This is a genomic window from Deltaproteobacteria bacterium, assembly GCA_005879535.1.
In the GTDB taxonomy this organism is placed as follows: Bacteria; Myxococcota; Myxococcia; order Myxococcales; family 40CM-4-68-19; genus 40CM-4-68-19.
On record VBKI01000048.1, the window covers coordinates 56,548 to 108,289 of the forward strand.

Genomic DNA, 51,742 nt, shown 5'->3' on the forward strand with positions numbered 1-51,742 from the left:
TTCCGGGAAATGGCCGCAGAGGAATGTCGATGCCCGGCTTGAAGCGCACCGTCTTCGCCTTGGGATCGATGTCAAAGTACTTCACGTATCCTTCGGGGAAGTCCTTGGCCAGCGCGCCGATGGTGGGGAAATCCTTGCCGGGCAGGTTGAAGTTGAACCCGACCTTCTTGGGCACGATTTTCAGGATCCGGATCTCCAGCACGTCGCCGGGCTCCGCGCCCTCGACGTAGATCGGCCCGGTGATCGAGTGCGGCCCGCCGCCCGGGTTGGCCTTGCGCAGCTCGACGATCTTCTCCATCGAGACGCCCTTGGTGATCTGGTCCCGAGAGTGAAGCAGCGTTTCGATGGAGACCGTGTCGCCTGACGCGATGGTGAGCTTGGGCGGCTCCTTCGGATCCAGCCAGCCCCACTGCACCGACTCTGGCGTGGCCTTGAGGACGTGATGCTTGCCGGCGGCGACGGCGCCGGCGGCGGACAGCGCGACGACGGCGAAGAAGAACGAGCGCATGAAACCTCCCCCACGCCCGGATACGGGCATCGCGCACCTTAGCGCTCGGCGCTTTGCTCCTTCAAGACGGCCTCGACCACCGTGCGCGCGATGTGGTGGTACCCGGCGCGGGCGTCGTCGTAGATCCGGCTCGCAGCCGCCGGGTCGCGACGCGCCAGCTCCGTATAGATCGGCCTCAGGTAGCGCATCCTTCCGGTCTCCAGCAGGACGCGGCGCGCGCCGTCCACTCCCTCCGGCATTCCGGCGCGAAGCTGCAAGAGCACGAAAGTGTGCCGCAGCTCGAGACTCTTGCGGCGGGAGAGATCCCAGCGGGAATCCAGCTCGCGAAGCTTCGTCACGTCGGGTGCGGTCGCCTGCAGCACGACGAGGAGCTCGGTCGGGTTGCGCGGCTCGGCTCCGCCGCTGCGCAGCGCTTCGAGGCGCGCGGATCGCGCCTGTGGCGCATCGCCGGGCAGCCCAGGTCGATCGATGAACTCCAGCGCGCCGGCGCGCGCGGCGAGACCGGGAAGCTGCGTCTCGAGGAACTGGAGGAAGTCGTCGGTGGTAATGCTCTGGAAGCGGAACTTTCCGAGGTACGCCCGCAAGAAGCGGTCCCACGCCGGCCGCCCGGCGACCTCCTCCAGCTTGCGCAGAAGCAGGTAGCCCTTTTCGTACGGAACACTGGAGTACGCCTCGTCCGGATCGACACCTTCCAGATCCGTGCGTAGCCGCGTCAGCTCCGGCCGCGCCGCGAATCGGTCGAGGGCCGTCTGCAGATCGTGGCGTCCGCTCGCCGCGTGGAGCTCCGCCACGTCGCGCCCGTAGAGCGCTTCCAGGATCCGCCGCTCCGCGTAGACGGTGAAGCCTTCGTTGAGCCAGAAGTCGTTCGCGCTCGCGTTGGTGACGAGATTGCCCGTCCAGGCATGGGCGAGCTCGTGGGCGATGACGCTCACGAGCGATCGATCGCCGGCGAGGACGGAGGGGGTCACGAACGTCAACCGCGGGTTCTCCATTCCGCCGTAGGGAAAGCTCGGCGGCATCACCAGCACGTCGTAGCGATCCCATTCGTACGGACCGAAGAGCTCTTCGCCGGCCCGGAGCATGCTCTCCGCCTCGGCGAATTCGTATGCCGCGGCATCCGCCAGCGGGCGCTCCGCCCAGACGGCGCAGCGCGGGGACAGCTCGCGCGGCGTCAGATCGCCCACCGCGAATGCGAGCAGGTACGGCGGGATCGGCTGTGGCATCTCGAAGACGTCCACCGCCTCCGTGTCTGACGAAGGTTCGCGCCCTTTCGAGGCCGCCGCCATCAGCGTCCGCAACTGCGACGGCACCGTGAACCGCGCGGAACCGACGGTGATCCGGATTCGCGGCGTGTCCTGCAGCGGCGCCAGCGAACGCGCGTGGATCGGCTGGCATTGGGAAAAGAGGAAGGACTGGCCGCCCGCGGTCTGCGCGGGCTCGAGCCATTGCAGCGCGCTGGCTGCGGGCGAGGTGCCGTACCGGATGCGCAGTCCGGCGGCGCCAGTCGGGAGCGTCACGCGCAGGCGCGATCCGAGGACCGGTTGCGCCGGCGCCAGCTCGTACGCAAGCGACGCGCCGGCGAGAGACGTCACCGCGTCGATGCGCAGGTCGCGGGTATCGAGATCGACCTTTCCGCCACCCGAGGCATGGAAATGGAGCGCGATCTCTCCTTCCAAGGTGCGCCTCGAGAAGTCGACGCGGAGCGCGAGATCTATGCTCCGGGTCCGAGGCTGGCCGACGTCGGCGTAGCTGTGCGGATCGAGGCGCATGCCGCGGGAGACTTAGCATGCGCCTCGAGGCGCCAAAATGCCGCCGCGATTACTTCGGCATCGAGCCCGCGTCGGTGGTCGACGTGCTGCTCTTCTTCTTCTTCGCCTTCTTCTTGCTCTTCTTGCTGGTGCCGGACATGCCGGCATCCGCGCCGCCGCTCGCGCTGGCATTCGGGCCCATCCCGGCGTCGGTGCTGCCGCCGGTGGTGCTGGTGCCCGCCTGGGCAAACGCGCCCGCCGTGGCGAGCGCCGCGCTGGCCAGGACCGCCAGGCTGGTCTTCCACATCTTCATTTGTCTACCTCCGCAGTGCCGCGGCGAGATAGCCGCGCCGACGCGTTAACACTGCGGACCCGAACGCGCAATTCCGTAGGTGCTCGTGGCTGTCGGTTTGCGGGCTGCTGGGCGGGCGCCGGTCAGGCGCGCCGGCGGGCGTCGGCGAGCCAGTGGATCAGGCGGATCACTTCACCCGTGTCCGCGACTTGCCAGCGCGCGTTGGTCCCGGTGCGCGGGGGAGGACCGACGTGTACGGTGATCGAGCTGCGCCGATTGAGAACTGCGAACGCCTCTTCGTCGGCCTCGCCGGCGCCGACGTAGACCGGAAGCGCGCCGCGCATGCCGGCGAGCAGACCGAGGACGGCGCGCCACATCGAGGCTCCTTCCGGGACCGCTTCGATCGAATCGTCGGCGTGATGCAGGAAGAGACCCTCCGCCGAGACGAGCTTGCCGAACTCCTCGGTGGCAGCGACGCGAACCTGCGGTTCCGCATGCCTGACGTGGAGCGCGAGACACCAGATCCGATCCTCGACGACAACGCCCGCCGTCTGCAGCGCGGGCACGCGCGAACAGGCGCGCCGCAGCTTCTGCACGGCCGTCTCGGCGCGCTCGAGATCCGGTTCGGTCACCATTCGCAGGCCACAAGCCTGCACGTCGGTGCCGTGGACGCCGACGTAGGCAAGGCGATGCAGCCGCAGCCGGCGCTGGAGCGTCTCCACCTTGCGCGCGGAGAGCACCGCGCCGCGCGTGTTGGTCGCCGCGCAGAGCCGGATCAGCGCCGCGCGCGCGGCTGGACTCGTCCTCAGGTGCCCGTGCGAGGCTCGTTGCGACAGCGCCGTATCGAAGGAGAAGAACCCGTAGAGCGCGTCGGCTTCGGCTACCCGCTCACGCAGATTGTCCGCTTCCGACCAGAGTAGCCGGACCGCTCCAGTTCGTCCCAGCTCCGAGTTCCGCACACCGCCCCCCTCGCCCGAATCAGCCCCGGCGCGAAAACTGTGCATGGGTAGGTGGAGATGGGAGCCTTCGCGCGCTTTCGCGCGACGGAGCATGCACGAAACCGCACAGCCTCAATACGTGAGCGGGTAAGCGCCTGCTTCCAGCACGGCCGGAACGATAGCTTCTCGCGCCTCGGCGGTGTTGACGGGCGTGTAGCGGTGCAAACGCGCGAGCTGCGCGAGCTCCGCGTCCACATCGTGTGCGGGCACCACGGCGCAGATGGCAATGCGGGTCCGATCGAAGGCCCGCTCGCGGCTCTCCATGCAGAAGAAGCGACAGAGCGCATCGCGCAGGTCGCTGCGATCCTCGGTGGCGAGAGTGCGCCCGAGAATCGAGTCCATCGCGTACACCTCGATGGCGCAGTCGGCGAGGGCGGCGAGCACTTCCTGGCGTTGCTCGAGCGCGGGACCGAGCGACGCGGCCCACTTCGCCGCGAAGAGAAACTGGCGCTTCGCCATCTCCGCGCCGCGGCGCTCGGCCGCGAGCCGGCCCACCGGCGCGGGGAAATGGCGCGGGTCGGACAGATCCTCGGTCAAGCGCATCACCGCTTCCATCAGCGGCATCTCGCCCTTCATCGCCCGCTTGAAGATCATCCCCGGGATCAGCAGCCGGTTGATCTCGTTCGTGCCTTCGAAGATGCGGTTGACGCGGTTGTCCCGATAGGCACGCTCGATGGGGTAGTCGGTGACGAATCCGTTGCCGCCGTGGACCTGCAGCATGTCGTCGATGATCTCGAACATCCATTCCGACCCGGCCACCTTCATGATGCTCGCCTCGATGGCGTACTCCTCGATGGCGGCCATCACTTCCTTCGGCTCGGTGCGGCCCCCGATCGCTTCGTCGATGGCGCCGGCGGCTCGATACGTCATGCTCTCGTTCGCGTAGATCCGCGCGGCCGCGCGGGCGATCTTCTCGCGGATCAACCCGAACTCGGAAATGGTCCTTCCGAACTGCTTTCGCTGCGACGCGTACTCGACGCCCGAGCGCAGCGCCCACTTCATGCCGCCCACGGCGAAGGCGGCCAGCTTCAGCCGGCCGACGTTGAGGATGTTGAAGGCGATCTTGTGCCCCTTGCCGATCTCCCCGAGGACGTTTTCCACCGGCACCTTCGCGTCCTCGAAGATCAAGGGCGTGGTCGAGCTGCCGCGTAGCCCGAGCTTGTGCTCTTCGCGGCCAATGGTGAAGCCCGGCGTTCCGCGCTCGACGATCAAGGCGGTGAACTTGTTTCCGTCCACCTTGAGGAAGACCACGTAGACGTCGGCGAAGCCGCCGTTGGTGATCCACATCTTGCTGCCGTTGAGCACGTAATGGGTGCCGTCGTCGGAGAGCTCCGCGACCGTCTTTGCGCCGAGCGCGTCGGAGCCGCTGCCGGCCTCGCTCAGCGCATAGGCAGCGACTTTCGCGCCACTCGCCAGGTCGGGCAGGTACTTCGCCTTCTGCCCGGGGGTGCCGAAGAAGACGATGGGGAGCGTTCCGATGCCGGTGTGCGCGCCGAATGTCGTCGCCCACGAGCCGTCTCCCGCCTGCGACTCGGCGACGAGCATCGACGTCACCTTGTCCAGTCCGAGCCCGCCGAGCTCCTCGCCGATGTCGACGCCGAGCAGGCCCAGCTCCCCAGCCTGCGCGATGAGATCGCGCAGCATCGGGTAGTCGTGGTCGACGAACTGGTGCCGCTTCGCGATCACCTGCGTGCGCGTGAAATCGGCGCCGGTGCGGAAGAACTGCCGCTGCTCCGAGGAAAAACGCTCCGGGGTGACGAACGGCCGCGCTCCGACAGGCTGGAACAGGAACGAACCGCCGCGGTCCGGCAGCTCAGGAGCCGCAACGAGTTCGTTGACCTGCTCGGCCATGGGACCCCTCCCCTGACGCGGTGCGGCGCCTACATGCTTGCGATGACGCCCCGCGCAATAGAATTGTACATCCAGCTGCCGGAGCGCAAGGGGGCGTGCGTGCGCAAGGACCACCGCCCGCCTTGCGCAGTGCGCTGCCGTGCGGTAGCGAGGACCGGAGATGGCCACCAAGAGCCAGGAGCCGGTGATCGGCGACGGAAGCCTGCACATCGGCGATCGCGTCGTGTACCCGAACCAGGGGATCTGCCGGATCACGGGCGTGGAGACCAAGCACATCGCCGGGCAGAACTGGGAGGTCGTCACCCTCTCGCGCGAGGAGGACGGCGCGACGGTGATGGTCCCCAAGGCGAAAGTGATGGGGATCGGGCTGCGCAAGGTGGCGGACGTCGCCGCCATCGATCGCGTCTTCGACGAGCTGTCGACGCCGAACCTCGATCCGCAGCTCGACTGGAAGGTGCGACATCGCGAAAACGCCGACCGGATGACCGGGGGCGGCCTCTTCGGGACGGTGGAGGTGCTGAAGGGATTGCACGCGCTCTCGCGGGTGCGGCCGCTGCCGCAAAAGGAGCGCGAGCTGTACGACAACGCGCGCCATCTGCTGGTCGGAGAGATCGCGGCCGCGATGAACATTCCGCTCCACGTGGCCGAGGACAACCTCGACTATGCGCTCTGGCCGCCGGAAGGGATGACGCGCAAGGGGAAGGCGCTCCCGCCGGCGACGCTCGGCCCGCCCTCGCCTGCGCGCGCTGCCGTCGACGATCTCGGATTCGACGACGAGGAGACGGGGGCGGAGGAGACGACCACCGCCGCCGCGCCTGCCGCCCAGGAGAGCGACGACGACGAGGAGGAGAAAGAGGCCGCCGTTCCTGCCGCCGCGAAGAAAACGGCGGCGGAGAAGCCGAAGGCGGCGCACAAGCCGGAGCACGCGCCGCCAAGGCGGGAGAAGCCGGCGCCCGCCGCGGCGAAGAAGGCCAAGACTGCGCACGCTCCCGCCAAGAAGCCTGCCGCGGCGAAGAAGGCGGCGGCGAGGAAACCCGCTCCCAAGACCCCTGCCCGAAAGCCAGCGGCGAAGAGGCCGGTCGCCAAGGCCAAAGCGAAAGCGAAGCGATGATCCGGATCGTCACCCTCTCCGAGTTTCCGCCCGACGTGATCGACTTCGTCACCCGGCGCCTCCACGCAGCCTACGGAATGGGATGCGAGCTGGAAGGCGAAGGCGAGATCCCCAACGCCGCGATGGACGACGAGCAGTCCGCCTACGACGCCGTCAAGGCGGTGGACGACATGGACGACGACGTCGCGCTCTATGCCGACGACAAGATCCTCTATCTCACCGCCGAGCCGCTGACGGCTCCGGCGGGTCCGATGGGCCGCGGGCCCGTGGACGGGTACGCGCAGTACGGCGGCGGCAAGGCAATCGCCACCGCGCACGGCATCTCCGACAGGGGCGTGCCGCTGGAGATCGGCCTCGCGAAGCGGGCCGCGCACTACGTCGGACACCTCTGGGACCTGCACCACTGCTTCGACCCGCGCTGCGCGATGCATCCTGGCTGGTCTCCCGGTTTCGCCGCTTACCCGGAAGTCGCGCTCTGTCTCTTCGACCGCGAGAAGAGCGAGCGGAAGATCAAGCTTGGGTCTACCTGAGCGCTCCCGCCTTCCGTTCGCGGCGCTGATTGCGCTCGGCGTGGGATCGCTCCTCTTCGACCTGACCCTGTCGTGGCGGTTGCCGTCGGATGCCGACTGGGCGGAGGTGGCCGCGGCCCTGCGCTCGGCGGCGCAACCCGGAGATGCCGTCCAGATCTGGCCGGTGTGGGCGGAGCGGGCGCGGATGTTCGTCGACGCAGCGCCCGTGCTCGCGGAGGAGGACCTCGAGGGGGCCGACTACGCCGGCCTGCGGCGTCTGTGGCTGCTCTCCCTGCCCCGGACGCCCTTCTTCCGCTCGGCGGATGGGCGCCTGGTCGCGCGCGGCGCTACGCCGGCGACGGACGCCCGGCGGTTCGGCGCGCTCTCCCTGCGCGCCTGGGACCTGCACGGAGCGCCGATCGTCGCCGATCTGACCCGCTCTACGGAGCAACACGAGGTCGACTACGTGGCGCGGAGCTGCGTCCGCGTTCCCATCGGAGCACGGTTCACCGCTCGGGGCGCGGCCGGCGCGATGCTCCATCTGCGTGGCGGCGTCATCGGCGAGCGCGCCTACGACGTCAACCGACCCGACGTCCAGGTGCAGGCGTTTGCGGACGGGACGCCGCTCGGGACGCTGGAAGTGCCGCGCACAGCTCTCGACGGCACCGGCTGGCGCCGCCTCGACGCTCCAGTCCCGCCAGGTGCCGCGGAACGCGAGTTCGTCTTCGCGGTCTCCTCGCCGGATCGGGGACGACCTTTTTGCCTGCAGGCCTGGACGTCGCGATGACCGACAAGGGGCTGGCGCGCGGGCTTGGCTTCCTCACCGCCGCGGCGATGGCGCTGACGCAGGCTCCCGTCGGATTCGTCCGCGACGAGGGCTACTACTTCACCGCCGCGCAGAACGCGGAGGCGTGGCTGCGACTGCTGCTGCATTCGCCGCTGCAGGCAGTGGCGCAGACGGAGCGCTACTGGTCGTACAACTTCGAGCATCCGGGGCTGACGAAGCTCCTGTTCGCGGCCTCTCATCTCCTCTTCACCACCTGGCTGCGAATCCTGCCCGACGCCCTCGCCTGGCGGCTTCCGGCATTCGCGTTCGCGGGGCTGCTCAGCTACTGGCTCTGCCTGCTCGGGCTCTCGCGCTCGCGCGCCGCGGGCGTGCTGGCGCCGCTGCTCTTCTGGTGCGCGGAGCGGACGTTCTTCCACGGGCACCTCGCCTGCTTCGACATTCCCATCTGCGCGATGTGGGCCGGCGTCGGCGTCGCATGGTTGCGCGCTTCCGGTCCCCGCCTCGCCGCGACCTACGGCGTCGCGCTCGCAGTGAAGCACAACGCATGGTTCCTGCCGCCGGTGCTGCTCGTCCACGCGTTGCTCTTGCCGCGAGACGCACGGATCGCGGCGCTGCGTCGGCTGCCGTGGATGCTGCTCTCGCCCCTCGCGTTGTTCTTCTGCTGGCCGCTCCTCTGGCACGATCCGCTGCGCCATCTGCGCGACTGGGTCTCCTTCCACACGCATCATGTGCATTACGCCTGGTGGTACTTCGGCCAGGTCCTGCGCGCGCCGCCCTTCCCTGTCGAGTACCCGCTGGTCGCCGACGCGATGGTCCTTCCGGCTCCCACGGTGGTGCTGCTCGCCGCAGCCGGAATCGCGCTCCTCGTCGGGTTCGCGCGGCGCACGCTCGATGCGCAGCGACTTCTCGAGCTGGGACTCGCCGGAGCAGCGCTGCTGCCGTTTCTCCTCCGCACGACGCCGATCTTCGGTGGCATCAAGCACTGGCTCGGATTCGTCGCGCTGCTCGCACCGGAGGCGGCTTCCCTGCTCGCGCGCGTGGCGCCAGAGCCGCGCCGCCTCGTGGCCGTCGCTGCAGCCACGCTCCTTCCCGGCATCTGGCAGATCGGACACGTGCACCCTTATGGGACGAGCGCGTACGGGGAGTTGGCTGGCGGAATCCCGGGAGCCGCGACGCTGGGCATGCAGCGCCAGTACTGGTCGAACAACGTGACGGCTGTCCTGCCCTGGCTGAACGCGAACTGCCCGCCCGCGGCCGGCGTGTACTTCCACGAGGTCAACGTCGAGAGCTACCGTGCCTACGTGCTCTCGGGAATGCTGCGCGCGGACATCCGCTATGCGCCCGGCCCGGAGCAGGCCGACTACGTGGCCCTGCAATGGCACCGGGAGTTCCGCGACCGTGAGCCAGAGACCTGGAACGCCTTCGGGACCCGCCGTCCCGCAACCGGGCTGTATCTCGACGAAGTTCCACAGATCGTGGTGTACGCCCGCCCGGGATTGCCGGGGGGGCCCTAGAGTATGGGCATGGGCCGGTGGGATCACATCCTCGACCAGAGACCGCAGGAGCTGAAGGACTACGTGCTCGACAAGGTGGCCGAGCAGATGGTCGAGGACCTGCGCAATTTTCCTCCGCGCATCGAGGAATGGCTCGATGCCGCGATGCAGTCCCGCTACGCGAGGGTGCTGACCCGCCTGGGGCGTCCCGAGCTGGACACGTACCGCGTCGCCTGCGAGCTCGCCCGCGAGGAGATGCTGCACGAGTACGAGCTGATCGACCGCTTCTGCCGCAGCGACGAGTACCGTCGGCTCCTTCCCAACGAGCTCGAAGAGCAGAGCGCGCACTTCATGACGCGGTATCTGGTCGACTCGGCGTTGGCGTTCCAGGAGTACGCGCAGGGCAAGTTCCGGCGGCGCGACCTGGTGACGCTGATGGAGAAGGTGGAGGACCGGCTGCTGCGCGGCTACCGACTGCGGCTCTAGGGAGCGTTGCTCGAGTCACGCGCTCCTGGGCGGCTGGCTTCCGCAGCGCCAGCGCGCGCGGACAACGACACCGCGAAACATATTGCCGCAACCAGCCGGCTCATTTTTTCTTGCGCCGGCACTCCAAGGCGCGGTCGTGCGCCGTCTTCGCCGCCGGCGCGGTCTTGTGCGCCTGCGCCACCTCGTCGAAGAAGAGCAGCGCGTTCTGGCAGTCGCCCTGTGCCTGGAAGGACATGCCGATCTTCAGCAGCGCGTCGGGGACCTTGTCCGACCCCTTGTGCTCCTTCAGCACTCTCTGGAACTCGACGATGGCGTCGTTCCACTTCTTCTCCGCGTAGAACGTCTCGCCCAGCCAATACTGCGCGTTCGCCGCCAGCTCGTCCTTGGGGTACCGCGTGAGAAAATCCTGGAAGAGCTCGCGCGCCTTGGTCGTCTGGCCCTGATCGAGCCGCTGGCGGGCCAGGTTGTAGAGGGCGCCGCGGTCCGTCGGCCGCTCCTGCTCCTTCTTCTGCTGCGCCAGGAACTGGTTCGCCGCTTCCAGCGTCTTCTGCTGCTCCTGCGCAGTCTTCTCCTGCGCATCCAGCCTGTGCTGGATGACTTCGAGCTGCCCGCGGAGCGCGGCCAGGTCGTTCTGGTTCTTTTCGACGTCCACGGCCAGGTCGGCGCCGCTCTTCCGGGCGGCCCGGGAGAGCTGGTCCAGCGCGTCCTGCAACGCCTTGGCGCGCTGCTGATCCTTCTGGCGGTCGGCGGCGGTGGCGTCCATTTCCTTCTTCAGATCCGCCCGCAGCGCGGCGATGTCCTGGCGCATCTGCTCGCCCTCCTGCGCAGTGGTGACGCAGGCGGCGCTGCAGAGCGCGACCAGCAGCAGTCTCTTCATCGAGCGCGCAGCTAACCGCGCCCGCGCAGCGTGTCAAGAAAGGCGAGCTTGTCGCGCCGCCGTAGCGCCTTGAGCTGGTGCTCCCGGCGAAGGGCGTCGGCGCGCGTAGGCGCGGACTCGGAGTGAAGCAGGGTCAGAGGCGAGCGGCCGCGAGTGTACCGCGCGCCACGACCCGCGCGATGGGCCGCGAGGCGCCCCGAGAGGTCGTTGGTGATGCCGGTATAGAGGGTGCCGTCGGCGCAGCGGAGGAGGTAGACGCACCACATCGATTGCACAACATTTCCGCAGATCGTCGAGACCGCAAGTTCTTTTGGGGCGTGGACGCGGGGGGTCCCGCTGTTGCATGCTTCGAGGACTGGATGGCTTCGCCCCCCAAGCGCCCTGATCCGTCTGGCGGCACGCTGATCGACGTCGAAGAAGAGCCTTCGGCTGCCGGGCGCCGTGGCGACGACGCGCCCGGATCCACCGCCGTCGTTCGCCCACCGGCGCACGACGATGCGCCCGGAGGGACCGCGTTCGTCCGCGTCGATCGAGGGCAGAAGGCGGCACCGTTGCCGCCGACGCGCCGTCCCGAGCAGGTGCATGCCGCGCCGAAGAAAGGGCTGCAGGTCTCGCTTCCCGACGAGGAACCCGCCGCGCCGCCGCCGAAGAAGCGGCCTCTGCCGCCGCCGCCCGACGAAAAACGAGGTCGGCGCGGCGCTTGGTGGGACGAGAAGCCCGAGAAAGAGCCGGAACCCGATCCCGACGATCTTCCCGGGCGCACCGCGGTGGTGCAGGCGCCCGAACCGGAGCCACAACCGGAACCGGAACCAAAACCCCCCGCGGAGCCGGAGGTCGAGCCCTACCGACCGGTGCCGGCAGACGACTACCAGGGCCACGTGCCAGAAGGGCCGCCGCGCTGGAAGGTACTGCTCCGGCGGGCAGCGTGGACGGCGGGAGCGCTCGTCGCGCTGGGAGTCATCGCGGCGCTCGCGGGCTACGTCTACATCTCGCGCGAGATCCCGACCTTCGACTCGGTCCGCGACTACCATCCCTTCGTCGGCACCAAGGTCGTCGCTTCCGACGGCTCCGTGATCGCCCAGTTCTACCGGGAGCGCCGGACGGTGGTGAAGATGGACCAGGTGCCGCGCGTGCTGGTCCAGGCGGTGATCAGCGCGGAGGACAAGGACTTCTACAAGCATCCGGGCTTCAATTTCTTCGCGCTCGCGCGCGCCGCGCTGGTCGACGCCGTCAGCGGCCGCAAGCGGCTGGGCGCATCCACCATCACCCAGCAGGTGGTGAAGAACTTCTTCCTCACGCCCGAGAAGAGGTGGAAGCGGAAGCTGAAGGAGATCCTGCTGGCCGCGCGCCTCGAGCACAACCTCTCGAAGGACGACATCCTCTTCCTCTACCTGAACCACATCAACTTCGGAAAAGCCCACTACGGCGTCGAGGAAGCGTCGCTCTACTACTTCAACAAGCACGTGCAGGACATCGACTTCGGCGAGGCCGCCATCCTCGCCGGGCTGCCGCAGAACCCATCGCGCATCAATCCGCGCCGGCACCCCGACCGGGCCAAGAAGCGGCAGATCTACGTGCTCGATCGGATGCTCGCGAATCGGCTGATCTCGCGCGAGGACCACGACCGGGAGGTGGAGAAGCCCATCGTCCTGCCGCCGCCGGCGCCGGAGCCGCCGGGAGCCTGGTACGTCGACGAAGTCCGGCGGCAGCTCGTCGCGCAGTTCGGGGACGCGGCGGTGGACACCGCCGGCATGACGGTGGAGGTGGCGATGGATCCGCGACTCCAGGATGCCGCGGAAGTGGCGCTGCGCGAGAACCTGAGGGCCATCGACAAACGGCAGGGCTGGCGGGGCCCCGAAGTGAAGCTCGAGGCGGAGCGACTCGATGCGTACCGCACGGCGCTGGCCCGGCGGCTCGCCTCCGTTGCCCAGACGCAGGACCAGGCCTGGGTCCTGGACCTGGAAGGAATCTACACGGCCGCGGTGCGCCGGAACGCGAACAAGAAGCCGGCGAAGAAGCGGCCGGAAGACACGGACGACACGGAAGCCGCCGACACCGCCGCCGCCGCGCTGGAGGGCAATGTCGCGCCCGACGTCCTCGCCAGGGCCGCCAAGGTCCGGCCCCTTTCACCCAACGAGATCTACGCCGGCCTGGTGACGAGCGTCGGCCGGGCCGATGCCGTGGTGGAGCTGGCCCCGGGCATCGCCGGCAACGTGCCATTCTCGACCATGACCTGGGCGCGGCCCTTCAAACCGGAGCGCGCGACCCCGCCGCCGAAGTCGCCCTCCGACGTGCTCGCCGTCGGCGACGTCGTCGCCGTGCGCGTAGCCCACGTCCAGACGCAGCGGACGTCGTCGGGCACGCGCGTGCAGCGCCTGGAGCTCGCTCTGGAGCAGACGCCCAAGGTGCAGGGTGCGTTCATCGCCATGGATCTGAAGACGCGCGGCGTGCTGGCCCTGGCTGGCGGCTACGACATGGCGCTGTCCTCGTTCAACCGTGCGACGCAGGCGAAACGGCAGCCGGGCTCGTCGTTCAAGCCGTTCCTGTACGCGGCGGCCATCGACACCGGCAAGTACACGCCGGTGACGCGCGTGGACGACTCGCCCGAGGTCATCACCGATCCCTGGACGGGAAAGGCGTGGAAGCCGCAGAACTTCGAGAAGGACGAGTTCGACGGGCCCATGACGCTGCGCAAGGCTCTCGCCGACTCGAAGAACACCGTCGCCGTCAAGCTCCTGCTCGACGTCGGGCTCGACAAGGTGCGCGCCGCGGCGCGGGCGGCGGGCCTCTCGAGCGACATCCCGCAGAGCTACACTGCCGCCCTCGGCACCGGCGAGGTGGGCGTGCTGGAGCAGATCAATGCGTTCGCGACGCTGGCCTCGGAGGGGCGGCACGCGGACCCTGTTCTGATCCGGAAGGTGCTCTCGCGCGACGGCAACATGGTGCTCGACGGACAGTCGAAGCTCGAGGAGACGATGAAGCCCGAGGTCGCGTACATCGTCTCCGACATGATGCGCTCGGTGATCGACGATCCCTCCGGAACGGCGCATTCGCTCAGCGCGCTGGGCCGCGCCGCGGCCGGAAAGACGGGGACCGCCAGCGAGCACAGGGATGCGTGGTTCATCGGGTTTACTACCTCGCTGCTGGCCGGCGGCTGGGTCGGCTTCGACACGCACGAGATGCTCGGGCCCTACGAGACCGGCGGGCACGCGGCGGGGCCGATGTGGCTGCAATGGATGCGCGCCGCGACCGCCGGACAGGCGCCGGAACCCTGGCAGGCGCCCCCGCCGGGCGTCACGCAGGTGCAGATCAACCGGAATCGCGGGTGCCTCACCACCAGCGCGGATCCGTACGCGATCCCGGAAGTGTTCATGGCCGGCAGCGAGCCGACCCAGGCCTGCACCGACGAGCACCAGCCTGGCCAGGAAGACTGGTACCAGACTCCGCGTTAGCGGATAGCGGACGCCTTGATGGTGGCCTTCCCATCCTTCTCGTAGACCGAGAAGCGCACGCCCTTGCAGTTGTGCTTCGCCACCAGATCGGCGCGGTTCTTTTTCAGCTTGGCGGCGAATTTCTCGAAGGAGATGGGAGTCGCGGGCTCGCCGAGCTGGACCTTCAGCTCGACGAAACGGTCGTACGTCTCGCGCCAGTGCGGCTCGTCCGGATCGTCGCTGTCGGCGCCGGGCATCGAGAAGTCCTGCAAAGTAATGCCCGACTCCGCCTGCTCGGGGATCTGTTCCGGCGCTGGAGGAGGAGTCGGCTCGTTTCCCGGGAATGGCTCGGCGGCCTGGTCCGATTCGGCCGGCGCGCCGTTCGAGGCAGGAGCGTTTTTCGCCGGCGGCACGGCCGGATCGAGCTCGCCGAATTTGAAGTCGCCCCGCGCTTCGGGCGGAGCGCCGTTCGGCGGCGGCGCAGCCGGCATCTCCCATTCGGGCACCGAGGCGCTCGACGCGACGGCCGCGACCGAATCCGTGGGCATTCCCCAGACCGCGGATTCCGCAGGCTCCGGCGGCGGCTCGGATTCGATCTCGCGCAGCAGCGGCCGTGCCTGCTCGCGCAGCGGCAGCGCGACTCCCTGACGCGGCGCCACCTCGGGGCGCGGCGTCACTGCGGGTTCCACGTCCAGCGGCGACGGCATGCGCGGGGCGCGGCGGGGCGGGCTCACCACGCCGTCCTCGGGTTCCGGCGGCGTCTGCGGAGCGACGATCACCTGCTGCACGACGGGCGCTGGACGTCGCGCGAGGAGCCCCCAGAGAAATCCGAACAGGAGGAACAGGCCGAGCGCGACCGCATAGAACGCCTGGTAGCGCCCGAGCCAGGCGAGGTAAGGCGACGCCGGAACCGTCAGCGCCGCGTGGACCCCGGAGTCGACCGGCAGGAGCGCGCCGCGGACCGCGTATCGCGACGCTCCGCGCGGGAGCTCGCCGGAAAGGTTGGTTCCCACGAACGGGAGGCGGATCTGCAGGACGCCGTACCCGGGACCTGGCGCGGCCACCCACTTCGTGAGCTGAGCGCGCTCTTCGCCCTGCGGCAGCGAGCTCGCCACGATGCGTCCGCCCTGGATCAGGGTCACGTCGGCGTCGACCTGGCTCTTGAGCTGCGCGGCGAAGCGGTCGTCGACCAGCATCCCCACCACCGCGGCAGCGGTTGCGCCGGGAACGCGCGCCGACGCCATCCGGTACAAAGCGTTGTCGAAGGTCGCGAACACCGGCGGCGCCACCGCGCCGCTTGCCGTCTGCGAGAGGGGGAGCCGCGCCGGATCCTCGAGCACCTGCACCGGGCGGGAGCGACGCGAGACGATCGCGCCTTGCGCGTTGACCACCGCGAACAGGTCGGGCTGTGGCGAGAGCACCGCCCCTGCCGCCCGCAAGGCGCGCTCGTCGGGTCGCCCCGGCGACTGGCCGTCCCCGCCGCGCACCGCCTCGATCAGGTCGGGCATCATCGCCACCGCCCGAGGCGCCAGACGCGCATCGAGCAGGTCGATCTGCCCCCGCAGCGCGGTGCTCGCAGCGGCGACCCGCGCCCGCATCGTGTCCTCACCAGTCTGGGCGATGCTCAGGGACACGCGCGCCAGGTTGATGGCCAGTGCGAGCGCCACCAGCACGGTGAAGATCCAGATCCGGGCTCTCATGCAGAAGACAGAGCTATCGCCACTTTCCGGCGCGGTCAAACATTGCATCAGGCGGCGGAATCGGCCTCTGTGACGTCGGTTTTGGCGATCTCGCGCAGCACGGAAATGGCGTAGCTTCCCTTGGGAAGCGCGAAGGAAACGGCCAGCGCGCCGTCGTCTGCGGCGGTCACCGCCAGATCCTCGGGCGAGATGCGGTAGGGTCTTCGCGCACCCTGCATCTCCTCTCCGCCGGCGGCGAACCATTGCGGATCGACCCCGGCATCCGAGAGGACGGCCTGCTCCCGCCGGAACGCTTCTCCGCGGGAGGCGAAGAGCGCATGGCCCGGCAGGGGTCCCGCGGGATCGATCTCGCCGGCGGCCACTCGCTCGTTGTCGGCGCGCGGGTCCTCGCAGACGAAGAGCCCGCCGGTCGCGCGCTTCTTCATCACGTCTCCCTCGATCGCCTTGGCGAACAGACCATCGGCGATGCGCGCGGACAGGCAGCGGTTGAAGAGCTCGGACTGGAGGGCGGACAGCGCGAGCCGGCGGAGGAAGCGGTCCCGGACCTGGCGCTCGCGCAGCAGGATGGCTCGGCCGAGTGCGGCGTTGTCGCCCGACCTGCCGAAGCGCTGCAGCCCGAACAGATTCGCCGTCCCCGATTCCCGAAGCCGTGCGCAGACGGCCTGCGCACGCGGCAGCGCGTCCGGGAGGACGCCGCGGATCACGATCCGGAAACGGTTTCCGCGAAGGTGCCCGGGCCGGAGCTTGTTGCCGTGCCGGGCGGCCGCGAGGATCCGGAAACCCTCCCCCTTGATCGTCAACGCCTGGTCGGGCGACGTTTTCGAGCGCACGCTGATCCGCTGCACGGTCAACGCCCGCCGGTCCTTGAGTCCGGCGGTGCCGACGTCGCGCTCACGCGCCCCGAGCGCCCGCGCGATCTCGGCAGCCACTTCGGGTGTCGTGCGTCCCCGCTTCTCCACGGTCAGATACAGGTGCTCGCCAGCGCCGGAGGGCTCGTACAGGGGCAGTTCCTCGACGGAGAAGTCCTCCTCTGTCACGCGAAGCAGTCCGGAAGTCCCCGGCAGATCGGGAGTGAGCAGGGGAACGGGACGCGGCGCGAGCAGGTCGGTCAAAGCTGCAGAAGGCCGCGCTCGATCAGCGCGTACGCCGCCTTGGTCGCCTCGAACTCGCCGAGCGCCGTGGCGAGGGCGAGATCGGCGATCGTCCGGGTGCCATCGGCGAGTGCGAGCACCTGGCGACCCTCATTCGTCAGCCGGCTATCGGCTTTCTTTCTGGTCGGCCGCGGCGCGACGTGCAGACTGGGCACGAGCGTCCGGTACAGCTCCATCTCGTCGAGGCGCCGGAGCCCGTCGAGCAACATCGCCTGGGTGTCGAGCGAGAGGGAGATGGGCAGCGCCGCGCGATTGACGCCGCCCAGGAAGACGAAGCTGCCGGAGCGGACGACGAGCAGGCCGAGGAACGTCTCGACCACTCCAGCGAGGCGCTCGCGGGCGATGGTGGAGGACGCCCAGGCGACGTTCCCCTCCAGGAACACGATGGCGCGGTCCACGCCGTGGGCCCGCGTGAGCAGGACGCCGGTGCGGCGGCCCTGGTGCAGGAAGTTCAGCAGATCGCTCGGCTGCACCTCGGCGAGGTCGCCGGCCATCGACGGCCGCCCCGCTCCCAGCCGGGATACTTCCGCGTAGAGCCCTCCGCCCCGGTCGCGTAACGCGAGCAGCAGCCCCGCAGGCGCGTCGAGCACCTTCCAGGCGCCGGGCGCCTGCTCGAGAAGCGCCTTGAGAGCGTCGTCCACCCCTCGACAGCATGCCCCGGTGGGGCAGCGCTCTCAAGGGGCGTCGGAGAGGCGGACGCGCGGGGGGATGGGACAAATCCCCACATCCGCAGACACGAGATCAGTCAGTGTCCCAGCCGCCCTTGTTGCGTTGCCACTCGTCCTCGTCCTGGGCGGTAAAGACGAGGAAGTCGTACTTGATCGGAAGCGTGAGCTGTCGCCCGTTGAAGTAGAGCGTGGGCGTCGCGCGGACGCCTGCATCGGTTCCTTCCTTCTTGTGTCGCTCGATCGTCGCGTCGAAACGCCCTGCGTAGACCTGCCGCAGCATCGCGTCGCCATCGAGGCCGAGCTGGCGGGCGAAGGACTTCAGCTCGGTGTCGCCCAGCTCCTCCTGGTGGCTGAAGAGCAGATCGCTCATCTCCCAGAACTTGCCTCTCTGCCGCGCAAACTCCGCGCAACCCGCGGCGATCTGCGCACGGCTGTGCGACGGCAGGGGAAAGTACTTGAAGCAGAGCCGAACCTTCGCGGGCAGCGCGCGCACCAGGTCGCGCAGCGGCTTCGCCGACACGGCGCAGTGGGGGCATTGATAGTCGGAGAATTCGACCACCGCGATGGGCGACTTCAGGTCGCCGAGCTGCGCGCAGTCCTGGTCCGGCAGCTTCTGCCGCTTCTCCTTGGCGAAGCTCCCGTAGTAGCGCTCCACCATGTCGATGACGGCGGAGGTCGAGTACCCGTCGAGCAGCAGCGCCTTGACCAGCTCGGCGGTGCGCAGCGCGTGCTTGTCGCTGACGTTCGCGCCCAGACAGCGCGCGAGCGTCTCGGTGCAGCCGGCGTAGCCGAACGTATCGCCCGCGACCTCGAGAAACTGGGCGCGTTGCTGATCGGTCAAGGCATGCAAGTCCGCGCGAGGGAGGATCTGCCGCGCGCGCTCTTCGGAGAGCCCGGCCTGCGCGACGAGGGCGGCGATGAGCAGGAGGGACTGCATCGGGTGCGGGACCCTAACATGCCGCGCCTGCTCCGCAACCGGCCTCCCTCAGGGCGGCGGCGGCACTCCCTCGGGAGGCGGCCGGCGCAGCCCGAGCAAGGCGCGCACGTCGGCGCGGCGGCGCAGCGACTTGAGATCGTCGTCGTTGCGGCCGAGGACCTGGACGCGCGAGGGATCGATGGCGGCGGCGCGCCGGAGGAAGGCGACCGCATCCTCCTGCCGATCGGAGAGCGCGGCGGTGGCGGCAGCGTTGTAGAGACCGTCGACGTAACCTGGGTCGGCCGCGATGACGCGGTCGAATTCCCGGCGGGCGGAATCGAGCTCGCCGGCGGCGTAGTCGGCGAGGCCGTGCGCGTTGTGCAGCTGGGCTTCTCCGCGACGGATCCGGGCGCGTCGCAGACCCACCGTCCGGCGCAGCGGCGGACCCGCACGCACCGAGCCGGCGAGCAGCCACGCGACGCCGTCCTCGAGGAAGACCTGGGGCCTGACGGGGACGCCGGTGAGCGGCATGCGCGCCAGCTCGACGTCATCTCCGGAAGGGCGGTCGGAGAGCAAGAGCACCATTGCATCTTCCGCCCGCGAGACGCGCAGCGACAGCGGCAGGGATCCCGCTTCCGGAGCTCCCTTCACCTGCCACAGCGCCCGCCCCGGTTCCGGCGTCGCCGCGGCGCGCGGCGCAAAGCCGAGCTCCTTTGCCCGCGACAGCGCAGCAGGCCACTCGAGCGCGATCGCCGTGGACAGGGCCGGCTCCGGCCGCTCCGCGACGGCGTGAAGACGTGCCGCGACCGCGCTGGCGCGCTCGGGCGGCGCTTCGACGAGCGTGCGGGTGGGGCCGTCGTGCCGGAGCGCGAGCAGCGTCAGGTGCGGCGCTTCTCCTTCCGCCTCGAGGAATTCCACGGCGGCCGCTCCGTCCTTGCCGAATCCGATCAGGGCCTGCTCGTGGACGATCGGTCGCCCCGCCGCCTGCTCGGGAAACGTCGGCGGCATCCGCCATTCCGCGCAGCCGAGAATGGAGCAGAGCAGCGCGAGACGGCGCATCGCGCCTTTCTACCTTAGAATGGCGGGTCCGATGCGTTGGTCGCTCCTCGAACCCGTCCGCTCCCGTCTCGCCGACGAGCGCGGCAGCTTGCGCAAGCAGGCGGCGACCCGCATCGCGCTCTGCTACCCGAGCCCCTACCACGTGGGGATGAGCTCGCTGGGGTTCCAGACCATCTATCGGGAGATCCATGCCCACGGCGATGCCGCCGCGGAGCGAGCGTTCCTGCCGGACGACGTGGGCGCCTGGAGGGAAGCGCGCGTCCCTCTCTGCACGTACGAATCGCAGCAGCCGGTCGCCTCGTTCTCGTGCCTCGCGTTCTCCATCAGCTACGAGCTCGAGATCACCGGGCTGTTCGAGATGCTCGATCTGGCCGGCATGCCGGTCCTGCGCGAAGAGCGCGACGACCGGCACCCGCTGGTGGTCTGCGGCGGTCCGCTGACGTTCTCGAACCCGGTGCCCCTCGCTCCGTTCGCGGACGTGATCGTCCTCGGCGAGGCCGAGGAGCTGATCCACACGCTCTGCGACGCGCTCACCCTGCCCCGTCACGAGCTGCGGACGAGGCTGTCCCAGCATCCCGGATTCTACGTTCCGGGTCTGTCCTCGACCTGGCCCGGCGTGGCGAAGGCCGACGACGACCGGCTGCCGGCCCGTTCGCAGATCATTACGCCGCAGACCGAGCTGCGCTCGATGTTCCTGATCGAGCCGGAGCGCGGATGCTCGCGCGGATGCACATACTGCGTCATGAGACGCACGACCAACGGCGGGATGCGGACGGTGGATCCGGAGCGGGTGCTCGAGCTGCTGCCGGAGGACGCGCGCCGCGTGGGACTGGTGGGCGCCGCCGTCACCGACCACCCGCGCATCGTCGAGCTGGTGCGCACGCTGGTCGACGAGGGGCGGGAAGTCGGCATCTCATCGCTGCGCGCGGATCGGCTTTGCGCCCGTCCGGAGCTGATCTCGCTGCTGGCGCAGTCGGGTGCGCGGACGCTGACCACCGCCGCCGACGGCGCTTCCGAACGGCTGCGCACGGCGCTCGACCGCCGCACCACGGCCGCACAGCTCCTCCGTGTCGCCGGGCTCGCACGGGAAGCGGGCTTCCAGCGGCTCAAGCTGTATCTGATGGTCGGCCTGCCCGGAGAAGAGGACCGCGATCTCGACGAGCTGGCGGAGTTGGCGGGCGAGATCTCCCGCATCCTTCCGCTCAGCTTCGGGTGCGCACCGTTCGTGGCGAAGCGGAACACGCCGATGGACGGGACGCCGTTCGTTCCCGTCGAGGAGACGGAGCGGCGCATCGCGTATCTGCGGGCGAAGCTGCGCGGGCGGGCGGAGATCCGGCCCACCAGTCCGCGCTGGGCCTGGGTGGAGTACATGCTCGCGCAGGGCGGCGAGGATGCGGGGCACGCTGCGCTCGATGCCTGGCGCGCTGGCGCCTCGTTTGCAGCGTGGAAGCGCGCCTTTCGCGAGCGCGGAGTGCGACCGCGGGGCGAGCGCCGCGTCGCCGACGGCCGCCTCAGACTGCCACGGCTCGCGGCCTGGCCCGTTCTCTGAGGACTCCGATGCCCGCGCTGCAGATCTGCTACCACGACCACTGCTTCGACGGCGTCGCCTCGGGGGCAGCGTTCCTTCGCTTCTACCGCGACAAGGTGAAGCCTGGCCCGCTGGACGTGTCGTTCCGGGGGATGGCGCACCGCGCGGGACAGCTCTTCGACGAAGGCGTGTTCGCGGGCGAGGAGAACGCCGTCGTCGACTTCCGCTTCTCCCCCGATCCGCGGCTGACGTGGTGGTTCGATCATCACCAGAGCGCATTCGAGACGCCGGCGGACGAAGCGGTGTTTCATGCCGATCGCAGCGGCCGCAAGTTCTGGGATCCGCAGGCGAAGAGCTGCACGCGGTTTCTCGCCCGGACGGTGGAGGAGAAGTTCGGCTGGGACAGCTCGCCCTTGCGCGAGCTGATCGATTGGGCGGAGATCATCGACGGCGCCCTCTTTCCGAACCCGCAGATGGCGGTCGCGCTGACCGACCCGGCGATGCAGCTCATGCTGCTGATCGAAGCCACCAAGGACCCCGACCTGTGCCCACGGCTGATCCGCGAGCTCTCGCAGCGCCCGCTCTCGTCCGTGCTGGCCGAACCCTGGGTCACCCAGCCGCTGAAACCGCTCTTGGCGCGGCATCACGAAGTCGTGGCCCTGGTGAAATCACGCATCCGCCTGGACCATGGGGTCGCCACGTACGATCTCGCCGATCTCGGCATCGACACCGTGAACAAGTTCATCGCCTACGCCGCCGACCCATCGACGGTCTATACCGTCTCCGTCTCCCGCGGCCCGACCCGAAGCAAGGTCTCCCTCGGCTCCAATCCCTGGCAGCAGGATCGCCGCCGCCACAACCTGGCACGCATCGCCGAGCGCTACGGGGGCGGCGGCCACCCCGCCGTCGCCGCCATTTCATTCCCTCCTGACCACCTCGACCAGGCCCGCGCAGCCGCCGCCGTGATCGCCGACGAGCTCCGAACGTAAACCCCTTACTTCTTGGCCTTCGTCTCCGCCTGCGCTTCCTTCTTCCCTTCGAGGGGCTTCTGCAGGAACTCGAACTCGAGGTCGAGATTCACGTCGTCGGAGACCATCGCGCCCCCCGACTCCAGCGCCTTGTTCCAGGTCAGCCCCCACTCCGACCGCTTCAACTTCCCGGTGGCGCTGGCGGGATACACGCTGGTGCCGAACGGAGACTTGATGGGCTGTTCCGTGAAGCTCGCCTCCAGGCTCAGAGGCTTCGTCACACAATGCATGGTCAGGTCGCCCGTCACCTTGTACTTGTCGCCGGACTTCTCGATCCGGTTCGACTTGAAGGTCATCTCCGGGCACTTCTGCACGTCGAAGAAGTCCGGCGACTTGAGGTGGCCATCGCGCTTCTCGTTGTTGGTGTTGATGCTCGACGGATCCACCTTCAGCTCGATCGCGCTCCTCGAAGGATCGTCCTTGTTCCAGTTGAGGGTGGAGGAGAACCTGGGGAACTGGCCGCGCACCGTGGTCACCACCATGTGCTTGACGGAAAAGCCGACGGTGCTGTGGTTGGGATCGGCCTCGAGGGTGACGGACGCGGCGGCGAGGACGGCTGCGAGAACGAGCGTCATCTTTTGGTATCTCCTTGGGAGGTCAGGCGATTTGCCAGAGCTTCAGCACCGAAGCGGGATCTCCACCAGAGGCGCGATAGAGCTCCAGCGCCCGCTCGGCGTACGTACGGCCGGAGCCTAGGATGTCGGAGAGGGGATCGAGGTTCCTTGATTCGTCGAGCCCCGACGTCTTCTGCCATCCTTTCAGGCCCTCCTGGGCGATGCGAAGCAGATCGCGCCCCAATTCCAGCGCGCTGGCGCCTCCCGGCCCACGGGCGCGCAGCGCGACGCGCGCCACGTCGGCCTGGAACTGCAGGAGCTCGGAGAACTTCCAGCCGCTGGTCAAGGCCGCGGCCGCCTCGCGCGCGCCCTTGTCGTAGAGAATCCCCACCCAGAGAGCGGGCAGCGCGATCATCAACGGAAGCGGCACCACGTCCGCCCCGCGCAGCTCCAGCACCCGCTTGACCCGCACTTCAGGGAACAGCGTCGTCAGGTGATCGACCCAATGCGAGAGCGTCGGCTGCGCCTTCTCGCCAGAGGCGAGCTGACCGCTCGTGAGCCAGGCACGGAACGTCTGATCGCCCGCGTCGCGATACTCGGTCCCGTTGCGGACGAACAGCATCGGGACGTCGATCGCCCACTCCACGTACCTTCGATACCCCCAGTCCGGCTGCAGCATCTGCTCGAGCAGCCCGCAGCGGGAAGCATCGGTCTCGCGCCAGACCTGGTATCGGAAGTCGAGGTACCCGCTGTCGCGCCCATTCACCAGGGGGCTGTTGGCGAACATCGCGCTGACGATCGGAGACACGGCGGTCGCCGCGCGCACCTTGGAAGCGAGGTCCGCCTCGTCGCTCCAGTCGAGGTTCGCCTGCACGGTGGCTGTCATCAGCATCATGTCCAGCGCCAGGCGGCCCTTGTTCCCCAGCGACGACTTCATCGCCGCGTAGCGTCCCTTGGGCATCCAGGGAACGTCGTCCCGGGTGCCGAACGGACGATACCCACAGGCCAGCCAGGCGATCCCGTGCGAGTCGCGACGCACCTGCGCGAGATGCGCTTCGATCTCCCCGCGGATGTCGGCGAAGGACCGCAGCGCAGCGCCCGACAGCTCGAGCTGTCCGCCCGGCTCCAGCGTCACCGACGCGTCCTTCGACAGCAGCGCGATGGGTTGGCCGTTTTCCTTGTGCTTGTGCTGCGTGCCGCCCGCCGACCGGGCGATGGCGTCGAGCAGCGCGCGGATGCCGTCGGGCCCGTGATACGGCACCGCCTCGAAGCGCGGCCCGCGCACGCCGATCTTCTCGTGCTCCACCCCGATCAGCCAGCGGTCCAGCGGACGCTCGGCGCCCTTCACGTAGGCGATCAGGTCGCCGAGGTTGCTGACAGGGGCTGAGAGCCCGCCGAGATCGAGAGACATGTTTTGAAGTTGATGCCGGCCGCCCCGTTTCGGAGCAGGCCCTCATCTTGCCTCGAATGCCGCCAATTCCGGGCGGCCCGCGAACGCCTGTCGCGCGACGGCGACGATCTGCTCCTCGATGGCGCGAGCTTCGCCCACCGGGTTCCTCCCGCCCATCGCGGCCTCCAGCTGATCGCAAAGCGCGCCCAGGTGATTCACCGTGGCCGCGTTGATCGCGTACTTGATCAGGTTCGCCGCGTATCCCGGCGCCTCCCGGGCGACGTGGCGACCGAGCGCGAGCACGTCCCGCGCCGACGCGGGCAACGGCCGCTGAGCGTCGAATACGGCCTGGAACTTCACGTTCCCGGGAAACTCCTTCCGCACCGCCGCCTGGAACTCCTCCACCTCGCGCTGGATCTCGCGCACCAGCACCTGGGTGGCGCCGCCGATCGCGCGCGCCTGCGACTCCACGCCGCGCAGCGCGACTTCGTAGCTCTCGATCGCCCGCGGGGGGAGCCCCGCCGCCTCCAGTGCGTCCTGATGTTCGCGCGCCGCGTGGAGGAGGCGCTGCTGCGGCCTCTTGCGCTTCTTCCGCATGATCACACCTGCATGAGGTCTTTTTCTTTCGAGCCGATGACCTCGTCGACCTTCTTCACTCCGTTGTCGACCTCGGTCTGGACCTTCTCCATCGCCTTCTTGCCGTCGTCCTCGGTGAGCTCGCCTTCCTTGACCGCTTCCTCGATCAGCTCCTTGGCGTCGCGGCGCTCGTTGCGGATGGCGATCTTGTGCTCCTCCCCCTTGTGCTTGACGAGCTTGACGAATTCCCGGCGGCGCTCCTCGGTGAGGGGCGGGATGGGGACGCGGACCACCTCGGCATCGGACTGGGCATTCACGCCGAGGCCGGCGGCGTTGATCGCCTTCTCGATCACCGGGATCATCGATTTCTCCCACGGCTTGATGACGATCAGCCGCGGATCGGCGACGGTGACGTTGGAGACGTTGTTGAGGGGGGACATCTGACCGTAGTAGTCCACGCGCACGGCGTCGAGCAGCGCGGGATTGGCGCGGCCGGTGCGCACCTTCGCCAGCTCGCGGCGCAGGTCGTCGAGCGTCTTGCTGATGCGCTTGCGCAGGTCGTCGAGGATGTCCTCTGCCATGCCCATGGAATCAGGCCTCCTGCTGCTGGGGCTTGAGCGTGCCGACCAGCGTGCCCACGTCCTCGCCCTGCACCACCCGGATGATGTTCCCCCGCTGCGCGAGGTCGAAGACGATGATGGGCAGCTCGTTGTCCATGCAGAGGGAGATCGCGGTCGAGTCCATTACCTTGAGGTTCTTCCCCAGCACTTCGATGTAGCTGAGCGTCTTGTAGCGCGTCGCGCTCGGGTCCTTGATCGGGTCCGCGGTATAGATGCCGTCGACCTTGGTGGCCTTGAGGATCACGTCGGCGTGGATCTCCATCGCGCGGAGGCTCGCGGCCGTGTCGGTGGTGAAGTACGGATTGCCCGTGCCCGCGGCGAAGATGACCACGCGCCCCTTCTCGAGGTGCCGCACGGCGCGTCGGCGGATGTAGGGCTCGGCGAGCTGCTGCATGTCGATTGCGCTCTGCACCCGCGTATAGACGCTGAGCTTCTCCAGCGAGTCCTGGAGCGCCAGCGCGTTGATCACCGTGGCCAGCATCCCCATGTAGTCGGCGCTGGCGCGGTCCATCCCCTCGGTGCTGGCGGACACGCCGCGGAAGATGTTTCCGCCGCCGATGACGATGCCGACCTCGACGCCCATCCCCACGATGTCGCGCACTTCCTGCGCGATCTGCTGCAAGGTCTTGGGCGAGATTCCGTACTTCCCTTCGCCCATCAACGCTTCGCCGCTCAGCTTCAGGAGGATGCGCTTGAATCGCGGCCGGGAAGGAGCAGTCACGGGGCGCGGAAGCTATCTTGCACCCCGAAGTCGGTCAAGAACTGGCACCTCTTCCGATCGACCGCCAAGCACGCCAAACACGCCAAGGATTTCGTTTCGTTCAGTTGGCGTCGTCCGGAAGCCCTTCGTCGCTTGCCGGGCGCGGCAAGCGGGGCAGCACCTCCACCTCGGCGAGGGGGTCGAGCTGGACGTCCACGGCGCTCGCCTTCAGCTCCTCGAACCGGCGCGCCGCCGGCAACAGGCGGCTGTCGAACGACCCGACGGCGCCGTTGTATGTCTTGAGTGCGCTCTCCAGGGCGCGCCCCAGCTTCGCCATGTGCCGGCTCAGGTCGGCGATGCGCTTGTGCAGCTCGCGGCCCTCGTTGGCGATCTCGCGCGCGTTCGCGGCGATTGCGTCCTGCTTCCAGACGTGGGCGATGGTGAGCAGGAGCGCCAGCAGCGTAGCCGGCGTAGCCAGCACGATGCGCTTCGCGAATGCGTCCTCGTGCAGCGCCGGATCCACCTCCAGCGCCGCCGCCAGCAGCCCCTCGGACGGCAGGAACAGGACCGCCATCTCCGGGCTGCCCGCGAACGCCTCCCAGTACTGCTTGCGCGAGAGGCAGTCGACGTGGGCGCGCAGCTGCGCCGCGTGGGCGACCAGGAGCGCCTCGCGGTCGGCTTCCGGCGCCTCCACCGACTTGAGATACGCCTCGAGCGGCACCTTCGCGTCGAGGAGCACCGTCTTCTCGCCCGGCAGTCGCACCGCCACGTCTGGCCGGAGCACGCCATCCGCAAGCTGCGCCACCGGCTGCTCGAGGAAGTCCACATGGGCGCGCAACCCCGCAAGCTCCAGCGTGCGCCGCAGCTGCGTCTCTCCCCACCGGCCGCGCTGCGCGGGAGCGCGGAGCGCGGTGGCGAGCTTCGCGGTCTCGTCGCGCAGCTTCTCCTCCTGCGCGGCCAGGGCGCGCACTTGCTCGGACAACCGCGCCGCGGTCACGTCCCCCGCTTTTTCCAGCTTGCCGATCTTCTCGTCGACACGGCCGAGCGACTCCTGCACCGGCCGCACCATCTCCTCCACTGCCCGGGCGCGCCGGTCGAGCTCCGCCTGCGAGCTCTCCTGCGCGCGGCGCAGCACCTGGTCGGCGAGCTGGACGAGATGCGCGGTATTCGCGTCGAGCGCCTGGCGCGACAAGGCTGCGAATGTCTCCTGCAGCCTCTGGTGCTTCTCCTCGCTGGAATCGAGCCTGGCCTCGAGCGCGGCGCGGGCCGCGGATTCGGCGGAGCGGACCTCGCGCTCCGAACGCAGCTCGGCATCCCGGGCCAGGAGCGCGGACTTCAGATCCCGCACCTGCGCGCGGGAGCTGGCGAGAAGGACGGAGAGCGCGACGGCGGCGGCCAGCAGGGCAAGAAGGGCGATCATGCGATTTCCTCCCTGCGCGCAAGCTTGCCGGAGGGGTCTGACATGCATCGCTCAAGCTGCCGGATTTCCTGCGAATACCGTTCTCCCCAATAGCCCCGCTCCGACGCATCGACGAGCCGACCGGTCAGCGCGAAGAGCGAATAGACGCAGGCATCGATGCGCCGGTCCAGCGCGTGCGCTGCGCCAGGCCCATCTGCCACTGCCCGCTGCCGGGCGAGGTCCGCGAGGCTGGACGGATCGTCGAGCAGGGCCCGCGGGACGGGAAGCTCGCGCAACGCGCTCGGCTTCACGTTTACGTCGGTGGTGCGCAGTCGATGGTATCGCTGCAGCGGAACGGCCTGGATCCACGCGAGCAGCGCCCAGAGGCGCTCGGGGTCTCCGCAGCTCAGCGTCGAGAGCGAGTCCAGGCACACGCGGTCGCGCCCGACCACCGCCGCCTCGAGCCAACGGGCCCAGGGAACGAGCGCGTTGGTGCGGATCCGCTGCACGGCGACGCGCTCGCTGCCAACCTGGCGGTCCACGAGCCGTGCGAGCGGCGAAGGATCGAGGAGGGTCTTGGGCCGCCACCGCAGCGCATAGGGAACGATATCCTCGCCGCCGAGCAGGCCGATCTCCCGCCCTCGTGGCTCCCGCCGCCCGACGTGCCGCGCGTTGTTCCCCGTGCGCATGCCGTAGCCCACCTTGCAGACGGAGCCGAGAGGGACGGCGTTCGCCTCCATCGCGCGGCACAGGTCTCGCTCGGCGGCAGAGCGGTAGACGAACCAGCCCCGGGTGGACGTCGCCACCAGCTCGCCGCCTGAGACGGTCGCGAGCGCCTTGCCGCGCCTCGCGACGTAGGTCGCGCGCGCGAGAGCGGGCCGACGCACGAGCACGACGGCCTGCACCCGCGTGTCCTTCGCCGACGCAAACGGCTTTCCCAGATCGACGAGGGCCGCCACTTCCGCCTGGGCGATTACTTCCTGCCTGAGCGCGCCGGAGCGCGAGAGGAACATCCACGTGTCCGGAACGAGGAGCGCCGCGGCGCCCCCGGGTCGCACGAGTTGCAGGGCGCGGAGGAGGAACGCCGCATACCGGTCGATCTCCCCGCCCCGCAGCGCCGGAAAGGCGCGGAGCAGGAACGCGCGCTCGGCGGCGACGCTGACGTGACCGTAGGGCGGATTGGAAACGATCAGATCGGCCGGCTCGCGCGGGGCCACGCGCAGCGCGTCCGCCCGGCGCAGGCGCGCCGTCGCTCCGCACAGCCGCAGCGCCTGGCGCGCGACCCGCAGCGCGCCGGGATCGAGGTCGAACCCGTGCAGATCGCGCAGGCCCGCCCGCGCCGCGGCGACGAGGAACGCCCCGCCGCCGGCGCAGGGGTCGAGGACGCGGCCATCCTCCACTCCGGAGGTCCGCAGCGCGATCGCCAGCACTTCCGCGGCGATTGTCGGCGGCGTGTAATAGAGCCCGGCCTGCTTCCGACCAAAGCGACCGAGCGCGCGCGACCTCTCCTCTTCGAATCGGGCGATCAGCGCATCCGCGCTCAACGCCCCGCACCCACCGAGATGGGGATCTCCACATCGAACGCGGCGCCGGAGAACCGCGGAAACACGATCTTCCTCGTGGCGCGCTTCAGGCACACGCCCAGCGGGCTCTCGTCCACGGACTGGCGATCGATGCGCGCCTCGGTCACCTGCCCTGAAGGCGCGATGGTGGTGGCCACCCGGATGGTCCCCACCTGGAGGTCCGGATCGTGCCGGCGCGCATCGTCGACGCAGTCCTGCAGCGCAGGCTTGTTCTCGTCGAGCTTGCGGCGCACCTGGTCGGCGGTGAGACCGACGAACGCCGTTGCCGCCGACGGCGGTTCCGCCGTCCCCGGCGCCGGCGTCTGCACCCTGGTTCCCGCGCGCGCGCTGCTCTCCGCCTCGGGCCGCGGCTCGGCGGGCTTCTGCGGCGCGGCGCCCAGGACGATCCAGAGAACGATCGCGGCGACGGCGAGGGCCATGAGCCCGACGAACACGATGAAAGGCCCCTGGCCGTGCCGGACTGCGTTCCCGAACATGACCGCGCGCGGCTCGATCTCCGTGGCCGACCTTGGCTGCGGCGTCGCTTCCTTGGGCGCCGCCTGCTCCGCCGCCGCTGCGTGCCCCGAGCCTGGTGCGCTGCTCTCGTCCATGGAGTAGGCGTGCGGCTGCGTATCCGCGCCGGCCGTGGCCCCTGGCTCCGTCGCCGCAGAGGATGTCTGCCCCTCGGACGCGGCAAGCACGTGCGGGCTCCGGTGCGCCGGCGAGATCGCAGCCGTCGGCCCGGGAAGCTGCGGGAAGAGCGCCACCAACTCGATGACGTCCTTGGCGCGCTGCCATGAGTCCATGCCTTCGCACCAGACGTACGTCCGCGGCCCGAGCTCTCCCTCGTCGGCGCGAGTCTCCAGATCGGTGCGCGTCATCGGCCCGGTCTGCTTGCCGTGGAGCATGGCGAACCAGACGGCTGGATCGGGCGGGATGGCGGGGGGCGGCGCGGCGAAGCGCTGGGTGGGGGGCGAGCCGTTCTGGATGTCGTCACGCCGCGAGGCCCGCAGCGCCCTCTCCAGGACGTCGCTGTCCATCGCACGCGTGCTCTCGGTGTCGCTGTCGGGGACCGACACCGCCCGCGGCGAGGATGCGGGACCCGGTGCGATGACGCGGGGAGGCGATTTCGAGACGAGCGGATCGGCAAGAGCGATCTTCGCCCCGCAGCGCTTGCACCGGACGACGAGCCGCTTGCCGCGGACCTTTTCGTCCGCGATCTGCAGCTGCGCTTTGCAGCTCTCGCAACTGAATTGCATCCCCGCGCCACTCTACATCAACTTCCCCAAACAGCGACGCTGTACAGCCTCAAACAGTAGCCGCAAAGCCGCACCTCCGGTGCGGCAGCGGCTACGAGGCAGCCTCCGCGCTCGCGGACTCGGAGTTGCGCCGGCCCCGGCGCTTGCGCCCCCGGGGGACCAGCGTGCCCGCTTTCTGCGCGCGGTAGCGGGCACGGTAGTAGTGCGACCGGCAAAGGCCCTTCGCCAGCACCGGCTTGCCGCAGCCGGCTTCGCTACAGACGGCGCGCGCTCCCGACGGACGCCGCCCGCGCCGGCCACCCAGACCTGCCCCGAGACGGCGCGCGAGATCGCCGGCGTCGATGGAGCTCTCCAGCGTGCGCTGGACGCTTTGCGCGATGATCTGGCCCAGCTGGGTCCCGATCTGCTCGCCGAGGCTCTGCACCCATTCCCCCATGCCGGGTCGTCCGCGTCCGCGTGCCATCGTGGCTCCGATCGATAAAGGAAATCGATAAAGAATCGCGCGCCAATAGAGCCGCGTGTAAACCGATTGTCAAGGAGCGCGGCTCCCGTTTTTGCAATAGTCACAATTTCACGCCGCGTTCTTCCAATGCCCGCAGCAGCGCATCGAGGCGGCGCTCCTCGCGCGCGATTTCCAGGCCGGCGGCACGCGCTCCGTCGAGGAGCGCGATGGACATGAGGACGGCGCCGAGCGCTTCCTTCTCCCGCCCTTCCTGCTGCAGGAGCGATTCGATTCCCTGCGACAAATGTCGGAAGTCCGCAAAACAGAACGTTGCCGGCAAATCCGGGATCGGTCCGGTGTTGACGGTAGACGGCGCAAAGGCGAAGCCGACGTCGGCCAGCGCCACCTGCCGGCCGTCCTCCAGGACCAGCACCAGATAAGGTGCGGCGCGCATCGGACTTGCGCGCTCCTCGATCTGCGCGATCTCGCCCCAACGGATCCGCAGCTCCTTCCCGGTGCCGGGCTCCAGAAGGCGCGCTCCCATGCCGTCGGCGTCCTCGATGGCGGCGACCGCGGCGAAAGGTCGCCGCGTGAATTCCAGCACTTTCGCCTTTTCCGCCTCGGTCATCGCGCGCCGGGCCTACGCCGCGTCGGCCTTGGGGACCCCTGCCTGGGCGACCGCCGCCTGCACCGCGATCCCCATCTTGCCCTTGTGCTTGTTCGCCGCCATCAGGGCGTGCGCCCGCGCCGTCTGCTCGAAAGGGAAGACCTGGTCGAGCACGGGCCGGATCTTGCCCTCGTGCACGAGCTGGTTGGCGCGCTCGGCCTGGTAGGCATTGGCGAAGTGCGAGCCGAGGATCTGCTTCTGCCGCATCCAGAGGTGGCGGACGTCGAACTCCAGATTGAACCCGGTGGTGGCGCCGCAGATGACGATCTTCCCGAACTTCTTCGCCAGAAAGACGCTGGTCGGGAAGGTCTGCTGGCCCACGTGCTCGAAGACCACGTCCACGTCCTTGCCGCCGGTCAATTCACGCACCCTCTTGCCGAACCTCTTGCAGGCCTCCATCCGCGCCTTGTTCCGCTCCGGTGTCTCCGGTGGCTTGTACATGAGATCCGCGTAATCGTTGCGGTCGATGAACGCGCTCGCCCCGAGCGACTTCACCAGGTCCACCTTGTCCTTTCCGCCGACGATGGCGATGGGATTGGCGCCGAGCATCTTGCAGATCTGCACCGCGAAGACGCCGAGGCCGCCCGCCGCGCCCCAGATCAGCACGTGATCGCCGGCGGTGACCTCCGCCTGGTGCACCAGCATGCGATAGGCGGTGAAATAGGTGAGGCCATAGGAAGCGGCGCTCAGCCAATCGAGGTGCTTCGGCTTGCGCAGAAGCTGCTGCGCCTGGACTTTCGTGAACTGCGCGAAGCTCCCCCAGCTCGTCTCGTAACCCCAGATCTTCTGCTCGCTGCAGGCCATCGGGTCGAACCCGTTGCACTCGGGACACTGGCCGCAGGACTGGTTGCAGTGGATCACCACCTCGTCGCCCACCTTCCACCGCTTCACCTGGTCGCCGACCTTCCAGACGATGCCGGACGCATCGGACCCCGCGATGTGTATCGGCTCGCCGTGCATCCTGAAGACGCTCACCGGCTTGCCCCTCGCCGCCCAGACGCCGTTGAAGTTCACGCCTGCGCCCATCACCAGCACCAGCGCCTCGTTCGGGCCCACCGCCGGCACGTCGACCTCCTCGACCTTCATCGCGGTCTCGGGGTCTCCCTCCCGATCGGGACGGACGCACCAGGCGAGCATCTTCCTCGACATCTCGCCGACGTTCTTGGGGATCTCACCGAGCGGAAAGATGTTGATCATCTGGAAGACTCCTCATGGGCTTCGACGAGCTCGAGCAGGGTTCCGCCGAACGCCTTGGGGTGGAGAAAGGCCACTCTGTGCCCGCGCGCACCCGGGCGGCCCACCTTGTCGATGAGCGGGACGCCGCGCGCGTCCAGGCGCTTCAGGACTGCGTCGATGTCCTTCACGCGCATCGCGAGGTGGTGCAAGGCGTCGCCGCGCTTCTCGAGGAACTTTTCCAGGCCGGCGTTGCCGCGGGGAGCGACCAGCTCCAGCGATGCGCCGTTGGGGAAGTCGAAGAACGCCGCGTCCACTTTCTGCGCGGGAACGTGCTCCTCATGCGCCACTTTCTGACCGAGGATGTCCTCGATCAGCGCGATCGACGCTTTCATGTCCTTGACGCAGATGGCGGTGTGATCGAGGCGCGTCGCGGGAATTCCCGCGGGCGCAGGCTTCGGGTCTTGCGGAGCAGGCTGGCCGGAGGCCAGGGCGCGGACCGTCTCCACCACCGCACCGAGGGGCGACTCGGGCCCGAACACCGCCGCGACGCCCAGCGCGCGCAGGCTCTCGTGATCTGCCGCGGGAATGATTCCGCCGACGACGATCGGAATGTCGGCCTTCAGCTTCTTCAGCGCTTCGATCAGCCGCTCGCAGATGCTCCCGTGCGCGCCGGAGAGGATCGAAAGGCCGATCACGTCGACGTCTTCCTGCGCCGCCGCCGCCGCGATGGCGGGAACGCTCGCGCGCAGCCCCGTGTACACCACCTCCATGCCGGCATCGCGCAGCGCCGCTGCGATGACCCGCGCGCCGCGGTCGTGGCCGTCGAGGCCCGGCTTTCCGACGAGCACGCGGATCTTCCGTTCCATCGCTCAGAACCTCGTCGGGGGCTGGTAGGCGCCGAACTGCTGCTTCAACGCTGCCGCGATCTCTCCCACCGTGCAATACGCGCGCACCGCATCGCGGATGCGCGGCTGCAGATTGCCCGGGCCGGCTGCCGCTTCGGAGAGCGAGCGCAGCGCCGCCTGCGCCTTGCGCGCATCACGATCCTTCTTCACGCGAGCGACGCGCGCGGCGGCCTCGCGCGCCGCCTCCGGAGACGCGCTGGTGATCTCCATCTCCGGCTCGTCGTGCGCCTCGCCCACCGTGCGGAACTTGTTGACGCCGACGACCGCCACCTCGCCCTTCTCCACCGCCCGCTGGTGCTCGTAGGCGCGCTGGGCGATGCGCTGCTGCACGTATCCGCTGCGCAATGCCTCGACGAAGCCGCCCCGCTCGTCGATCTCCGCCATCACGGCGCCGATCGCTTCGTCCATCCGGTCGGTGAGCGCCTCGACGAACCAGCTTCCCCCGAGCGGATCCACCGTCTGCGCCACTTCGGTCTCGTAGGCCACGATCTGCTGGACTCGCAGCGCGGTACGGGCGGAAAGCTCGGTGGGGATGGCGAACGCCTCGTCGTACGCGGCGGTGAATACGCTCTGCACGCCGGAGCAGGCGACCGCGAAGGTCTCCAGCGTGGTGCGGGCGATGTTGTTGAGCGGCTCGGCCCGGGTGAGCGAGTGGCCGCCGCAGACGCAGGCCGCCCGCAGCCGCCAGCTCTCCGGCTCCTTCGCCCCGTACTTCTCCTTCAGCAGCCGGGCCCAGATGCGGCGGCCGGCGCGGTACTTGGCGACCTCCTCGAAGAAGTTCGTATACGTGTAGAAGAAGAAGCTGAGCCGGGGCGCGAACGAGTCGGCGGAGAGCCCGCGGGCGAGCAGGTTCTCCACGTAGGCCTTGCCGGCACAGAGCGTGTACGCCATCTCCTCCGCGGGCGTGGCGCCCGCGTCGCGGTAGTGCGAGGCGATGCTGATCGGATTGAAGCGGGGAAGCCGCTTCACGGTGTCCTCGATCAGATCGCACGCGAGCCGCAGGGAGGGCTCGATGGGGAAGAGCCACGCGCCGCGCGCGCCGAACTCCTTCAAGAGATCGTTCTGCACCGTCCCGGAGATGCGGTCGTCGGGAACACCCTGCTTCCGCGCCGCCTCCTCGTACAGGGCGAGGAGGATGGGCGCGGTGGCGTTGATGGTCATGCTCGTCGAGACCTTGTCGAGCGGGATCCCGGCGAAGAGCTCTTCCATGTCGGCGAGCGATCCGATGGAGACGCCCACCTTGCCGACCTCGCCCTCAGCCTCCGGATCGTCGGCGTCGATGCCCAGCTGGGTGGGAAGATCCAGCGCCAGCGACAGTCCCGTCTGGCCCTGGCCGAGCAAGTACTTGAAGCGCTGGTTCGTCTCCCGTGGCGTCCCGAAGCCTGCGTACTGGCGCATCGTCCAGAGCTTGCCGAGATACATGTTGCGGTGGATGCCGCGGGTGAACGGGTACTCGCCCGGCGGCGGCGGGGCCTCTTTCACGTCGTCCGGCCCGTACACGGGCTGGATGGCGATCCCGCTGCGGGTAACGCTCACGGCCGGAACTCCTTCTTGAGAATCGCCAGCTCGCGCGTGATCTCCAGGACTACCTCGCCCTTCTGGTTCTTCCCGCGCAGAAGAAACTTCACCACCCCGGCTTGCCCCGGCTTCCCCATGGAGGAGAGGCGAGGGTCGTCGTCGCTCTTCGACAGCACGGTGCTCTCCGCGAACAGGGTGTCGCCGGAGAACACCGGCGTCAGGTGGCGCCCTTCGTCGTAGGAAAGGTGCGCGAGCGCGTTCTCCTCCGTCTCTTCCGAGGCGAGCCCCGCGACGAAGGCGAAGACGATGCCGCCGTACACCACGCGACGGCCGTCGAATGTCACCTGCGGCTGGTCGTCGCACATCTTCTGGTTGAAATGGAGCTGGGCGGTATTGAGCACGAAGTTCGTCCACATCATGTGCTCGTCGGAGATCGTGCGCCCGCGTGGGTGGACGATGGTGTCGCCGACGGTGAAATCCTCGTACAGGTTGTCGTCGCGGGTGAAGCGATGGCGCGTGCTCAAGGTCATCCCTCCAGCAGCCGCTTGGCGATCACTTCGTACTGGATCTCGCTCGTACCCTCGAAGATGCGGAAGACGCGCGCGTCGCGCCAGAAGCGCTGCGCCGGGAACTCCCGCGAATAGCCGTACCCGCCGAAGATCTGCATCGCCTCGCTGGTCACGTGCTCGGCCATCTCGGCGCAGAACGCCTTCGCCATCCCGGCCTCGAGATCGCAGCGCTTGCCGGTGTCCTTCATCCGGGCGGCGTGGTAGGTGAGCTGCCGCCCGGCCTCCACTTGCGTCGCCATGTGCGCGAGCTTGTGGCCGATGACCTGGAACTCGCTGATCGGCTTTCCGAACTGCGTCCGCTCCTGCGAGTAGCGCAGCGCCGCTTCCAGGGCCGCCTGCGCGACTCCCACCGCGCGCGCCGCCGTCTGGATGCGCGCGATCTCGTAGGTGCTCATCAGCTGTCGGAAGCCCTTCCCTTCGACGCCGCCGAGGAGGTTCTCCGCCGGCACCTCGTACCCGTCGAACTGCAGCGCGTAGGAGTTCATCCCCTTGTAGCCGATGGTCGGGATCGGGCTGCCGGCGAGCTGCGGTGGATGGAACTCGTCACCGGGGGTCTTGGGGATGAGGAGGATGGAGAGCCGGTCGTGCTTGCGGGAGGCCTCCGGATTGGTGATCACCGTCGTGCAGAGCAGATGCGCCTTGTTCGCCCAGGTGCACCAGGTCTTCTCGCCGGTGATGAGGTACTTGTCGCCCTTCTTCACGGCCCGGCACTTGATTCCGGCAGAGTCGCTGCCGGCGTCGGGCTCGGTGAATGCGGCAGCGGCGAGCAGCTCGCCTGTGCAGAGGCCGGGGAGGAACTTCTGCTTCTGCTCCTCGGTGCCGTTCGCCTGCACCAGCGACGCGGTGATGATCATCCGCGTCATCACCGAGCCGACCGAGAGCCAGGCCTTGGACAACTCCTCGGCGACGATGGCCATGGAGAGCGTGTCGAGGCCGCTGCCGCCGTAGTCAGGCGAGAAGATCAGGCCGAAGTACCCCAGCTCGGCCATCTTCTTCACGATGTGCGCCGGGATCTCCGCCGCCTTGTTGTCCAGCTCGTTGGCGACGGGCACCACTTCGCGGTCGGCGAAACCGCGCACGCTCTCGCGGATCTGGACGTGCTCTTCGGTGAGCGCGCCGCCGTTTGGATTCGGGATCGGCATCCTTACCTGCCTCCGTAGGCGGACCGCTTCTTGACGAGAATCTTCCGCTCGTACATGCAGACTTCCTCGCCGCGCTGGTTGGTCCCGGTGGTGCGCACGTGGACGATCCCGCGGTCCGGCTTGCTCCCGCTCTCGCGCTTGTCGAGGACTTCGCTGCGCGAGATCAGCGTGTCTCCCGGGTAGACCCACCGGGGAAAGGTCATGTTCCAGTAGCCGAGGTGCGCGATGGCCTGCTCGGAGAGGTCCTCGACGGTCATGCCGAAGACCACGTTCATCACCAGGAGCGGATGCACCGGCGGCCCGGGATGACCCAGCGCCTGCGCGTGCAGCTTGTTGAAGTAGAGCGGCACCGCATTCATCGTCGCGGTGGCAAACAGCTGCGCCTCGCCGTCGGTGACGGTGCGGCCCCAGTGATGCCGGTACACGTCGCCGACCTTGAAATCTTCGTAGTAACGGCCTCGCTCGACTATCTTGCGAGGTCCGTCCGGTACCGATTCGGCCATGCAGCGAGGGGTAGGTCGCCTGCCGGGTCCAGTCAAGTGTCGCACCGCGTCGTAAGGGCGGTGCATGCGGAAAGTGGACGGGGAGGACCGGGGTGCGTCAAATCATCTCGTGGACTGGCAGGATCCCGAAACCTTTGGACAACGCCGCAGATTTACGCGCAGGGAAGTGCAGCTTCAGGCGCGGGTCCGGGCCGGGGATCGGGAGCTGATCGCCACCGCCGAGAACATCTCGCCCGGCGGCGCGTTCCTGCGGATCGAAGAGCCCGTGGAGGGGGAGGACCTCTTCGCCACCATCCAGCTGCCGCACGGCCGCGGACTTCACGTCCACGCGAAAGTGCGCTGGCGGCGGTCGGAGCCGCCGGGCATCGGGGTGGAGTTCGCGACGTTCCTCGAGGCTCCCTGGGACGAAATCAATCGATTCGCTTGAGCACGTGGAAGGCCACGTTGCTGCGGACCACCGCGCACTCGTTCTTCCGCATGCACAGGGCGGCGGCCCGGAAGGGAACGTTCGACCTGGCACCGACCACGATCGAGCCACCCGGCACCTCTGAGTAGCGATCCTGAAGCGGCTCCATGGCTGTGCCGGAGCGGCATTCATCGAGCAGGTTTCTCGCCAGATCCTCGGCCTGGCGCGGATCGCGCGTGGGGACGCGCGGGTCCACGACCGGGCTTTGGATCGTCGGATCCTGACGTTGCCAGCCGACCTGGACTTGCTGGATCTCGACGCGATTCGCGGGCGCCGTGCAGGATGGCTCGCGCAGCGGCGCCGAAGCGCAGGCGGCGCAGGCCACGGCGCACAGCAGCGAAGCCTTCATCGATCCCCCACGGCGAGAACCCCCGTGAAGAGGTGCATGCCCGTCGAGTCCCCCGCGGGCCCCAGCTCGAAGCTGGTGCGTATCGAGAGCAGCGGAAACGCTCCCAGAGATTGCTCGATCAGGCGCAGGTCGAGGCCTGGCACTCCATAGAGGGTCGTCCCCCGGCTCACGCAATCGAAGTAGAGGCCCCAGGCGGGCCGCGGATCGCGAAGCTTGTCCAGCGCCTGCTGCAGAGTGCGCCGGGCGCCCATCCCGTCGCGCAGGGTGAACGAGATGCTGTGGCCTTCCGGGACGGGCGCACCGGTCTCCAGAGCACCCCGTTCCTCGTCGACGCCGAGGAGCGGAATGGAGACGAAATCCTCGGAAGAGAAGGCTTCGCCAGGCCGCGGGGACAGCCCGAGCGCCACGAACTGGAGCGCCTCGCCGTCGAGGCCGGGCTGTTCCGCGAGAGAGGAGAGCGCTTCCATCGCCGGGCGCGAGTCCAGCTCCAGCAGCGAGCGCCCTTCGGACCGCGTGACCAGCAGCGGCTTGCCGATGGGCTGGTGCGATTGGGCCACCGCGAGCCGTCCGGCGGCGGGGAAGAATGCGCCGACGGCGTGCGCGTAGGCGAGATCGTGATCGAGGAGGAGCCCGCCTTCGACCGCCACGCCACCACCGGCGACCCGGAGCCGGCCGAGCGCCCCGAGCAGCCGCTGCACCGGCGCCTCCGGGTCGGCGAAGACGACGCCGAGCGCCCCTGCACCGGCGCGCTGCGCTGCCGCGCGCAGCTCGTCGGGAGCGTCGCTGCGGAAGGAGAAGAGCTCCGCGCGCTGCTCGAGCGCGAGCACGCCCAGGGCGGGCCCGTCTTCCGTCTCGGCGTCTCCCGGAACCAGCGCCGCAGAAGTCGCGCCGCCGACGATCTGCACGTTGGGTCCCGCGGCGTCGCGCAGCGCCTCGCACAGCTCGACGGACTCGTCGAGGTGCTCGGGAGTGGCCGCGACGATCAGGCACGCGGCCTCATCCAGGCCTCCGGCATCGAGGGCGCGGGTCGCCGCGTCGCGCGCCGCAAGGCGCACGTCCTCGGCCCGGCTGACCGCTGCACCGGCGCGCATCGCACCAAGCATAACCCGTGTCGGCGCGCGTGACCCTGATGTACACCACTTGCGTGCGCCTGCTTCCACCGCTCCTGGTTCTCGCGATGGGCTGTGCCGTGGCGCAAGCCGAGCCAGAGGCGCAACCCGGGCGGGCAAGCCGGCTGACCATCGTCGGAATCAACGACACGCATGGGGCGCTGCTCGCGGCGCGGCCGCCGCGGGGGATTGCCCGGAGCACCGATGGCGAGATCGGAGGAGCGGACTGGTTCGGCGGGTACCTCGAGGCCATTCGGGCGGAAGCGCGCGAGCGCGGGGGCGCGGTCGTCGTGCTCGACGGAGGAGACGAATTCCAGGGAACCTTGATCTCCAACCAGTTCCGCGGCAGGAGCGTCACCGACGTCTACAACGCGCTCGGCGTCACCGCGGCGGCGCTGGGGAACCACGAATTCGACTTCGGGATCCCGGTGCTGGAGGAGCGGATCGCGCAAGCGCGCTACCCGATCCTCGCCGCGAACGTCTTCCTCAAGGGAACCCGGCAGCGGCCGCAATGGCTCAGGCCCAGCGTGCTGATCGATGCGGGCGGCATCCGGGTGGGGATCGTCGGGTTGGCGACCCGCGACACGCCTCTGACGACCAATCCCGCGCTCGTCTCCCATCTCGACTTCGCCGAAGGAGGTCCCGTCGCGGCAGCCGAGGCGGACGCGCTCCGGGCGCGGGGGGCGACGGTGGTGCTGATCTGTGCCCATGCGGGGCCGGCGCCGCCCGACCGCGAGATCCAGCGCGTCGCCGAGGCCGTGCAGGGGAAGGTCGATGCCATCGTCAGCGGACATCACCACGTCGCGCTCGGACCGCCGCCCTTGGTCGTTGGAAAGATTCCCATCGTGCAGTCCGGGCTGCGGCTGCAGAGCTTCTCGATCATCGAGCTCGAGCTCGATGCGCGCGGCCAGGTCACCTCGTTCAAGGTGAACGAGGCGACCCTGCCCAGATCGGGCGGACCGCAAGCGATCCTGCACGAGTGGCGGGGACAGCCAGCGCAGTGGCGCGGGCGAAGGGTGGAGCCGGACGGGCGCGTCGCGGCCATCCTGCGCAAGTACGACCAGGAGGTGCGGGCGCTGCGCGAGATGCGCGTCGGAGAGACGCGCGTCGACCTGCGCAAAGGCGATTCCGACGACCTGATCGGGAACCTGACTGCCGATGCCTTGCGCTCAGGCGCGGGAGGAGCACTGAAGGCACAGTTCGCGCTGCAGAACGCCGGCGGCTTGCGGATCACGGAGATCCGGGCGGGGCCAGTCCGCTACGGCCAGTTGTTCGATCTGTACCCGTTCGACAACGAGCAGGTGGTGGTCTCGCTACCGGCGAGCCAGCTCCGCAATGCGCTGGAAGCCGTCCTCCACCACGGCAAGGGGCCGATGCGCGTTTCCGGGCTGCGCTACGTGATCGACTGGGACAAGTTCGGCGCCGGCGGAAATGCGAAACCTCCGGACGGAGCGATCGTCGTCCGGATGGTCGACGAGGCCGGCAAGGTCCTCTGTGAAACGCGCAGCTGCAAGGGGGATGCGTGCGACGCCTCTTGCGCACCGGGGACGTACACCGTCGCGGTCACCGATTTCCTCACCAACGGGGGCGACGGACTGACCATGCTGGAGGGTGCGCCGAAGCGGTACGGCGGCATGGCCGTGCGCGACATCCTCGTCGCGTACGTCAAGGCGCACCAGCCGCTCACCGCGGAGCTCCTCGGAGCGGCGTCGACGGGCAAGCCGCCGCGCTGGACCCAGATCGGGTCGCGGCGGATGGGGGAATGAGCCTGGACCTGCTGCTCGACCTCGGTCTGCCGGGCATCGTCTTTCTCGCGCTCTGCATCTGGCTCGTGCGCAGGGTGGTCCGGGCAGCGTTGACGGAGCGCGACCTCGAACGGGACCGCCTGCAGGGGGGGCTCGCCGAAGAGCTCCGGACCGCGCGAGCCCGCGCGCAAGCAGCGCAGCGGCCCCGGCCCACGCCGGTGGAGGCAGCCACGCCTCGCGATCCGGTGCCCGCCGCAGACGGGCGCGGTGCGAATCCCGCGCGATCGATGCGAGCTCTAGCCAGGTCAGTACCGGCGATCGCGGCCTCGCTCGCGGTGGTGGGGCTCTCGCGATCCGTCTACGTGCATTTCGTCGCTGAGCGTCCCTCGGACTTGCTGCGGCCACGACAGGCTTTCAACGAGGAGCTCCGCCCTTTGGCGACCCTGTTGCCGGCCCGTGGCGAGGTCGGCTACGTCACCGACGAGGCCATTCAAAGCCCCGGCGGCGAATGGCAAGGTCCGAAGCAGCGGTTCCTTCAAGTGCAGTACGCCGTCGTGCCCGTCGTGCTCCGGTACGATGAGGATCGCGCCCCGCTCGTCCTCGTCAATGCGACCAGCGAGAAAAGCCTGAACGAATTGGTCGCACGCCGCGGTCTGATCGTGGTTGCGCGCGTGACTTCCGGCATGGCGGTCGCGAGGCCAAAGTGAACGCCTTGTCCGCCGTGGCGGCCATCGTCCTCGGCGGCGCCGGCCTTGCGGCTGCCGCGTTCCCCGAACGCGCGTCGGGCGTCTGCGATCGGGTCCTGCGAGCGATCGCGGCGGTGGTGTTCGGGCTCGGGGCGTGGTCGGCGGGATATGCGGCATCGCTGCTCGCCTTTGGCGCCGGCGAGTCCGTGCGCGTGGTGAAGGACCTTGCGATTGCGCTTTGCGGCTTTGCGCTGATCGCGGTGCGACGCCGGCCGGCACCGCCCCAGGTTTCCGGCGAGGTCGACGACGAAGCGCCTCGCTGGCTCATCGGGGTATTCGCCGTCGCCTGCGCCGTGTTCTGCCTCGTCTTCGTCGAGCACTCCATCCGCGCGCCGGAAGGGGGTTTCGACGCCTGGATGCTTTGGAACTCGCGCGCCCGGTTCCTCGCCCGGGCCGGCGACGATTTTCGGGTCGCCTTCTCTCCGCGGCTGCTGTTCTGGACGCATCAGGACTACCCTTGGCTGCTGCCGGGGTTGGTGGCGCAGTGGTTCCTCATCACCCGGACCGAGTCGCCGGCGATTCCCGCGGCGGTGGGCCTCGTGTTCGGGGCAGCCACGATCGCAGTCGTCACCTGCTCGTTGGCGCGGCTGCGGGGTGCTCGAGCGGCCCTGGTCGGCGGCCTCGCGGTGGCGAGCCTGCCGTGTTTCGCCGCGATCGGCGCGAGCCAGCAGGCGGACATTCCGCTCGCGGCCTTCGTTGCCTTGGCCGCGGCGCTGGTTGCGATGGCGGTCGACGATCGGCGCAAACCGCTGCGCCCGTTGCTGCTGGCGGGATTCGCTGCCGGGCTCGGCGCCTGGACGAAGAACGACGGGCTCGTCTACCTGATATCCATCGCGGCGGCTTTGCTGCTCCGCCTCCGCGACGTCCGGGCAGCAGCGATCTTCGCACTCGGTAGCGTTCCTGTGCTCGCCCTGCTCTGCGCCTTCAAGCTCGGTCTTTCTCCGCCCAACGATTTCCTGCTCTTCACGACGCGCGCGGACCTGGTCGCGCGGTTCGTGGATGCGCGGCGTTGGGTGGAGGTGATCCGCCTCACGCTGCGGCAGGCGGTCTACTTCCAGGACTTCGCGCTGTGGGCGGCAGCGGCGGCGGTGCTCGGGGTCATCATCCGTCGGAACCTGCGCGCGGATCCGGCGCCGTCCGTGCTTGGTCTTTCGGTGCTGCTCGCGCTCGGGTGCTTCGGCGCGATCTACGTGCTCCAGCCGCATTCGCTGAAGTGGATGTTCTGGAGCTCCGCCTCAAGGCTGTTCGTGCAGATGTGGCCGGCGGCCGTCGTGGCGCTCGTCGCGGCCGTTCCCTGGAAGGGGGCCGCCATCGAGCTCGAAGATCGCTGAAGCAAGTCCGGATGGCCCTGCGTCTCGCTCCTACTGCTCCGCTCGCAGGGCCGCCTCCGTCGCCTCCAGCATCGGCTCCGCCACCACCGGACGTCCCGTCGCGTGCTCCATCCACAGATCCGGCAGCACGCGTCCGTACGACGCCGCCCGCTCGAACTCCTTCCCGAAATTGCCTCCGCGCAGCTTCTGCTCGAGCTGGAACTCGATCAGGTGTCCGATCGGATACCGGTACAGATAAAGAAAGCTGTTGATCATGTGCGAGTAGATCGCGAGCTGCGGATTGCCCGGCTTTCCCAGCACGGGCGCGTAGTACTGGTCCCAGTACTTCCGCGCGATCGCCACCGTCGCCTCCCGAAGCTGCGCCGGCGTCGCCTCCGTATGGTCGTACATCCAGTGCCACACGTCGAGATCGACCAGCGCCGGCCCGGCGATCTCCCAGGAGTCCCAGAACGTCTTCAGCGCCCGGGTATGCTCCACGCGCGGATCCGGCTTCGCCGCGCCCAGCAGCTCCAGGTCGCGTTGCTGGAAGGTGAACGCCAACGCCTCGGTGAACGCCGTCCCCGGAACGCCCTGCAGGAGCGTGTCGTCCACCTGGTACAACGAGAACACCTGCTCGACGTTGTGCCCGAGCTCGTGGACGGCGACCGTGCTGTAGTTCCGATAATCCATCCCGTCCGGGTTCACGCGCACGCGCAGATGCGGCGAGTCGCCAGGCCCCCACCAGGAGTACATCTCGCTCCTGCGCCCCGCCTGCAGCGCGTGCCCCGACCCGCGCGCCGGGTCCACCACGATGCGCGCGTCGAGGTATCGGGCCTTCTCCGCCGAGAACCCCAGGGCCTGCAGGATCCGCGGGAGGTCCTTCTTGTACGCCTCCGGCGTGGGGTAGCGCGCCCGCGTCAGCTTCGAGAGCTCCGCCTCCGGCTGCTTCTCGACGAAGCCCGCGTACCAGATGTCGAACGGTTCCAGCGCCCGTCCCAGCCGCTTCTGGATCAGCGCGGCGACTCTGGGCACCAGCGGCGATCCCAGGATCTGCGTCAGGAGCGCGCGCACGCGCTGCTCCGGGATCTCGTCGTCGAGCTGGAAGTTTCGATCGATCAACGTCGCCGCCATCGGCGAGTCCTGGTCGAGCTGCCGTACAGCGCGGAAGTCGGCGAGGAGCACGGCGTATCGCTGATCCGGCTCGCGCTCAGGCGAAAGCGACGGCTGCGCCGGCCGCCTCCCCTGCTTCTTCATCTGCTCCGTCTCCACCTCTTCGGGAGGCGTCGCGGTGAGGGCGTTGCTCGCCGGATTCCATTCGACCCGCGGATCGTCGATGACCGCCTTTGGAATGGTCTGCGTGACGATGCGCTCCATCACGTCGCGGATGAGCCGTTGCCGGGTCAGCGCCAGCGCCTTGTCGGGCTCCGCGTAATCGACCTTGATCTGATCGCGGAGGTTCCAGTGCGTCAGCAGACGCACGCCTTTGGGAAACAGGCGGCGTCCGTCGGGCGCCAGCACATGATGCATCCAGACGTTGTAGCCGGCGATGTAGGCGTCGGCGTCGGCGATCGCCTTGGCGACCGCCTGCAGCGCGGCTCCGCTCGGCCGCACCGCGAAACGCCGCGTGAGACGCGCGTGGGCCCACTGCTTGCGCGACCAGCGGGGCGCCTGCGAGACCATTTCCTGGAGATCGGGCTGCGGGAAGTTCAGCAGGGCGACGAAGGCGAGCTTCGAGGTGAACAGGTCCTCCGGCAGATGTGCCGAGACGTCGAGGGCCGCGAAGGCCTGGTCGACGTCCATCTGCGGCCCGAGCTCCAGCTCGTTCCAGCTCCGCAGCGCGCGGCCGATCTCCAGCATGTGGCCATCGATCTGCTCGAACGCGGCGGAGAACCGGCCGAGCAGAGCATCGAGCTGCTGCGGGTCGGCGACGAAGGCGTCTTCGACGAAGGCGCGCAGCGCTGGCGCATCCCCGTCGTCCGCCCGCCAGTACGCGGACACCTGCCGGATGCCGCGCTCCGCGCGGGCACGGGACGGCTCACCGTGCTTCCGCACCAGCGCGGCGACGAGGCCCGCCTGGTCCGCTTCGATTCGGGCAGACTTCGCCGCCGCTGGCGTTGCCTGGACGGAAGCACCCGGCTTCTCGGCGCCCGTGGTCTTGCAGCCCGACCACGCGGCGAGGACTGTCAGGGCGAGCGCGCCGCGGCGCGCCGGTGAAAGGAACGGAGATCGCATGGGGCGGGACTTCTAGCACCGTTCGTGACGCTTCGCGCGTCACCCTGCCTGCGCTCGCCAGCCGTCGTAGGCTGAAGCGGTGCGCACACAGCCGATCGTGCAGCCTTCGCTGCATGGCTTGCTCGCGTGGAACTGCTGCCGGAGATCGTCGAGCGAGTATGCGGCGAGGTCCCGCTCGAATGCCCCCCGCGTCTGACTGCACCACGCGACCTTGCCGGACTCGTCCACGTAGAGGTACCGCGAGCCGGCGCGACAACGAAACGGCGCGCTTCCGCCTTCGATCAGATCCTCGCGGTAGTCGGCCGCCTCGCGGCCTCCGCGCCCGAGCAGATGCTTGACCTCCCGGTAAGTCGCGAGCTCCTCCGCGGACAGGTTCAAGCGGCCCGAGCCGTCATGCAGAAGGATGATGCGCGGAGTCAGCCCGTGCGCGCGGGCAAAGCGAACGACCTCGAGCGCCTCCGCGGGCGGCGCGCTGCCGATCACGGCGCTCACCACCACCTGAAACCGCGCGCGCCGCGCGAGCTCCCGAAGCTTGACCCGGAGGGGGTCGAGAACCTTGACGGTGACGGCGTTGCGCTTCACGCCATCGACGCTGATCTGCAGATCGGTCAATCCGGCATCGTTCAAGGCTTCGATCAGCTTCGGCGTGAGCAGGTATCCGTTGGTGATCAGCTGCCGGCGACGGAACCGGAGCTCGCGCATTCGCGCGACGATGCGGACGAGCTCCGGGTGAAGCGTCGGCTCGCCACCGGTGAGGCACACCACCCAGGTGCGCAGCTCGCGCAGCTTCAACAGCCGCTCGTCGAGCGCGGCGAAGGGGACGGGAGGGGAGTGATCGTCGTACTCGTTGCAATAGCCGCAGCTCAAGTTGCAGCGCCGGGTCACCACGAGCTGGGCAAGGAAGGGACCAAACCGCAACCACTCGGCGATCGTCAGCCTGCCCTTGGGCGCAGCGCGAGTACGTTCGATGGCGTCGTCAGGTGCGATGGTGCCCGAAAGCACCGGCAAGCGGAGGGTCATTGCGGAGCCTCCCCGGTGCGCACGCCGCGGAGTCCGAGCGATGCGCGCGCCAGCACCAGCGCGCCCCAGACCGTCTCCGGGATGAACTGCATCACGTGGTAGAGGACGCCGACGGCAAGGCCTTGTTCCGGGCTCGCACCCACGGCGACGCAGGCGGCAGTGGCGCCCGCTTCGAAGAGGCCGAACTGGCCCGGCGTGACCGGGATGGCATTGGTGAGGTTCACGAAGAGGAGAACCAGCGCCGCGCCAGCAAAACCCGGCGCGATTCCCACGGCTCCCATCAGCAGCGCAATCTGCCCGAGATCGAGCAGCCACAGGACCGCCGTCTGTGCGAAAACGAGCAGGGCCGAGCGCCGATCGGCGAGCAGCGCGAGGCCGTCGGCGATCCGCTGCCGTAGACCGCTCCGGCGCGCTCGGCCGCTCCGGACCAGCCAGACGGCGACGCCCAGCCCGAGGAAGGCACCGACGCCGACGAGCCCCAACACGACCGAGGTGCGCGTCCCGAGATCGAGCATGAACGGCAGCGGCAAGGCGATGAGCGCCAGCATCGACGTGTTCAGGATCTCCTCGAGGACCACGACGGCGATGGCGCCGACCACCGGGACGCCGTGGCGGCGCACGAGGAGAACGCGTACCGCCTGGCCCGATCGCGCGGGCAACACATTGGTCGTCGCGCAGCCGGCCAGGTTGTAGTGGTAGAGCGTCCACGGCGAAATGCGCTGCATCGGAGCCAGCATCAGGGCCCAGCGCCAGGCCTTGACCGGGTGCAGCACCACCATGTGACCGACGGCGCACAACAGTACCAGGCGGTAATCGGCGCCACCGAGCGCACGGGCGAGCGCCGCAGGGTCGAACCGTGTCGCGAAGAACCAGCCGAACGCGGCGAGCAGCCCGATTGCGAGCAGCCATCGCAGAGCGCCAAAACGCATCGGACCACCCCTCGCGGCCCAGACCTTTAGCAAAACGGGCTTCCATGCTCAAAGGCACCGCGACGTGCATGTACGTGTTGACGGGCGCGGTTCACGTCGTAAGTTCCGCGCCCATGCCCGATCAGCCCTCGTTCCTTGCGCGCCTGTGGCTCGCCATCGTCTCCTGGTTCCGCATCGTCTTCGACGCCCGGTTCGCAGCGCAGGTCGCCGCTCTTCGTCGAGCCCGCCCGCCTCTGCCCGCAACGGCGGGTCCGCAGCCCGCCGGTCCGGCGCTCCACCTGCTGGCGCTCCTGCAGCGAGAGGGGCGCCTGATCGACTTCTGCGAGGAGGAGCTGGCGGGCTTTTCCGACGCACAGGTGGGAGCTGCCGCCCGCACCGTGCACGACGGGTGCCGCAAGGCCGTGCGCGAGGCTTTTACGCTCGCTCCGGTGCGCGCGGAGACGGAGGGCAGCAGCGTCACGCTCCCCGCCGGTTTCGATCCCCACGCCGTTCGTCTCACGGGTAACGTCACCGGAAGTCCGCCGTTTTCGGGCGTCCTCCGCCACCACGGCTGGAAGGCTACGCAAGTGCGGATGCCAGCGGCGGCCGGCGACGCCACCGTCATTGCTCCTGCCGAGGTGGAGCTGCCCTGATGGACCCGCGTTATTCGGTCGGCATCGACCTCGGCACCACCAACAGCGCCGTCGCGGAGGTCGACCTCGCGATCGAGCCCGCCGGCCCCGGCGAGCCGCTGCCCGCTCCGTTGCCGGTGGAGATCCTGCAGATGGTGGCGCGGCAGGAAATGGCCGCCCGGGAGCTGCTGCCGTCGTTCATCTATCTGCCTCCGTCGCACGAGGACCTCGGCCCTTTCGTCGTCGGCGCTCATGCCCGCGACCGCGGAGCCCAGGTCCCGGGCCGTCTGGTCAGCTCGTCCAAGAGCTGGCTCTCCCATCCGGGCGTCGATCGGCGTTCCCAACTGCTGCCTCCGGCGGCGGATCCGGAGACGCCGAGAATCTCGCCGCTGGAGGCGGCGGCCCGCATCCTCGGACAGATCCGCGAAGGCTGGGAGGCGGCCCACGCGCAGGAGGGCGCGTCCCTGGCAGACCAGGCCGTCACGTTGACCGTGCCGGCCTCGTTCGACGCCGCGGCACGCGATCTGACCGTGCAGGCGGCGGCGCAGGCGGGCCTTGCGAAGCTCACGCTCCTCGAGGAACCGCAGGCGGCGCTCTACGCCTGGGTCGACGCCGCCGGCGACGAATGGCGCAGGCACGTGCGTCCGGGCGACGTCATCCTCGTCGTCGACGTGGGCGGCGGCACCAGCGACTTCTCGCTCATCGCGGTGGGCGACGAGGAGGGTCGCCTGGCGTTGACCCGCCTCGCGGTCGGCGATCACATCCTCCTCGGCGGCGACAACATCGACCTGGCGCTGGCGCATGTCGTGAGCGAGAAGCTGAAGGCGCAAGGCACCCGGCTCGATTCCTGGCAGCTCGCCGCCCTGACCCACGCTTGCCGCAACGCCAAGGAGACCGGAACGACGTCGGTCGCCATCCCCGGCCGTGGCAGCGGGCTCGTCGGCGGGACGATCCGGGCAGAGATCACCAAGGCCGAGCTGCGGCAGACCGCGGACGCCTTCTTTCCCGACGTCGAGGTGGACGCGACACCTCTGACCCAGCGCCGCGTCGGACTCGCCACGCTGGGCTTGCCCTACGCGCAGGATCCCGCGGTGACCCGGCACCTGGCCGCGTTCCTGCGCCGGAGCAGCGGCGCGCTGGCGAAGAAGCCGGGCGCCACGTTCCTCCATCCGACCGCCCTCCTCTTCAACGGCGGCGTGTTCAAGGACGCATCGCTGCAGAAGACGCTCGCCTCCCTCGTCGACCGCTGGGTGCGCGCGGAAGGCGGGGCAGAGATCAAGGTGCTCCGCTCCGCCTCGCTGGATCTCGCCGTCGCCCTCGGGGCATCGTACTCGGGCCTGGCCCGGCGCGGTCGCGGCATCCGCATTCGCGGTGGAACAGCGCGCGCGTACTACGTCGGCGTCGAGGCGGCAGCGCCGGCCGTACCCGGATTCGCGGCGCCGGTGCGCGCCGTCTGCCTCGCCCCGTTCGGCATGGAGGAGGGCAGCACGGTCGATCTTCCGCAGCTCCAGGTCGGCGCCGTCGTCGGCGAGACCGCGTCCTTTCGATTCTTCGCTTCCAGCGCCCGCCGCGACGACGTCCCCGGAGCGATCCTCGAGGAAGTGGAAGAGCTCGACGAGCTGCCCGCCATCGAGACGACGTTGCCGGCCGCCGAGGGCAACGCCGGAGACGTGCTGCCGGTACATCTGCGCTCGCACGTCACCGAGGTGGGAACGCTCGAGCTGCAGCTCGTGTCGCAGGCGGGACAGGCATGGAAGCTCGAATTCTCGGTGAGGCAGGAGTGACGCTGCGGTACGCCGTCGGCATCGACCTCGGCACCTCCAATTCGGCGCTCGCATTCGCGGACCTGTCCGAGCCGGATCCGGGTATCCACGTCTTCGAGGTCCCGCAGCTCGTCGATCGGTCGCTCACGCAGCCGCACCAACTGCTTCCCTCGCATCTGTATCTTCCTTCGCCGCACGAAGGGCTCGGCGAGGTCCTGGTCGGCACGTTCGCCCGCGATCGCGGAGCGCAGGTTCCCGGGCGGCACGTCGCTTCCGCAAAGAGCTGGCTCTGCCATCCCTCGGTCGACCGCACCGCGGAGATCCTGCCGTGGGGAGCACCCCCGGACGTGCCGCGGCTCTCGCCGGTGGCTGCGAGCGCGCGCATCCTGCGGCACCTGCGAGATGCCTGGGACGGCGCGCACCCCGAGGCTCCGTTGGGCGAGCAGGACCTCGTCGTCACCGTTCCCGCTTCCTTCGACGAGGGCGCTCGCGCCCTGACCCTGCGCGCGGCGGAGGAAGCGGGTTTGCCAAACGTCATTCTGCTGGAGGAGCCGCAGGCCGCGTTTTACGACTGGACGCGCGTCCACCGCGGGAATCTGGAGGCGCAGCTCGGCGGCGTGCATCTGATCCTCCTCGTCGACGTCGGAGGCGGCACGACCGATCTGACGCTGATCCGGACCCGGCTTCGCGAGGACACGGCACCGGTGCTGGAGCGGATTGCCGTCGGCGATCACGTGCTCCTGGGCGGCGACAACATGGATCTGGCGCTGGCCCGCGTTGCCGAGCAGCGCCTGGGGCAGAGATTGAACGCCGCGCAATTCGGCGCGCTGGTGCAGTCAGCGCGCGTTGCCAAGGAGCTGCTGCTCGCGGACGATGCTCCGGAGCGGACGACGCTCGCGGTAGCGGGCGCGGGATCGCGCCTGATTGGGGGCGCGCTCAGCACGGAGCTGGCGCGCGACGAGGTCCGCGCGCTGCTCGTCGACGGATTCTTTCCCCGCGCCGCGGCCGACGACGCGCCGGCAAGATCGGCGCGCACCGCCGGTCTGGCGGAGCTCGGCCTTCCGTACGCGGCGGACCCGGCCATCACCCGACACGCAGCGGCGTTCCTGAAGCGGCATGCTCGCACCGCCGGCGAGCTGCGGGTCGACGCCGTCCTCTACAACGGCGGCGCCTTGACGCCAAAGCTGCTTGCAGATCGTCTGACGGAGGTGATCTCGGGCTGGGTGGGAACCGCCGTGCGCCAGTTGCGCAACGACGCGCCCGATCTCGCGGTGGCCCGCGGCGCGGCAGCCTATGCGCTCGTCCGGCGCGGACTCGGGCTCCGCATCGGAGGCGGCAGCCCGCGCACCTACTACGTCGGGGTGGGCGACGGCGGCCAGGCCGTCTGCGTCGTCCCCCGCGGCGCTGCCGAGGGGGTGGAGCAATCCCTGGATCGCGACTTCTCTCTCGTGCTCGGGCGCCCCGTGCGCTTCCGCCTCTTCGCTTCAGCGGGGTTCCGCCCCGAGCGCGCCGGCGATCTGGCGCAGGTCGACGACGATCTGACGGAGCTTCCTCCGCTGCAGACCGTCATCCCCGGCGAGGGCGTTGCGCCGGTGCGGCTGAGGGCGGCGCTCACCGAGATCGGCACCCTCGAGGTCTTCTGCGAAGGCGCGCAACGGTGGAAGCTCGAGTTCCAGCTCCGCGCCGAAGCGCGTGAAGCCGGGGCTGTCTCGCAACTGCCGCGCAACATCGACGCAGCCCGCGAGCAGTTGCAAGTCGTCTTCGGGAAGAAGCCGGTCCAGGATGCGAGCGCCAAGGACATGTGGCGCAACCTGGAGCGGGTGCTCGGCGATCGCTCGACATGGACGCTGGCGACGGACCGTGATCTCTGGGGTGTCGTCTGGGCGGGCACGCAGAAGCGGCGCCGGAGCGCGGATCACGAGCGGATGTTTCTCTCTCTCTGCGGATTCCTGCTCCGGCCCGGGTTCGGGGCGCCGCTCGATGCCTGGCGCGTCGAGCAGACCTGGACGCTGTTTGCGCAGGGCCTCACGCATCACAGGGAACCGGCGGTCTGGGCGGCGTGGTGGATCCTCTGGCGCCGCATCGCGGCCGGACTGTCGGCAGACGCGCATCTCGCGTTGTTCGAGGCGATCGGCGCGCACCTGCGGCCCGCGCCGAAGCAGCGCGTCGCAAATCCCGGCAAGCGACTCCCCGGAATGGCGATGGACGAGATGGTCCGCCTCGTCGGCGCACTGGAGCGGCTGCCGGTGGAACGCAAGATCGAGGCCGGAGGATGGCTGCTGGACAAGCTCTCGTCGCCCGCGCGGCCGGCTCCGGGCGTCGCCTGGGCGCTGGGGCGG

General features: G+C 69.2%; 47 protein-coding genes and 1 pseudogene (2 of these 48 running past the window's edge). 15 read left to right on the forward strand and 33 right to left on the reverse strand.

Features of this window, described 5'->3' with window-relative positions; all coding sequences use genetic code 11:
• The 5 genes from E6J58_05310 to E6J58_05330 form a co-directional block, all read right to left on the reverse strand.
• Positions 1-538, reverse strand: partial view of an amidase gene (locus tag E6J58_05310; GenBank protein ID TMB40538.1) — the beginning only. It extends 542 nt beyond the left edge of the window; 538 of the gene's 1,080 nt are visible here — the first part of the coding sequence; the start codon lies at positions 536-538; the stop codon falls past the left edge of the window.
• 8 nt (positions 539-546) lie between these two features.
• Entirely contained in the window at positions 547-2,277 is a 1,731-nt protein-coding gene (locus tag E6J58_05315; GenBank protein TMB40539.1) for a M1 family metallopeptidase, read from the reverse strand.
• A gap of 49 nt (positions 2,278-2,326) precedes the next feature.
• A complete protein-coding gene (locus tag E6J58_05320; protein ID TMB40540.1) occupies positions 2,327-2,569 on the reverse strand; it encodes a hypothetical protein in 243 nt (80 codons plus the stop codon).
• Positions 2,570-2,691: 122 nt separating this feature from the next.
• Complete coding sequence (gene otsB / locus E6J58_05325) at positions 2,692-3,600, reverse strand: trehalose-phosphatase (GenBank protein ID TMB40541.1); 909 nt, start codon at positions 3,598-3,600, stop codon at positions 2,692-2,694.
• A gap of 18 nt (positions 3,601-3,618) precedes the next feature.
• On the reverse strand, positions 3,619-5,397 hold the full coding sequence (locus tag E6J58_05330) for an acyl-CoA dehydrogenase (protein TMB40542.1): 1,779 nt from the start codon (positions 5,395-5,397) through the stop codon (positions 3,619-3,621).
• 160 nt (positions 5,398-5,557) lie between these two features.
• Between E6J58_05330 and E6J58_05335 the strand changes: the two genes are divergently transcribed.
• The 5 genes from E6J58_05335 to E6J58_05355 are packed head-to-tail and all read left to right on the forward strand — an operon-like array spanning position 5,558 to position 9,783.
• On the forward strand, positions 5,558-6,508 hold the full coding sequence (locus E6J58_05335; GenBank protein TMB40543.1) for a transcriptional regulator: 951 nt from the start codon (positions 5,558-5,560) through the stop codon (positions 6,506-6,508).
• The gene (locus E6J58_05340) at positions 6,505-7,038 is read left to right on the forward strand and encodes a hypothetical protein (protein ID TMB40544.1); all 534 of its coding nucleotides are present in this window, start codon (positions 6,505-6,507) and stop codon (positions 7,036-7,038) included. Before E6J58_05335 ends, E6J58_05340 begins: the two co-directional genes overlap by 4 nt.
• Positions 7,025-7,804, forward strand: coding sequence for a hypothetical protein (locus E6J58_05345; GenBank protein TMB40545.1), 780 nt, complete (start codon positions 7,025-7,027; stop codon positions 7,802-7,804). Before E6J58_05340 ends, E6J58_05345 begins: the two co-directional genes overlap by 14 nt.
• Entirely contained in the window at positions 7,801-9,318 is a 1,518-nt protein-coding gene (locus tag E6J58_05350) for a hypothetical protein (protein ID TMB40546.1), read from the forward strand. Before E6J58_05345 ends, E6J58_05350 begins: the two co-directional genes overlap by 4 nt.
• 9 nt (positions 9,319-9,327) lie before the next feature.
• Positions 9,328-9,783 (forward strand): hypothetical protein, encoded by a 456-nt coding sequence (locus tag E6J58_05355; GenBank protein TMB40547.1) that lies wholly within the window; start codon positions 9,328-9,330, stop codon positions 9,781-9,783.
• 100 nt (positions 9,784-9,883) lie between these two features.
• On the opposite strand, the gene ybgF is transcribed toward E6J58_05355, so the two are convergent.
• Complete coding sequence (gene ybgF / locus E6J58_05360) at positions 9,884-10,660, reverse strand: tol-pal system protein YbgF (GenBank protein ID TMB40548.1); 777 nt, start codon at positions 10,658-10,660, stop codon at positions 9,884-9,886.
• 11 nt (positions 10,661-10,671) lie between these two features.
• Positions 10,672-10,926, reverse strand: coding sequence for a GIY-YIG nuclease family protein (locus E6J58_05365; protein TMB40549.1), 255 nt, complete (start codon positions 10,924-10,926; stop codon positions 10,672-10,674).
• Between E6J58_05365 and E6J58_05370 the strand changes: the two genes are divergently transcribed.
• Entirely contained in the window at positions 10,840-14,112 is a 3,273-nt protein-coding gene (locus E6J58_05370) for a PBP1A family penicillin-binding protein (protein ID TMB40550.1), read from the forward strand. The two genes, E6J58_05365 and E6J58_05370, sit on opposite strands and share 87 nt — an antisense overlap.
• Here E6J58_05370 and E6J58_05375 read toward each other — a convergent pair.
• The 5 genes from E6J58_05375 to E6J58_05395 form a co-directional block, all read right to left on the reverse strand.
• Positions 14,109-15,791 carry a hypothetical protein gene (locus E6J58_05375; GenBank protein ID TMB40551.1) on the reverse strand — a complete coding sequence of 561 codons (1,683 nt, stop codon included), beginning with the start codon at positions 15,789-15,791 and terminating at the stop codon, positions 14,109-14,111. The genes E6J58_05370 and E6J58_05375 overlap by 4 nt on opposite strands.
• A 47-nt stretch (positions 15,792-15,838) precedes the next feature.
• Positions 15,839-16,894, reverse strand: a complete 1,056-nt coding sequence (locus E6J58_05380) for a tRNA pseudouridine(13) synthase TruD (protein ID TMB40603.1) — start codon at positions 16,892-16,894, stop codon at positions 15,839-15,841.
• Between the two features lie 5 nt (positions 16,895-16,899).
• Positions 16,900-17,583 carry a DUF4388 domain-containing protein gene (locus E6J58_05385; protein TMB40552.1) on the reverse strand — a complete coding sequence of 228 codons (684 nt, stop codon included), beginning with the start codon at positions 17,581-17,583 and terminating at the stop codon, positions 16,900-16,902.
• Positions 17,584-17,683: 100 nt separating this feature from the next.
• Positions 17,684-18,547, reverse strand: coding sequence for a hypothetical protein (locus E6J58_05390; GenBank protein TMB40553.1), 864 nt, complete (start codon positions 18,545-18,547; stop codon positions 17,684-17,686).
• Between the two features lie 48 nt (positions 18,548-18,595).
• The gene (locus tag E6J58_05395) at positions 18,596-19,585 is read right to left on the reverse strand and encodes a hypothetical protein (GenBank protein TMB40554.1); all 990 of its coding nucleotides are present in this window, start codon (positions 19,583-19,585) and stop codon (positions 18,596-18,598) included.
• Positions 19,586-19,604: 19 nt separating this feature from the next.
• On the opposite strand from E6J58_05395, the gene E6J58_05400 reads away from it, so the two are divergent.
• Together E6J58_05400 and E6J58_05405 are read left to right on the forward strand one after the other, a co-directional pair.
• Positions 19,605-21,134, forward strand: a complete 1,530-nt coding sequence (locus tag E6J58_05400) for a radical SAM protein (GenBank protein TMB40555.1) — start codon at positions 19,605-19,607, stop codon at positions 21,132-21,134.
• Positions 21,135-21,142: 8 nt separating this feature from the next.
• Positions 21,143-22,102, forward strand: coding sequence for a hypothetical protein (locus E6J58_05405; GenBank protein TMB40556.1), 960 nt, complete (start codon positions 21,143-21,145; stop codon positions 22,100-22,102).
• A 5-nt stretch (positions 22,103-22,107) separates the two neighbouring features.
• Here the strand turns inward: E6J58_05405 and E6J58_05410 are convergent, their stop codons facing one another.
• The 16 genes from E6J58_05410 to E6J58_05485 form a co-directional block, all read right to left on the reverse strand.
• A complete protein-coding gene (locus E6J58_05410) occupies positions 22,108-22,716 on the reverse strand; it encodes a YceI family protein (protein TMB40557.1) in 609 nt (202 codons plus the stop codon).
• A gap of 22 nt (positions 22,717-22,738) precedes the next feature.
• Complete coding sequence (locus E6J58_05415; GenBank protein TMB40558.1) at positions 22,739-24,106, reverse strand: glutamate--cysteine ligase; 1,368 nt, start codon at positions 24,104-24,106, stop codon at positions 22,739-22,741.
• A gap of 42 nt (positions 24,107-24,148) precedes the next feature.
• Positions 24,149-24,682, reverse strand: a complete 534-nt coding sequence (locus tag E6J58_05420; GenBank protein TMB40559.1) for a hypothetical protein — start codon at positions 24,680-24,682, stop codon at positions 24,149-24,151.
• A 2-nt stretch (positions 24,683-24,684) separates the two neighbouring features.
• A complete protein-coding gene (locus E6J58_05425; protein ID TMB40560.1) occupies positions 24,685-25,248 on the reverse strand; it encodes a ribosome recycling factor in 564 nt (187 codons plus the stop codon).
• 4 nt (positions 25,249-25,252) lie between these two features.
• Positions 25,253-26,002, reverse strand: a complete 750-nt coding sequence (locus E6J58_05430; GenBank protein TMB40561.1) for a UMP kinase — start codon at positions 26,000-26,002, stop codon at positions 25,253-25,255.
• Between the two features lie 100 nt (positions 26,003-26,102).
• A complete protein-coding gene (gene rmuC / locus E6J58_05435; protein TMB40562.1) occupies positions 26,103-27,449 on the reverse strand; it encodes a DNA recombination protein RmuC in 1,347 nt (448 codons plus the stop codon).
• A complete protein-coding gene (locus E6J58_05440) occupies positions 27,398-29,017 on the reverse strand; it encodes a methyltransferase (protein ID TMB40563.1) in 1,620 nt (539 codons plus the stop codon). Before E6J58_05440 ends, rmuC begins: the two co-directional genes overlap by 52 nt.
• Positions 28,921-30,201: an AgmX/PglI C-terminal domain-containing protein gene (locus E6J58_05445; GenBank protein TMB40564.1), complete on the reverse strand. Its 1,281-nt coding sequence runs from the start codon at positions 30,199-30,201 to the stop codon at positions 28,921-28,923. The genes E6J58_05440 and E6J58_05445 overlap by 97 nt, the downstream gene beginning before the upstream one ends.
• A gap of 91 nt (positions 30,202-30,292) precedes the next feature.
• Positions 30,293-30,664 (reverse strand): hypothetical protein, encoded by a 372-nt coding sequence (locus E6J58_05450; GenBank protein TMB40565.1) that lies wholly within the window; start codon positions 30,662-30,664, stop codon positions 30,293-30,295.
• A 100-nt stretch (positions 30,665-30,764) separates the two neighbouring features.
• Complete coding sequence (locus E6J58_05455) at positions 30,765-31,271, reverse strand: hypothetical protein (GenBank protein TMB40566.1); 507 nt, start codon at positions 31,269-31,271, stop codon at positions 30,765-30,767.
• A 12-nt stretch (positions 31,272-31,283) separates the two neighbouring features.
• The gene (gene ccrA, locus E6J58_05460; protein TMB40567.1) at positions 31,284-32,507 is read right to left on the reverse strand and encodes a crotonyl-CoA carboxylase/reductase; all 1,224 of its coding nucleotides are present in this window, start codon (positions 32,505-32,507) and stop codon (positions 31,284-31,286) included.
• Positions 32,504-33,352: a methylmalonyl-CoA epimerase gene (locus E6J58_05465; GenBank protein ID TMB40568.1), complete on the reverse strand. Its 849-nt coding sequence runs from the start codon at positions 33,350-33,352 to the stop codon at positions 32,504-32,506. The genes ccrA and E6J58_05465 overlap by 4 nt, the downstream gene beginning before the upstream one ends.
• A 3-nt stretch (positions 33,353-33,355) precedes the next feature.
• Entirely contained in the window at positions 33,356-34,927 is a 1,572-nt protein-coding gene (locus E6J58_05470; protein ID TMB40569.1) for a methylmalonyl-CoA mutase, read from the reverse strand.
• A complete protein-coding gene (locus tag E6J58_05475) occupies positions 34,924-35,439 on the reverse strand; it encodes a MaoC family dehydratase (GenBank protein ID TMB40570.1) in 516 nt (171 codons plus the stop codon). The genes E6J58_05470 and E6J58_05475 overlap by 4 nt, the downstream gene beginning before the upstream one ends.
• Positions 35,436-36,620 carry a hypothetical protein gene (locus tag E6J58_05480; protein TMB40571.1) on the reverse strand — a complete coding sequence of 395 codons (1,185 nt, stop codon included), beginning with the start codon at positions 36,618-36,620 and terminating at the stop codon, positions 35,436-35,438. The genes E6J58_05475 and E6J58_05480 overlap by 4 nt, the downstream gene beginning before the upstream one ends.
• Before the next feature lie 2 nt (positions 36,621-36,622).
• Positions 36,623-37,123, reverse strand: a complete 501-nt coding sequence (locus tag E6J58_05485) for a MaoC family dehydratase (protein ID TMB40572.1) — start codon at positions 37,121-37,123, stop codon at positions 36,623-36,625.
• 64 nt (positions 37,124-37,187) lie between these two features.
• Here E6J58_05485 and E6J58_05490 point away from each other — a divergent pair, with 64 nt between their 5' ends.
• Positions 37,188-37,550 (forward strand): PilZ domain-containing protein, encoded by a 363-nt coding sequence (locus E6J58_05490; protein ID TMB40573.1) that lies wholly within the window; start codon positions 37,188-37,190, stop codon positions 37,548-37,550.
• Here the strand turns inward: E6J58_05490 and E6J58_05495 are convergent.
• Together E6J58_05495 and E6J58_05500 are read right to left on the reverse strand one after the other, a co-directional pair.
• The gene (locus E6J58_05495) at positions 37,534-37,938 is read right to left on the reverse strand and encodes a hypothetical protein (GenBank protein ID TMB40574.1); all 405 of its coding nucleotides are present in this window, start codon (positions 37,936-37,938) and stop codon (positions 37,534-37,536) included. The two genes, E6J58_05490 and E6J58_05495, sit on opposite strands and share 17 nt — an antisense overlap.
• Positions 37,935-39,041 carry a hypothetical protein gene (locus tag E6J58_05500; protein TMB40575.1) on the reverse strand — a complete coding sequence of 369 codons (1,107 nt, stop codon included), beginning with the start codon at positions 39,039-39,041 and terminating at the stop codon, positions 37,935-37,937. The genes E6J58_05495 and E6J58_05500 overlap by 4 nt, the downstream gene beginning before the upstream one ends.
• 5 nt (positions 39,042-39,046) lie before the next feature.
• Between E6J58_05500 and E6J58_05505 the strand changes: the two genes are divergently transcribed.
• The 3 genes from E6J58_05505 to E6J58_05515 are packed head-to-tail and all read left to right on the forward strand — an operon-like array spanning position 39,047 to position 42,869.
• Positions 39,047-40,813 (forward strand): bifunctional metallophosphatase/5'-nucleotidase, encoded by a 1,767-nt coding sequence (locus E6J58_05505; GenBank protein TMB40576.1) that lies wholly within the window; start codon positions 39,047-39,049, stop codon positions 40,811-40,813.
• A complete protein-coding gene (locus E6J58_05510) occupies positions 40,810-41,499 on the forward strand; it encodes a hypothetical protein (GenBank protein TMB40577.1) in 690 nt (229 codons plus the stop codon). Before E6J58_05505 ends, E6J58_05510 begins: the two co-directional genes overlap by 4 nt.
• A gap of 5 nt (positions 41,500-41,504) precedes the next feature.
• A complete protein-coding gene (locus E6J58_05515) occupies positions 41,505-42,869 on the forward strand; it encodes a glycosyltransferase family 39 protein (GenBank protein ID TMB40578.1) in 1,365 nt (454 codons plus the stop codon).
• A gap of 30 nt (positions 42,870-42,899) precedes the next feature.
• Here E6J58_05515 and E6J58_05520 read toward each other — a convergent pair whose 3' ends face one another.
• The 3 genes from E6J58_05520 to E6J58_05530 all read right to left on the reverse strand — a co-directional run bounded on the left by E6J58_05520 (position 42,900) and on the right by E6J58_05530 (position 47,029).
• Complete coding sequence (locus tag E6J58_05520; protein ID TMB40604.1) at positions 42,900-44,936, reverse strand: hypothetical protein; 2,037 nt, start codon at positions 44,934-44,936, stop codon at positions 42,900-42,902.
• 183 nt (positions 44,937-45,119) lie between these two features.
• Complete coding sequence (locus E6J58_05525) at positions 45,120-46,100, reverse strand: radical SAM protein (protein TMB40579.1); 981 nt, start codon at positions 46,098-46,100, stop codon at positions 45,120-45,122.
• Positions 46,097-47,029 carry a flippase-like domain-containing protein gene (locus tag E6J58_05530; protein TMB40580.1) on the reverse strand — a complete coding sequence of 311 codons (933 nt, stop codon included), beginning with the start codon at positions 47,027-47,029 and terminating at the stop codon, positions 46,097-46,099. Before E6J58_05530 ends, E6J58_05525 begins: the two co-directional genes overlap by 4 nt.
• A gap of 113 nt (positions 47,030-47,142) precedes the next feature.
• On the opposite strand from E6J58_05530, the gene E6J58_05535 reads away from it, so the two are divergent.
• From E6J58_05535 to E6J58_05545, 3 genes and pseudogenes are all read left to right on the forward strand, one after another.
• Positions 47,143-47,661, forward strand: a complete 519-nt coding sequence (locus E6J58_05535) for a DUF2760 domain-containing protein (GenBank protein TMB40581.1) — start codon at positions 47,143-47,145, stop codon at positions 47,659-47,661.
• On the forward strand, positions 47,658-49,424 hold the full coding sequence (locus E6J58_05540) for an Hsp70 family protein (GenBank protein TMB40582.1): 1,767 nt from the start codon (positions 47,658-47,660) through the stop codon (positions 49,422-49,424). Before E6J58_05535 ends, E6J58_05540 begins: the two co-directional genes overlap by 4 nt.
• Positions 49,391-51,742: pseudogene (locus E6J58_05545) on the forward strand (molecular chaperone DnaK); it runs 305 nt beyond the window's last position. Before E6J58_05540 ends, E6J58_05545 begins: the two are co-directional and overlap by 34 nt.

Coding starts and splice junctions, on each gene's coding strand:
- E6J58_05485 (TMB40572.1), bottom strand. CDS start 37,123: ATGGCCGAATCGGTACCGGACGGACCTCGCAAGATAGTCGAGCGAGGC.
- E6J58_05350 (TMB40546.1), top strand. CDS start 7,801: ATGACCGACAAGGGGCTGGCGCGCGGGCTTGGCTTCCTCACCGCCGCG.
- E6J58_05530 (TMB40580.1), bottom strand. CDS start 47,029: ATGCGTTTTGGCGCTCTGCGATGGCTGCTCGCAATCGGGCTGCTCGCC.
- ybgF (TMB40548.1), bottom strand. CDS start 10,660: ATGAAGAGACTGCTGCTGGTCGCGCTCTGCAGCGCCGCCTGCGTCACC.
- E6J58_05445 (TMB40564.1), bottom strand. CDS start 30,201: ATGCAATTCAGTTGCGAGAGCTGCAAAGCGCAGCTGCAGATCGCGGAC.
- E6J58_05410 (TMB40557.1), bottom strand. CDS start 22,716: ATGACGCTCGTTCTCGCAGCCGTCCTCGCCGCCGCGTCCGTCACCCTC.
- E6J58_05450 (TMB40565.1), bottom strand. CDS start 30,664: ATGGCACGCGGACGCGGACGACCCGGCATGGGGGAATGGGTGCAGAGC.
- E6J58_05525 (TMB40579.1), bottom strand. CDS start 46,100: ATGACCCTCCGCTTGCCGGTGCTTTCGGGCACCATCGCACCTGACGAC.
- E6J58_05420 (TMB40559.1), bottom strand. CDS start 24,682: ATGCGGAAGAAGCGCAAGAGGCCGCAGCAGCGCCTCCTCCACGCGGCG.
- E6J58_05535 (TMB40581.1), top strand. CDS start 47,143: ATGCCCGATCAGCCCTCGTTCCTTGCGCGCCTGTGGCTCGCCATCGTC.
- E6J58_05370 (TMB40550.1), top strand. CDS start 10,840: ATGGGCCGCGAGGCGCCCCGAGAGGTCGTTGGTGATGCCGGTATAGAG.
- E6J58_05510 (TMB40577.1), top strand. CDS start 40,810: ATGAGCCTGGACCTGCTGCTCGACCTCGGTCTGCCGGGCATCGTCTTT.
- E6J58_05365 (TMB40549.1), bottom strand. CDS start 10,926: ATGTGGTGCGTCTACCTCCTCCGCTGCGCCGACGGCACCCTCTATACC.
- E6J58_05330 (TMB40542.1), bottom strand. CDS start 5,397: ATGGCCGAGCAGGTCAACGAACTCGTTGCGGCTCCTGAGCTGCCGGAC.
- E6J58_05400 (TMB40555.1), top strand. CDS start 19,605: ATGGCGGGTCCGATGCGTTGGTCGCTCCTCGAACCCGTCCGCTCCCGT.
- E6J58_05375 (TMB40551.1), bottom strand. CDS start 15,791: ATGAGAGCCCGGATCTGGATCTTCACCGTGCTGGTGGCGCTCGCACTG.
- E6J58_05335 (TMB40543.1), top strand. CDS start 5,558: ATGGCCACCAAGAGCCAGGAGCCGGTGATCGGCGACGGAAGCCTGCAC.
- E6J58_05390 (TMB40553.1), bottom strand. CDS start 18,547: ATGCAGTCCCTCCTGCTCATCGCCGCCCTCGTCGCGCAGGCCGGGCTC.
- E6J58_05340 (TMB40544.1), top strand. CDS start 6,505: ATGATCCGGATCGTCACCCTCTCCGAGTTTCCGCCCGACGTGATCGAC.
- E6J58_05320 (TMB40540.1), bottom strand. CDS start 2,569: ATGAAGATGTGGAAGACCAGCCTGGCGGTCCTGGCCAGCGCGGCGCTC.
- E6J58_05465 (TMB40568.1), bottom strand. CDS start 33,352: ATGGAACGGAAGATCCGCGTGCTCGTCGGAAAGCCGGGCCTCGACGGC.
- E6J58_05495 (TMB40574.1), bottom strand. CDS start 37,938: ATGAAGGCTTCGCTGCTGTGCGCCGTGGCCTGCGCCGCCTGCGCTTCG.
- rmuC (TMB40562.1), bottom strand. CDS start 27,449: ATGCATGTCAGACCCCTCCGGCAAGCTTGCGCGCAGGGAGGAAATCGC.
- E6J58_05425 (TMB40560.1), bottom strand. CDS start 25,248: ATGGGCATGGCAGAGGACATCCTCGACGACCTGCGCAAGCGCATCAGC.
- E6J58_05355 (TMB40547.1), top strand. CDS start 9,328: ATGGGCCGGTGGGATCACATCCTCGACCAGAGACCGCAGGAGCTGAAG.
- E6J58_05315 (TMB40539.1), bottom strand. CDS start 2,277: ATGCGCCTCGATCCGCACAGCTACGCCGACGTCGGCCAGCCTCGGACC.
- otsB (TMB40541.1), bottom strand. CDS start 3,600: ATGCTCCGTCGCGCGAAAGCGCGCGAAGGCTCCCATCTCCACCTACCC.
- E6J58_05500 (TMB40575.1), bottom strand. CDS start 39,041: ATGCTTGGTGCGATGCGCGCCGGTGCAGCGGTCAGCCGGGCCGAGGAC.
- E6J58_05475 (TMB40570.1), bottom strand. CDS start 35,439: ATGACCTTGAGCACGCGCCATCGCTTCACCCGCGACGACAACCTGTAC.
- E6J58_05455 (TMB40566.1), bottom strand. CDS start 31,271: ATGACCGAGGCGGAAAAGGCGAAAGTGCTGGAATTCACGCGGCGACCT.
- ccrA (TMB40567.1), bottom strand. CDS start 32,507: ATGATCAACATCTTTCCGCTCGGTGAGATCCCCAAGAACGTCGGCGAG.
- E6J58_05480 (TMB40571.1), bottom strand. CDS start 36,620: ATGCCGATCCCGAATCCAAACGGCGGCGCGCTCACCGAAGAGCACGTC.
- E6J58_05415 (TMB40558.1), bottom strand. CDS start 24,106: ATGTCTCTCGATCTCGGCGGGCTCTCAGCCCCTGTCAGCAACCTCGGC.
- E6J58_05490 (TMB40573.1), top strand. CDS start 37,188: ATGCGGAAAGTGGACGGGGAGGACCGGGGTGCGTCAAATCATCTCGTG.
- E6J58_05405 (TMB40556.1), top strand. CDS start 21,143: ATGCCCGCGCTGCAGATCTGCTACCACGACCACTGCTTCGACGGCGTC.
- E6J58_05395 (TMB40554.1), bottom strand. CDS start 19,585: ATGCGCCGTCTCGCGCTGCTCTGCTCCATTCTCGGCTGCGCGGAATGG.